Consider the following 54,712-nt stretch of genomic DNA (forward strand, 5'->3'; position numbering starts at 1 on the left):
CGGCACGACGACGGAAGCGTATTCCTTCGCATCCACCAGCACCACGTCGCCCGGCTGCCAGTCCAGGCTCTCCACCAGCATGGACATGCCCTCGGCCACCGAGGAGACGAGGCCGATGCCCGCCGTCTCCACCTTCCACCAGGCGCCGAGCCGCGCGCGCAGCCGCTCCACCTCCGCATCCAGCCGCGCCCGCCCCGCAGGGCCCTCCGACTTGTCCACCGCATGGCGTTCCAGCGCGGCGGCCTGGGCGTGCAGCACCGGCGTCTCCCCGGCCGCGCAGGCATGGATCGTGCCGCGCGGAATGCGGAAGGCGGCGGGGTCGAACAGCGGCACGGGCGGGCCCTCGGGGTTGCGCTTGCCGGCCATGCTGGCACGCTCCGGCCGGAGGAGACAGACGGGCATGGATTTTCAGCTCTCGGCCGAGCAGGAGGCGCTGCGGGAGGCCATCGGCCGCATCTGCGGGCGCTTCGGCGACGATTACTGGCTGGCCAAGGACCGCACGCACGCATTCCCGCATGAATTCCACCAGGCGCTGGCGGCCGATGGCTGGCTCGGCATCTGCATGCCGGAGGAAGTGGGCGGCGCCGGCCTCGGCGTGACCGAGGCCGCGATCATGATGCAGGAGATCGCGCAGAGCGGTGCGGCGATGTCCGGCGCCTCCGCCGTGCACATGAACATCTTCGGCCCCATGCCGGTGGTGGTGCACGGGACAGCGGAACAGAAGGCGCGCATGCTGCCTCCGCTGATCGAAGGCCGCGAACGCGCCTGCTTCGCGGTGACGGAGCCGAATACGGGCCTCGACACCACGCAGCTGCGCACCTTCGCGGAGAAGCGCAACGACCGCTACGTCGTCACCGGCCAGAAGGTCTGGATCAGCACGGCGCAGGTCGCCGACCGCATGCTGATCCTCGCCCGCACCACGCCGCTCGACCAGGTGCGGAAGCGGTCCGAGGGCCTGTCGCTGTTCTACACGAAGCTCGACCGATCGCGCGTGGAGGTCCGCGAGATTCCGAAGATGGGCCGCCATGCCGTCGATTCGAACCAGCTCTTCATCGACGGGCTGGAGGTGCCAATGGAGGATCGCATCGGCGAGGAGGGCAAGGGCTTCGACTACATCCTGCACGGCCTCAATCCGGAGCGCATCCTCGTGGCCGCGGAAGCCGTCGGCATCGGCTTCGCCGCCATCGCGCGCGCCAGCCAGTATGCGAAGGAGCGTGTCGTCTTCGGCCGCCCCATCGGCCAGAACCAGGCGATCCAGCATCCCCTCGCCGCCTGCTGGATGCAGCTGGAAGCGGCAAGGCTGATGGTGATGCAGGCGGCCTGGCGCTACGACCAGGGCCTGTCCTGCGGGGCGGAGGCCAATGCCGCGAAATACCTGGCGGGCGAGGCCGGCTTCAATGCCTGCCAGCAGGCGGTGATGACGCTCGGCGGCTATGGCTATGCGCAGGAATACCATCTGGAGCGGCTGCTGCGGGAAAGCTTCATCCCGCGCATCGCGCCTGTCAGCCCGCAGCTCGTTCTCTGCTACATCGCCGAGCGCGTGCTCGGACTGCCAAGGAGTTACTGATGGAGTTCCTGGATCGCCTCGATGCCAGCGCGACGCGGCGGGAGACGCCCTGCGGCGACGGCACGATGGTCTGGCGTTGCTGGAACGAGGGGGCAGGCCGGCCGCTGGTGCTGCTGCATGGGGGCAGCGGGTCCTGGCTGCACTGGACGCGGCAGATCGAGCCCTTCGCCGCGGAACGCACCGTGCTGGCGCCGGACCTGCCGGGCCTCGGCGAAAGCGCCAATCCGCCGGGCGAGCATTCGCCGGGCAATGTCGCCGCCGTCGTCACCGCGGGGCTGCGTGAACTGGTGCCGGCGACGGAAACTGTCGACCTCGCCGGCTTCTCGTTCGGCGCCAACATCGCGGGCCATGTCGCGGCGCTGCTGGCGCCCCGGCTGCGCAGCGTGACGATCCTCGGCGCGGGCTCCATGGGCACGCCGCGGCATCCGGTGCCGCTGATGAAAGTGCGGGACAAGGAAGGCGCGGAGCGTGTCGCGGCGCATCGCCACAACCTCGGCTCCATGATGATCGCGGATACCGCGAAGATCGACGACCTCGCGCTGGCGATCCAGGAACGCGCCTTCATCAATTCCCGCCTGCGCAGCCGCCCCTTCGCAACCGCGACAATGCTGGCGGATGCGCTGGTGCGCGCGCAGGGCGTGCCGGTGAACGCCATCTGGGGCGATCGCGACCAGGTGGCGATGCCGGACATATCGCTGCGGACGGATGCGCTGAAGCGCGCACGACCCGACGCGCGCATCGCCCTGGTGCCGGGCGCCGGCCATTGGGTGGCCTATGAGGCCGCGGATCAGGTCAATGCGCTGCTGCGGGAGTGGCTGGCATGATCGCCTCCCTCCCCGGCGTCGATCTTTTCTACACCGACAGCGGCGGCGATGGCGCGCCGCTGGTGCTGCTGCACGCGAACACCGGCAATGCCGATAGCTGGGAGATGCAGACAGGCCCCTTCGCCGAGGCCGGCTTCCGCGTCATCGCCTTCGACCGCCGCGGCTGGGCACGCAGCGCCCCACGCCCCGATACCGGCCCGCAGCCCGGCAGCATCGCGGAGGATCTCGACGCGCTCGCCACGCATCTGTCGCTGCCGCGCTTCCACCTTCTGGGCGTGGCGGGCGGCGGCTTCGCGGCGCTGGACTACGCCGCCTGGCGCGGCGACCGGCTGCTCTCGCTGATCGTCGGCGCCAGCTACGGGCAGTTCGTCGATCCCGAGATCACCGAGCCCTACAGCCGCATCGCGACACCGGCCTTCAAGGCACTGCCGAGCGAGATGCGTGAACTGGGCCCGACCTATCGCGGCTTCGAACCAGGCGGCCTGGCGCGCTGGATCGAGATCGACCGCAACGCCATCCGTGCCGATGGCGTGTCACAGCCGCTCCGCACGCCGAACAGCTTCGCGAAGATCGCGGCCATCGACCTGCCCTCGCTGGTGCTTGCCGGTGGCGCCGATCTCTACGCGCCGCCCGCGCTCATGCGGCTCTGGGCGTCGAACCTCAAGCGGCACGACTTCCGCGTGATTCCGGATGCCGGCCACGCCATCAACTGGGAAGCGCCCTCGGTCTTCAACACGCTGGTGTTGGATTTCCTCGAGCAGGTTACAGCGACTTCTCCAGCAGGTACATGATCAGCACGGCCACCGCCGCGCTGCCGGCGATCAGCGGGAAGGTGTAGGGCATGGTCGGGCCCTGGTCGTGACGGTCGCTCATCGGCGTGTCCTCCTGGCTTGTCCAAGGGGAACGCCACGCTCTCTCGCGAAGTTCGGAAGCGTTACGCCAGCAGGGGGCGGAGCCGGAAGGCCAGACGCTCCACCGTCTCCGCGACGGGTCGCGGCCGCACCAGCATCGCCTCCACCTCGAGGCGGATGATCTCCTCCACCCGCGCCACCTGGGCGATAGGCGGCAGCGCCGGACGCGCGATCGGCAGCACCGCCGCTTCGGCCGCCGCCCAGGGCACCGCGGCCGCGTAGCGCGGATCGGCCAGCACGGTCAGGCGCACGGGGCCATTGCCGTTCAGGCCGGCGCGCAGCGTGGCCTCCGCCCCGGCGAGGCGCTGCATCGCGCGGATCGCGCCATCGCGGTTCGGTGCTGAGCGCGGGATCACCAGCGCCTCCACCGCCACCGTCACCGGCGCCGGCCCACCCGCCGCGGCCGGCAGCGCCGCGACGCTGATACGGCGAGCATCACGGCTGGCGCCCGGCGCGTTCAGCGCACGAAGCCGGGCCATCGGGCCGATGGCGAAGGCGCCACGCCCCTGCTGCATCTCCGCCAGCGCCAGGGCGGCGCTGAAGCGCGGCAGGATGCGCGGCATCACGCCCCCTCCGAACAGCGCGGCCAGCACTTCCAGCCCGCGGCGGAAGCCTGTTTCCGTGACACGCACCGTCAGGTCGGGCGAGAGCACATCGCCATCCCATATCCGCGCGATGTCCAGCACCGGCGCCAGGCCGATCCCGTCCAGCACCAGACCGGAGACGGCGGTTCCATCCTCCCGAGGGCCGGTAGCGGCGCGGCAGGCCTCCAGCAGCGCCTCCGCCGTGGCGGGCGGCGCCACGCGCCGCGCGGCCAGCACGGCCTCGTTGGTGAAAAGGCCGGGGATCGATTGCCCGAAGGGCAGGCCGAGAAGCCTACCGTCCTGCGTGAAGGCCTGGCGCAGCGCCGGCGGGATGTCGGCCAACGCAGCATCGTCGATCAGGCCATCGAGCGGCAGGAGATGATCCAGCAGCCGCGGCGCCACCAGCCGATGCGGCAGCAGGCCGAGGTCGTAGCCTGGCGCCGCCAGCCCCATGTCCCGCAGCAGGCGAGGCGCATCGCCCATCACCCAATCGGCATGCGGCAAGATGCCCTCAAGCACCGTCCGCTGCCGCGCATCGCCCAGCACCACCACGCGATCCGCCTGCGCACGGGCAGGGCGCGCCAGCAGCGCCGGCAGCGACAGCAGCAGCGTGCGGCGCGTCACGCGCCCATGCGCTCCCGGTACCGCTTCCCCCAATCGCCGCCGCGCACCCACTCCATCAGGCTCTCGCCATCCGCGGGCTGCTTCGTCACGGCGCGCACGCAGCGCCAGGCCAGCGCATGCATGCAGGACGTCACCGGCGCCTCCCCCACGAACGGCTGCCCGAGGATAGCCCCCAGCGTCGGCATCCCCGTCCCCAGCATCGCGACCGCCTGCGCGCGCCCTGCCGGCAGCGCGGCCAGCGCGGCCGCGGCGCCGGCGGCGCTCATGGCGTAGATCGGGTGGAAGGCGCCGTCCTGCATCGCGCCACGGGAGACATCGACGACATCGAAGCCGCGCGCGCGCCAATAGCCCGTCGCCGCATCCGTCAGGTCATCGGGATAGGGCGAGACGAGGCCGATCCGCTCCGCCCCCACCGCATGGAAGGCGTCCCGCACCGCGGTCGCGGCGGTGATGACGGGAATGCCGAGCTTGTCCTCCATCCGCGCCACCAGCGCATCCTCCTCCTCCACGCCGGCGTAGTAGCTGGCACCCGTGCAGGCGAAGGCGATGGCGTCGATCGGCGCATTGGCGAATTGCGCGGCCGATCCCGGCAGGTCCCGCAGATAGTCCAGCAGCCGCGCCACGATGGTGTCCTTCGGGCTGGTCAGGCGGGCATTCAGCATGGCGATGCCGGCCGGCCAGAGCATGGCGAATTCCGGCTCCACCGTCGTGTTCGCCTGCGGCGTCAGCACGCCGACCAGGCCCAGGGTGGCGTATTCGACGGTCATCGCTGTGTCTCCAGGCCAACTGCAATCGGATCGGTGTCCTTGTCCCGATCCGAGGCCCTCGGCAAGATGCCGGCAACCTTCGCCGGAAACCGCCCATGCGCCGCCGCCCCCTGCTGACGCTGTTGCCCACCCTGCTGGCCGCGCCAAGTCTGGCCCGCGCCCAGGCCGGCTACCCGCAGAGGCCGGTACGCATGGTGGTGCCCTTCCCGCCCGGCGGCACCACGGACTTCATCGCCCGCCTGGTCGGCCAGCACCTGGCGAGCAGGCTGGGCCAGCCCTTCGTGGTGGAGAACCGCGCCGGCGCCGGCGGCACGCTGGGCTCCGACTTCGTCGCGAAAAGCCCGCCGGACGGCCATGTGCTGATCGTCTCCAACATCGCCAGCTTCGGCGTAGGGCCGAGCGTCTACCGGACCATGCCCTACAACTCCGTCACCGACTTCGCGCATATCGCGCTGATGGCGGAAATCCCCTCCGTGCTGGTGGTGAATGTCGCCAGCCCGATCCGCACGCTGGCGGATTTCATCGCCGCGGCGAAGGCGCGGCCGGGCCTCGCCGTGGGCTCGCCGGGCAATGGCACCTCGTCCCATGCCAAGCAGACCATCCTGCAGCGCGCCGCGGGCATCGAGACGACGCATGTCCCCTATCGTGGCAGCGGACCGATGATGAACGACGTGATGGCCGGCTCGCTGGAATCCATGATCACCACGCTGGTGGAGGCCGGGCGCAACGAACGCTTCCGGCTGCTGGCCGTCACCGCCGAGGCGCGGGTGCCGGGCTGGCCGGATGTGCCCACCTTCAAGGAGCTCGGCTATGCGGACCTGGTGGCCTCCACCTGGTTCGGGCTTTCGGGCCCGGCCGGCACGCCGCCGGCGATCGTCGAGCGGATCAATGCCGAGGTGCTGGGCGGCCTCGCCACGCCCGAGATCGCGGCCCGGCTGATCGAGACCGGCGCCACCCCGCGCCGCATGACCGCCCCCGAATACACCGCCTTCATCGAATCCGAGGTGCGGCGCTGGGCCGGCGTGGTGCAGGCGGCGGGGATCAGGCTGGACTGAGAGGCGGGCGGCCGCAGGCAGAGGCTCGGGCGAAGTCTGCCATAGGCACCGCCTCATGGACGATCGGCGCTGCGGCGCTAAGGTGCCGCGCCAAACCGGCTGCCACCCCGACCTGCCATGCGAGCCTTCATGCCCAAATCCAGCTTGCCCCAACCCCTCGACGACGAGGCCCTCGCCCAGGCCACGGGCGGCTACTTCTCCGGGGGCTGGGATATGCATCCCGAGGTCAATCGGGACGGCTGGACGCCCGATGCCCCGGAGACCGTGACCTACCACATCGCCGGCTCGGACGGGATGGACAGCCTGACCGGTGGCCAGGGCGACGACGTCTTTGCGGGGAACAATCAAAACGACACGCTGATCGGCCAGGGCGGCAACGACCTGCTGATGGGCGGCAGCGGTCACGACTCGCTGAGCGGTGGCGGTGGCGAGGACACGCTGGAAGGTGGCTCAGGCGACGACACCCTGCTGGGCGGCGCGGGCAATGACGTCATCCGCGGTGGCGATTGGGGCTATGTCAAGGGACCGGACCCGGAACGCCAGCACGGCCAGCCCTGGCGTTGGGAGAATTCCTCGGCCCATGTCGATGCCGGCAGCGGCAATGACAGCGTGATCGGCACGCATGGCTCGGACATGATCCAGGGCGGCGATGGGGACGACACGCTGGATGGCGGCTGGAACGGCCAGGATACCATCGAGGGCGGCGCCGGCGACGATGTGATCCGCATCGGCCACGATACGGTCTACGAGTACTACGGCAGCGCACGCGGCGAGGTCGATGGCGGCAGCGGCAACGATTCCATCTGGGGCAATGGTGAGGATGACCTGCTGCGCGGCGGCAGCGGCGACGACCTGGTCGATGGCGGTGCGGGCAACGACACCATCATCTGGAACCCGGGCGATGGCAACGACACCGTCGCCGGCGGTGCGGGCAACGACACCCTCTGGATCCGCATGCCCGGCCTGATCCTGGATGATATGCGCTTCACCTTCGACAACCAGAGCCTGACCGGGCAGGTGCGCGAACTCGGCGGCGGCGCGATGCATCTGGGCGAGCAGGTCAGCGGCACCGTCAGCTTCATGTCCGACGGGCAGGAGGTGACCATCCGCTTCAGCGGGATCGAGACGCTGCGGATCAGCGCGTGATCCGGCGGGCCATGCCCGCGCCCGACAACGGGGCGGCGCAATCGGCGCATCGGGTGTAAGAAGGCCGAATGACCGATCGCCCCAAGAGCGCGCCGGAGACCCAACCGATTGCCCCCCGCACCTCCGCCAAGGCCGAGCGCGAGGCCCGCCTGGCCGCGGCACTCCGGGAGAACCTCCGCAAGCGCAAGGCCCAGGCCCGCGCCCGGGCGGAGGACACCCCGCCTCCGCCACCACCCGCGGAGACGAAGGACTAGCCCCCCCGGCCCGGCTGGGGTAACCCCTGCGCCCCGACGCGCTGGAGCCCGCCCCACCCCATGCCCATCATGCCCGACACCTGGATCCGCCAGATGGCCCAGGACAAGGCGATGATCGAACCCTTCGTCGAAAGCCAGCGACGGGAGGGCGTGATCAGCTACGGCCTCTCCTCCTACGGCTACGACGCGCGACTGGCCGACGAATTCAAGATCTTCACCAATGTGGACAACGCGATCGTCGATCCGAAGGTCTTCTCGGACCAGGGCTTCGTCACGCGCCGCGGGGAGACCTGCATCATCCCGCCCAACAGCTTCGTGCTGTGCCACACCATCGAATACTTCCGCATCCCGCGCGACGTGCTGGTCATCTGCCTCGGCAAATCCACCTACGCGCGCTGCGGCCTCATCGTGAACGTCACGCCGCTGGAACCCGAATGGGAAGGCCAGGTCACGATCGAGATCAGCAACACCACACCCCTGCCCGCCCGCATCTACGCGAACGAAGGCATCTGCCAGTTCCTGTTCCTGCAAGGCGCCGGCGCCCCCGAAACCAGCTACGCCGACCGCCAAGGCAAATACATGCGCCAACGCGGCGTGTCGCTGCCACGGCTCTGAGGGGTGGCGCGGGGGGCCCTTGCGAGGGGCGCTGCCCCTCGCGCTCCCCGCCGAGGGGCAGCGGCCCCTCGGAACCCCTTTCATGGGTGGTGGGATGAGGGGCCGGCGAGAGCGCATGCCCGACGGGCGTTCCGGCCCCTCATCCCACCACCCATCAACATGAGGTCCAGGAGCCCGCTGGCTCCTGGTGGGGGGTGCCGGGGGGCAAAGCCCCCTGGCAAAAGCCCCCCGCGCCGCACCTGAGGAGCCGAAGGCATGGACCGTATTCGCATTCGCGGGGGCAGGCCGCTCAAGGGGTCCATTCCGATCGGGGGGGCCAAGAACGCCACGCTGCCCTTGATGGCGGCGGGGTTGCTGAGTGACGGGCCGCTGGTGCTGGAGAATGCGCCGGATCTCGCGGATATCGCAACGATGCGGCATCTCTTGTCCCAGCACGGGCTATCCGTGGTGCATGACAAGGCGGCGCGGACGCTGACCATGTCGGGCGCCGCGAACAACCTGGAGGCGCCCTACGATCTCGTGCGCAAGATGCGCGCGAGCGTGCTGGTGATGGGTCCGCTGGTGGCGCGGTTCGGGGAGGCGCGGGTCAGCCTGCCGGGTGGCTGTGCCATCGGCACGCGGCCGGTCGATCTGCACATCAAGGGCCTGGAGCAGATGGGCGCCGTCTTCGACCTCGAGGGCGGCTACATGCATGCGAAGGCGCCGAACGGGTTGAAGGGCGCGCGGATCATCTTCCCCCAGGTGAGCGTGGGCGCGACCGAGAACCTGCTGATGGCGGCCTGCCTGGCGGATGGCACGACGGAGCTGGTGAATGCGGCGCGGGAGCCGGAGATCGGCGACCTCGCCATGTGCCTGATGCGCATGGGCGCGCGGATCGAGGGCATCGGCACCGACCGCCTGGTGATCGAGGGCGTGAAGAGCCTGGGCGCCGCGACGCACCCCATCATCCCCGACCGGATCGAGGCCGGCACCTATGCCTGCGCGGCCGCCATCACGGGCGGCTCCGTGTTCCTGGAGGGCGCGCGGATGGTCGATCTCGGCGCCGTGGTCCGCGTGATGCGGGAAGCCGGCGTCGATGTGGCTGAGGAGCATGGCGGGCTGCGCGTCACGCGGTCCAACGGGTTGCGCGGCGCCGACGTGATGACGGAGCCCTTCCCCGGCTTCGCCACCGACATGCAGGCGCAGTTCATGGCGCTGATGTGCGTGGCGGAGGGTGCCTCGATGATCACGGAGACGATCTTCGAGAACCGCTTCATGCATGTGCCGGAGCTGATGCGCATGGGCGCCCGCATCAAGTATCACGGCCAGAGCGCCATCGTCCGCGGCGTGCCGAAGCTGTCCGGCGCGCCGGTGATGGCGACGGATCTGCGGGCCAGCGTCAGCCTGGTGCTGGCGGGGCTGGCGGCGCAGGGGGAGACGATCGTGAACCGGGTCTACCACCTCGACCGCGGGTATGAGTCGATCGAGCGGAAGCTGGGGGCGGTCGGGGCGGATATCGAGCGGGTGTGAGGGCGCGCCTTCAGGGACGGCGTGGCGGGGAGCGTGGTTGGCATGGCGCTGGATGGCGCTGGGGTGGCGGTCGTGGCGGGGCAGCGTCATGCCGGGTTGAACGGGCTGCGCGGCATCCTTTGCGCGCAGATCATGATCGTGCACTTCATCATGGCTTATCTGCCGGATGCGCTGACGCCCTATAATCCGGCGCTCTTCCCGCCCACCGCGAACCCGCACTGGCTGACGCCGTGGTTGCAGCTGCCGGGCGTGACGCTGCTGACCGGCGGCAATTTCGCGGTCATGACCTTCCTGGCGCTGTCCGGCTATGTCGTCACGATGCCCTATTTCCAGGGCCGGGCGGATCGGCTGCGCGTCACGCTCTGGGGTCGCTACATCCGCCTGACGGTCGCCATGGCGCCGGTGATCCTGCTGTCCTGGCTGCTGTCGCAGGCCGGCCTCTATGCCGTGGGCGCCGTGGCGGCGGAGACGGGATCCGTGATCATCGGCACGCAGATGCCGCCGGCGGAGCTGACGCTCCCGGCCGCGCTGCGGGACATGGCCTGGCATGTGGTGGTGACCGGGGAGACGCATTTCAACAGCGCGCTCTGGACGCTGCGCTACGAATTCCTCGGCGCGCTCATGATCCTGGCGCTGTTCCTCGTGATGCCGCATCGCCTGCGCGCGGTCCCGGTGCTGGCCTTCATCGTCCTCGTCGCGCTGCTCTTCGGGCCCTTCGCAATCTTCGTGATGGTGATGCTGGGCGGTGCGCTGGTGCATGCGGTGCGGGTGCCGGCGCGCGCGGTGCCGTTCCTGGCCGTCTTCGGGCTGTTCGTCGGGTCCTACCTGCCGGGCCACGCGCCCTATTCCTGGCTGCCGGCGCCCTTCACCGCGCCGGAGCAGGTCTTCTTCAACGTGCCGCTCTACAACATGCTGGGGGCGGTCTGCCTGGTGGCGGCGGTGTCGCGGGGCTTCGCCGGGCGCTGGCTGTCATCCCGGCCGCTGCAATGGCTGGGGGACCTGTCCTATGCCGGCTACCTGCTGCACCTGCCGCTGCTGTGCTCGCTCTCGGCGGGCCTCTATCTGGCGCTGCCGCGGGGCGATGTGGCGCTGCTGGTCAACCTGCTGGTCTATGTCGCCGTCGTGCTGGCGCTCGCCGCGCCCTATACGGCCACCGTCGATGCGGCGGGCATTCGCTGGGCGCGGCGCTTCGGCGAATGGGTGGCGCGCCCGCCGGGCGCGCCGCGCGCAGCCGGGTAGCGCCTCCTACCCCCGGAACATCCCCCCGCCATCCACGTCCACCACGGTGCCGTTCACATAGGCGCCGCGCGGCCCGCTCAGGAACACCGTCAGGTCCGCGATCTCCCGCGCCTCGATCGGCCGGCCGAAGGGCAGCCCGGTCAGCGTCTCCGCCCAGCGCTCCTCATCGCCGAACTTCAGCTTCGCGTTGACGCGGGCCTGCGTCTCCATCCGGTCCGTGCGGGTCGCGGCCGGATTGATGCCGAAGACCCGCACGCCCATCGCCTGCGTCGCGCCGCCAAGCGCCGAGGTGAAGGCGATCAGCGCCGCATTGCCGGCGCCGCCGCAGACATAGCCCATACGGGGTGCGCGCCCGGCCATGCCGATGATGTTGCAGATGACGCCCGCGCGCCGCTCCTCCATCCCCGGGAGGTAGAGCTGGCACAGATGGATGTAGCCCATGACCTTGAGGTCCCAGGCCTGCTGCCAGCGGGCGATCGGGATGTCCTGCAGCCGGCCGGAGGGGATGGCGCCGGCATTGTTCACCAGGATGTCGATCTGCGCGTGGGCGGCATGCACCCGCTCCCGCTCCTCGGCCTTGGACAGGTCGGCGGCCATCGTCTCGACGCGCACCTGCGCCGCGCCGCGCACCTTGTCGGCGGCCGCGGCCAGCGCCGCGGCATCGCGCCCGACCAGCACCACATCGGCGCCTTCCCGGGCGAACCCCTCCGCGCAGGCCAGGCCGATGCCTTTCGATCCGCCCGTCACCAGCACGCGCTTGCCGGCGACGCCCATCTCCATGGCCATGCTCAGACCTCCATCTCGATCAGGAAGGGCGCGTCGGAGGCGAAGCTCTGCTGCATGAGGTCGGCCACGCCTTCCAGCGTGCCGGTCCGCGCCGCCTCCACGCCCATGCCGTTCGCCAGCTTCACCCAATCCAGGTTCGGATTGCCGAGGTCCATCATGTCCAGCGCCGTGCGGCCGGGATTGGCGCCAACGCCCTGATATTCGCCGAGCAGGATCTGGTACTTGCGGTTGGAGATGACGATCGTCGTGATCGGCAGCCTCTCCCGCGCCTGGGTCCAGAGCGCCTGCAGCGTGTACATGCCCGACCCGTCGGCCTGCAGGTTGATCACGCGCCGGCCGGGCGCGCCGATGGCCGCCCCCGTGGCGAGCGGGATGCCGCAGCCGATGGCGCCGCCGGTGATGTGCACCCAGTCATGCGCCGGCGCATTGTGGGTGAACTTGTAGAAGCCGCGGCCGAAGGAGACGCTTTCATCCGCGATGACCGCGTTCTCCGGCATCAGCGCCGCCAGCGTCTGCGCCAGGCCCTCCGGCGTCGGCTTGCCGCGCACGGGGTCGGGCCGCGGGCCGGCATCCGGGATCGCCGCCGCGCCGGCGCCGAGCTCGTCCGCCAGCGCGGTCAGCGCCTGGATCGGGTCATGCTCGTAGCGCGTCAGCAGGACGATGTCGGCGTCCTCCCGGTGGTGGCGGGATGGCTTGTTGGGATAGGCGAAGAAGCCGACGGGGGCTTTGCTGTTCACCAAAATGATGGTGGTGAAGGGCTTCAGCGCCTCGATCGCGAGGTCCGCGGGATAGGGCACGCGTTCCAGCTGCATCCGCCCGCGGCCGCGCGCCACCTTGGCGTTCGACATCTCCGCCAGGATGGTGGCCCCCGTCGCCTGGCCGATGCGCCAGGCCAGCGCCTGCGCTTCCTCGGTCAGGGCGAGGCCGCCCAGCAGGATCAGCACGTTGGACCGCTCCCGCAGCACCTTCGCCGCGTTGCGCACGGCATGCGGGTCCGCCTGAGGTCGCGCCGGCACGGGCAGCGCCGCGGCCGGGCCGCCCGGCGCCTCGTCCCAGCAGGTGTCGGAGGGCAGGATCAGCGTCGCGATCTGCCCGGGGGAGGTCATGGCCGCCTGCACGGCGGTGGCGGCATCGCGCCCGACCTCATCCGCCCGCGCGACCGTGCGCGTCCAGCCGGAGACGGCGCGGGCGAAGCCTTCCGTATCCGCGGTCAGCTGCGCATCGAGCGGGCGGTGGTAGGTCGCCTGGTCGCCGACGCAGTTGACCATGGCGGAGCGCGCCCGGCGGGCGTTGTGGAGGTTCGCCAGGCCATTGGCGAGGCCCGGGCCGCAATGCAGCAGCGTGGCCGCCGGCTTGCCCGCCATGCGGAAATAGCCATCCGCCATGCCGGTGACGACATTCTCCTGAAGCCCCAGCACGCAGCGCATCCCGGGGATGCGGTCCAGCGCCGCGACAAAATGCATCTCGCTGGTGCCCGGGTTGGCGAAACAGGTATCGACCCCCGCCCCCAGCAATGTGTGCACCAGGCTTTCGGCTCCGTTCACTCTAGCGGCTCCCCCTTGCGATGGTCCGGGAGGGTGCGCGGGCGCGGCGAAGGCCGCAAGGGGAGCAAAGCCGCATAGGTTTTGCCTTACCCCGGGGTGACAGCGCCGCAATACTGACGCAGTTTTCTCCGAATGATCCAAGACCCGCTCCAGGGGGGCTGGCGGGCTGGATCACGGATTGGGGACCGCCGATGCCACGCTTGGCCATCGCCTTCTTCTGCTCGGGCTTCGGCGCCCTGCTTTGCCAGATCGTCTGGCAGCGCATGCTGGGCATCTTCGCGGGGTCGGACACGATCTCCGCCGCGCTGGTCGTCGGCGCCTTCCTCGCGGGGCTCGGCCTCGGCTCCATCATCGGCGCCAAGGTGGCGGACCGGCTCTCGCCCTACCGCGCCATGATCGGCTTCGCCCTGGCGGAGGGCGGCGTCGCGCTCTTCGCCCTGGTGTCGAAATTCTTCCTCTATGACTTCCTGGCGATGGACCTGGCCGGCGTCGTGGACGATCCGATCGCCATCTTCGCGCTCTGCTTCGCCGGCCTCGTGCTGCCCACCACGCTGATGGGTGCCTCCCTGCCGCTGCTGGCCCGCGCCATCGCGGACCGGCTGGACACGGTGGCGGAGCGGATCAGCAGCCTCTACGGCCTCAACACGCTGGGTGCCGGCCTCGGCGCGCTGCTGGGCGGCTGGTTCATCGTCGGCAATCTCGGCTTCGTCGGCGCGCTGGTGCTGGCCGCGGGGCTCGACCTGGTGGCGGCGGTGCTGGCGCTGACCCTGCTGCCGACGCTCGGCCGCGCCGCGCCCACCGCGCCCTCTCGCACCACCCAGGCCGCCGGCACGGCGGAGCCCTTCGGCAGCCTGAAGCTCTGGTGCCTGCTGGTCTTCCTGTCGGGCTACGTGATCGTGGCGCTGGAGATCGTCTGGGTGCGGCTGCTGGGCCAGGTGGGGCAGTACCACGCCTACCTCTTCCCGACGGTGCTCGGCATCTTCCTGCTGGCGGACGGCCTCGGCATGGCGGTCGCGGCGCGGATGGTGCGGAAGCTGAAGGACCCCCGCCCGGCCTTCTTCATCACCCAGGCCGGCGGCTTCGCCCTGGCCGCGGTGCTGATCCTGGCGCTGTTCATCGCCCTGCCCTACTGGCCGATCAACCAGTTCCTCTCGGCCGATGTGCAGCGACTGCGGGGCGGCGGCCTGGCCACCACCGTCATCCTGACGCTGATCGTGGTGGGCCCGCCTTCCTTCCTGATCGGCATGACCTTCCCCTTCGTCCAGCGCGCCGTGCAGCAGGATCTGGCCTCGGTCGGTGCGCGGGTCGGCTGGGTGCAGCTGGCCAACATCCTCGGCAATGCCGCGGGGTCCATCGGCACGGGCATCGTCACCTTCCACCTGCTCGGCACCGCCGGCACGCTGAAGCTGCTGGCCGGGCTTTCGGTGCTGCTGATGGCAGGCTGGCTCTGGAAGGAAGGCCGCGGCCGCAAGCCGGAGATGGCGCTGGCCGCCGCCTGCGCGCTGGCGCTGGTGGCGCTGCCGGGCAATGCCACGCTCTGGTCCCGCCTGCATGCCGAACAGCCCAACCACGTTGTCGCCTGGGCGGAGGACCGCTCCGGCGTCGCCTTCTTCCGCGACGACAACCAGGCGGGGCAGCAGGGTCCGCACGGCCCCTTCTTCATCCAGGGCTTCTCGCAGGGCCGCATCCCCTTCCTGCCGATCCACCAGTTCCTCGGCGCCGTCGGCCCGCTGGTGCATCCCGACCCGCGCATGGTGCTCTGCATCGGCATCGGCTCCGGCGGCACGCCCTGGGCGGCCGGCGTGTCGCCGGCCACGCAGCAGGTCCGGGCGATCGAGCTGGTGGGTCCCGTGCTGACGGCGCTGGAGCAGATCGGCAAACGCTACCCCCAGGGCCCGATCGCCGAGATGTTCCGCAACCCCCGCTGGCAGCTGGAATACGGCGATGGCCGCCGGGCGCTGTCCAAGGGCGACCAGCTCTATGACGTGATCCAGGCGGATGCGATCCTGCCGGAGGGGTCGCATTCCGGCCTGCTCTATTCGGAGGAGTTCCTCCAGCAGGTCCGCCGCCGCCTGGCGCCCGGTGGGATCTATGTCCAGTGGGCGCCGACGGAGCGGGTGGTGGAGACCTTCAGCGCCGTCTTCCCGCACACGCTGCTGCTGATGCCCTCCTCCGTCATTATCGGGTCCGACCGGCCGATCCCCTATGACGCATCGGCACTCGCCCGCCGCTTCGCGGATCCCGCGGTGCAGGCGCATCTGGCGCGGGGCAACACGGGGTTCAGCGACTATGCCGGCCTGTTCAGCCGCCCGCCGCTGGCCTGGAACCCGGCCACGCCGCGCGTCGGCGCCACGCTGACGGATGTCTTCCCGCGGGACGAGTTCTACCTGAACAACACCGTCACCGGCACGCAGGCGCTGGCGCGGCCGCAGGACCTGCTGCTGCGCGCGGCGCATCGGTAGTGGCGCATCGGCTGGCGGGACGGGATCGCGCGTTCTAGATTCGGGCGCCCTGCACACGGAGTCGCGGCGTGAAGAAGGTCCTGGTCTTCGGCTTCATCTGCGGGGCGCTCGCGGTGATCGTCTTCCACCAGGGCACGCTCTGGGTGCTGTATCACCAGTTCCCGCTGATCAAGGCCGTGACGGGGGCGGCCGACGCCTTCCGGCCGCAGGGGCCGGGCTTCAGCCTGCGCGGCGTTCCGCCCTGGAACGTCCCCCAGGTGGTCTCCATGGCCTTCTGGGGCGGGCTCTGGGGCATCCTGCTGGCGGCGCTGATCCGCTGGGTTCGCATCCCCGACCTGATGGGCGGCTTCGTCATCGGCATGGTGGCGACCGTGGTCGCCATGACGGTGGTGGCGCAGATGAAGGGCCTGCCCATGTGGGCCGGTGGCAATTCCATCGCGATCTGGCGGGCGGTGCTGCTGAACGGCGCCTGGGGCTGGGGCACCGCGATGCTGCTGCGGCCCTTCGTGCTGAGGGGCGATTGATGCCGATGGCCGGCTGCGGCGGCGGCTGGCCGCCACGGCCTTCCGCGCCGGCTGCTTCGCGGCTGCAGGCCAACCCTCCTCATCGCGAGCGGGTAAAGGGGATTTAGGACTACAGCGTCTTTAGCCGTTTAGCCGGGTTATGCACCTTTAGTCGCGATTCAGCGGGATGGCCGCCGGACGCCGCCGGCCTGCGAGGCGAGGCTTTTCAAGGACATGGCCATCTCGACCGGGGCGACCAGCCCGGGACGCTGCGCCATGCGGAGACGTCTCAAATAAGAAATCCGCGACCTGTCCGGCTGAGCGCAGCTCCGCCCGCGATGGCTGGAACATAACGGGAAAATGGTGGCAATGCCAGCGGAAAGCGGCGGCAACCGCGCGGGCCGGGTCCGCAGGCCCGTTCCATGATCAAGGGCACGACGACCATCCCGACCCGCCGCCGCAAGCGGCTGTCGGCGGGGCCCCTCAGCCCGTCAGCCGCGCGAGCAGCGCCGTCAGCTCCGCCTGGTGGCGGCAGCCGGTCTTGCGGCGGATCGCCGCCAGGTGGCTCCGCGCCGTCGTCACCGCGATGCGACGGGCCTGCGCGTGCTCCGTCACCGTCTTGCCGGCCGCCAGCGCCGCCGCCAGCGCACCCTCCGCCGCGGTCAGGCCGAAGGCCTGGCGCAGCAGCGGCGCGCGCGGCCGCGGCCGCTGGTCGTCATCCGTCACCAGCAGCATGACGCCGGTGAAGCCCTCCGGCATGCCCAGTGCCTCCAGCCGGCTCAGCGGCAGGACCTGCACCAGCCAGGGCGCGCCGCCGGACCGGCGCGGCAGGGTCAGGCCGGCGGCGTCCGGCATCATCTTCACCTTGCCATCCAGCGCCAGGATGGCCGCGCCCACGCCGCGCGCCAGGGATTGGCGCGCCTGCGGGTCGAAGGAGCTCAGCCCGCCATCCTGCACGAAGGACAGGCCATCATCCTCCGCCACCATCATGTCCAGCGCGGGGTTGGTGACGATGGCGCGGCGGTGGCGGTCCAGCAGCATCACGCCCTGCCGCAGCGCCGCGAAGCCGGCCCTGAGCGCCCGCACCTGTTCCCAGCCCGCCGCCGCCAGCCGCGCCTCCGCGACCAGGGCGCGGCGGATCATGGCGTAGTAGGGCCGCAGCATCTCCTCCTCGGTGCGGGAGAAGGCGTCCGCCCGCATGGAGCGATGGAAGGCGATGCCGCCCACGATGCCGCCCGGCGCATGCACCAGCGCCGCCATGCAGTTGAAGGCGCCGTCGCGCGGCGCCGCCCATTCGTTCCAGATCGGCGTCCGCCGGAACAGCTCCGGCGCCACGACCCTGGCCATGTTCAGGATGCCGTCCGGCGCCTGCGCCGCCGCCTGCGCCCAGGGGTCATGCTTGATCCAGAAGCGGCCATATTCCGCCATCACTTCCGGCGCCGTGTTCGGGCTGCCCTCCGACCGGCTGTCGCGCGGCGTGCCATGCGCGAAGCGCATCAGGTGGACCGCATGGGTGCTGGTGCCGAGCCGCCGGGCCAGGGGCACCAGCGCGCTGGCGATGCTGCGACCGTCCAGGACCGCGGCGTAGAGGTCCAGCGCAAAGGCATCCGGATGAGGCAACTCGGGGCGGATGATCACCAAACGAGAATAGCACTATGCCCGGTCCCTGTTACAGAGCGAAAAGCGCGCCCCGGTGGAACGAACGCGGCCCTCCTCCCGCAGCCAGTGCCGGAACCTGCCAGGGGCGATCTCCGCTTGCAGGCACAACGCCCGCACCCCACCCTCCGCGACATGACCGATACGCCACTTCGCGTGCAGCCCGACCCCGCCGATCCGCGCCTGACACGTCGTGTCACGGGGATCGATCACCTTGGCCAGCCCATCGAGACCAGCGTCACCGTCGAACGCCCCCTGACCCTCTACCTCAACGGGCAGGAGATCGTGACCATGATGACCATCCTCGACCGGCCGGAGGACCTCGCCATCGGCTACCTGCTGAACCAGGGGATGCTGAAACGGCAAGACCGGATTGCCGCTATCGACTATGACGAGGATCTCCAGGTCGTCGTCGTCCGCACCGACGCCAGGACGAACTTCGAGGAGAAGCTGAAGAAGAAGACCCTCACCTCCGGCTGCGCCCAGGGCACCGCCTTCGGCGACCTCATGGAGGATTTCGCGAGTGTCCGGCTTCCGGTGTCAGCCGAGCTGCGGACCTCTTGGCTCTACCGCCTGCTGCACCGGATCAACACCCTGCCGAGCCTCTACCTCGAGGCCGGCGCCATCCATGGCTGCGCCCTCGCCCGCCAGGACCAGCCCATCGTCTACATGGAAGACGTCGGCCGCCACAACGCGGTGGACAAGATCGCGGGCTGGATGTTCCGCAACGGCGAAGGCCCGGAGGACAAGATCTTCTACACCACCGGCCGCCTGACCTCGGAGATGGTGATCAAGACCGTCCGCATGGGCATCCCCATCCTGGTGTCCCGGTCCGGCTTCACCGCCTGGGGCGTCGAGTTGGCGCGGGAGGCGAACCTGACCCTGATCGGCCGCTGCAAGGGCAAGCGCTTCGTGGCGCTGGCCGGGGAAAGCCGCATCGTCTTCGACGCCGACCCCGCCTATGTGCCGGAGGAAAGTGCCAAGCACTGGCGCAAGAACAGCGCGGAGGCGATGGGTGCCGATGCGGAGTGACACGCTCGCGGTCATCCTCGCCGGCGGCCTGGCGCGGCGGATGGGGGGTGGCGACAAGCCGCTCCGCCTGGTGGCCGGCCGCCCGCTGCTGGACCACCTGCTGGACCGGCTGCGCCCGCAGGTGCCGGCGGTGATCCTGAACGCCAATGGCGATCCGGCGCGCTTCGCCACCTATGGCCTGCCCGTGGTGGCGGACACGCTGCCCGACCATCCGGGGCCGCTCGCCGGCATCCTGGCGGCGCTGGACCATGCCGCGGCAGCGCATCCCGGCCTGCCCTGGGTGGTGTCGCTGACCGGCGACGCGCCCTTCATCCCGCTCGACCTCGTGGCGCGGCTGCATGCGGCGCGCGAGGCTGCCGGCGTGCCGCTCTCCTGCGCCCGCTCCGACGGCCAGACCCACCCGCCGATCGGCCTCTGGCCCGTCGCGCTGCGGCACGACCTCCGTGCCGCGCTGCTGGGGGGCGAGCGCAAGATCGACCGCTGGACGGCGCGCCATGGCTGCGCCCACGCCGATTGGGACACCGTGCCCTACGACCCCTTCTTCAACGCCAACGCCCCGGAAGACCTTGCCGAGGCCGAAGGCATCGCCCGCCACTTGCAAGTCGGCAATGTTGCAACGATAGAGTGAAAACTGCGGGCCGGTCAGCCGACCGGCCCGAGCGCCCGGATGGGCGCCGCCGCTCACGCGGCGAAGCCAAGCAGGCCGGAGGCCTGCGCCCGGCGTCTGAGGGCCCTTGAGCGGCGACGCGAAAGGGCATTTGGTATGGTTGTGTCGCGCTTCTGGGGAGAACGCCCGCATGAAATCCGTCCTGACCGGCGCCCTCGCGGCGATCGTCATCGCCATCGGCGCCTATGTGGTGCTGGACAAGAACTTCCAGCGCACCGCCGACCAGCGCTTCACCACCGAAGGCGTGCGCCTCTGACCTGACAGGCGGGGCCATGGCGCTTCGCCGCATCCCGCTGCTGGATGCGCGCGCGGAAACCCACCCCGCCGCGGCCACGGCCGCCGCGCGCCACGCCGACGTCCAGGCGATCCTCGCCATCGCCCGCCGCCGCCACACGGCCGCCGGGCTGCGGCTCGGCGATGCGCTGTCCCGGCGCTGGCTGGCGCGCAACGCCACGCCGCTCGGCGCGGAGATCGCCGCCGTCGCCCGGCAGATCGGCCGGCCGGGCGCCCATCTGCTGAACCTCTCCTACGAATGGGGCTGCACCTGCGGGGTGGAGGCGAGTGGCGAGCCCGTCATGCTGCGCGTGCTCGACTGGCAGATGGACGGCCTCGGGGAGGCGCTTTGCGTCATCCGCCAGGCCGGGCCGGCGGGCGAATGGTGGCACATCGGCTGGCCGGGCCTGGCCGGCACCATCACCGCCCTGGCGCCCGGGCGCTTCGCCGTCGCGATCAACCAGCCGCCGCTGCCCCTGACCGGCCTCGGCGCCGCGGCGCGGGCGCGCGGATTCTGCCTCGTGGGGCTGGCGTCGGATTGGGTGGCCTCCCGCCCCGCCCTCTGGCGCAGCCGCGCCTTGCCGCCCGCCCATCTGCTGCGGATGGTCTGCGACACCGCCCCCGATTTCGACACCGCCCTCGCCCTGCTGCGGGATACGCCGCTCGCCGCCCCCGTCGCCTTCACCCTGGCCGGGACAGCGCCGGGCGAGGCCGCCTGCATCGAGCGCAGCCCGGATGGCCACGCGTTGCGGCGCGCGCCGCGGGTCGCGGTGGCGAACCATTGGGACGGGCTTGGCATTCCGGGCGCGGCCCGCTGGATGGAAAGCGGCGCGCGCCAGGCGATGATGGCGGGGGTGGTGGAGGCGGGCCTGCCACCGGGCCTCGCCTGGCTGCGCCCGCCCGTGCTCAACCGGGGCACGCGCCTCGCCGCCGTGATGCGCCCGGCCTCCGGTCGCCTTTCGGTGGCCGGCTTCGCGGGCGAGCGGCCGGTGACCGAGCTTCTGCACCTCGCCGCCGGCGCGCCCGACCTGGCTCGGCAGGACGAGTCCCTGGCCGCCTGATACCAGCGGACCGGTCACTTGACCGGTCCGAGCGCCCGAATGGGCGCCGCCGCCCATGCGGCGAAGCCAAGGAAACCGGAGGTTTCCGCGTCACGCCGCAGGCGTGCCTTCGGCACGACGCGTCTGAGGGGGCCCTGAAGCGGTCACGCGAAAGGGCCGTTGGTATGACGTCAGAAGACCGCGCGGAAGGGCAGCACGCGAACCTCGTCGCCCGGGGCGACCGCCGTGATGTCCTCCGGCAGTTCCGCGAAGGCGTCGGATTCGGTCAGAGAGGTCAGCAGCCCCGCGCCCTCCCGCGCGTATTTCCGGGCCACGGGAAGGCCCTCCCCGAAGGCCAGGCGGATGCGGACATACTCCCGCCGCCCGGCCTTCTTGCGATAGGCGAAGTCGGCCCTCGCGCTGAAACGCGGCAGGCTTTCAGGCGCGGCGCCCGCCAGGCGCAGGACCAGCGGCCGCGCCAGGTGCAGGAAGGTGACCACCGCCGCGACCGGGTTGCCCGGCAGCCCCACCACAGGCACGCCTTCGACGACCCCCATCGCCGCCGGCCGCCCCGGCTTGATGGCCAGCCGCCAGAAGACCAGCCGCCCGCCCTGCCCGATCGCGGCCTTCACATGGTCGGCCTCCCCGGTCGAGACGCCGCCCGAGGTCAGCAGCAGGTCATGCGCCCCTGCGGCTCGCGCCAGCGCCGCTGCCGTCGCCGCGGGCTCATCCGGCAGGATGCCGAGGTCATGCGCCTCCACCGGCAGGCCCGCCAGCAGCGCCAGCAGGGTGAAGCGGTTGCTGTCATAGGTCTGCGCCGGGCCAAGCGGCGCGCCCGGCTCCGCCAGCTCATCGCCCGTGGAGAAGACGCCGACCCGCACCTGGGGCCGCACCGGCAATTCACGAAAACCGAGCGCCGCGGCCAGCCCGATCTCCGCCGGGCCGAGCCGACGTCCCGCCGGCAGCGCCAGCCCGCCGGTCGCCACATCCTCCCCGGCCGGGCGGCAATTGGCGCCGCGCTTCAGGCCGGGCACCAGCACCACGGCGCCGCCTTCCTCCCGCGCATCCTCCTGCATCATGACGGTGTCGGCACCGGGCGGCATGGGTGCGCCGGTGAAGATGCGGATGGCGGTGCCGGGCGCGATCGGCGCCGCCGCTTGGCCGGCCTGCAGGCGGGTGGCGATGGGCAGGCGGGTCTCGGCGCCCTCGACCAGGTCGGCATGGCGAAAGGCGTAGCCGTCCACCGCCGAGTTGAAGAAGGGCGGCAGCGGCGAGCTAGCGCGGAGGTCCTCCGCCAGCACCCGCCCGACCGCTTCGCGCAGCGCCACGCGCTCCAGCCCCTCCGCCGGCGGGATGCGCGCCTCGATCAGCGCCTGCGCCTCCTCCACGGACAGGAGGGGCCCGCCGAAGGCGAAGCAGTCATCGCTGAGTTGCGCCATGGCCCCCTACCGCCCGAGAAAATCCCCCAGCGCCATCGCATGGGCCAGCACCAGATCGGTGATCGCGTCGATCTCGTCCAGATGCGCCCAGGGAAGATCGCCGCCGGGCGGCGGCACGTCGGACGCGATGGCGGCGATGTGCGGGTCCTCCGGGTGCAGCCAGGGCTTGCCGTTGGCGCCGCGATGCACCTCGATCTTCGGGTGGTGGTCGCGCTTGAAGCCCTCCACGATCACCAGATCCACCGGCGCCAACTGGGCCAGCAGGTCGCGCAGCGGCGGCTCCGTCGCGCCGCGGTGTTCCGTCATCAAGGCCCAGCGATGGGCGGAGGCCACCAGCACCTGGCGGGCGCCGGCCGCGCGATGCTCGTAGCTGTCCTTGCCCGGGCGATCGATGTCGAAGGCGTGGTGGGCGTGCTTCAGGGTGGAGACGCCGATCCCGCGCGCCGCCATGGCGGGGATCAGGCGCGTCATCAGCGTCGTCTTGCCGGCGCCGCTCCAGCCCGCCAGTCCGATCAACCGCGTCATGCTCATGCATCCAGACATGAAAAAGGCCCGCCAAAAAAAAAGGCCGGCGCGGGGCTTGCCCGGCCGGCCTGGTTGGTAGGGCGCGGGATCAGTCCGCGCCAGCGGCCTTGGCGCCGGCGGGGCCGCCGATGGTCTCCCGCGCCTTCGCCATCTCCTCCTCCACCCAGAGGGAGTGGTGTTCCTTCGCCCAGTTCAGGTCCACCTCGCCCGAGCCCATGGCATCGAAGGCGCCTTCCATGCCGACGGAGCCGATGTAGATGTGGGCGATCATGGCGGCGACCATCAGCACGGACAGCACGCCATGCACGATGTGCGCCAGCTGCATCCCCGCGATGTCGGTGACCGCGAAGGGGAAGATCAGGATGTAGCCGGAGGCCGCGACCAGCGCGCCGCCCAGCACCGTGATCCAGAACACCATCTTCTGCCCGCCGTTGAAGCGGCCGGATTCCGGATGGTTGTGGCCGCGGCCCAGAAGGCCACCGCCGGCCTTGAACCAGGCGACGTCCACCTTGTTCGGGATGTTGTCCTTCACCCAGACCAGGAACAGCAGGACGATGCCCAGCGTGAAGGGGAAGGCCAGATAGTTGTGGGCGATCTTGCCCCAGAGGCTGACGGCCGTGAACGCCTCCGGCCCGATGATCGGCAGCAGCAGGTAGCGGCCGAAGGTCAGGTTGAGGCCGGAGAGGCCCAGCACCACGAAGGAGGTCGCCGTCATCCAGTGGGCCGCGCGCTCGAACCCGTTGAAGCGCTTGATCGTGCGCCCCGCCGGCCCGGCATCGATGCGGATGCGGCCCTTGGACAGGTAGAAGATCGCCAGGATCGCCAGCATGCCGAGCACGGCGATGCCGCCGACCCAGGTCAGCGTCTTGTTGTGGAAGTCCCGCCATTCCCGGCCTTCCGGCTGGATCAGGCTGGCGGATTGCGCGTCGGGGATGGAGACGCGCCCGGCGATGCGACCGCCGTTCAGCGCCTTCATCAGTTCCAGCTCATCGGCCGAGCCGGGCGTGGTGATCGGGTTGCTCGGCGTGCCCGTCACGGGCCCGCCGATCTGCGCCAGCGCGGGCGTGGCGAGGCTGAATGCCATCGCCGCCGCCGCGACCAGCCTGCTGATCCTGTTCATCGTCATCCTCCCAGGATCAGGCGCCGACATTCTCGCGATACGCCGTGCGCCAGCCCCAGGCGCCCGCGCCGTAGCCGCGCTTCGACACACGCTCCCGGTAGATGGTGGCGATCATCTCGCCATCGCCGGCCAGCAGCGCCTTGGTGGAGCACATCTCTGCGCAGAGGGGCAGCTTGCCTTCCGCGATGCGGTTCGAGCCGTACTGCGCGTATTCCACCATCGTGCCGTCCTGCTGCGGCCCGCCGGCGCAGTAGGTGCACTTGTCCATCTTGCCGCGGCCGCCGAAATTGCCGACGCGCGGATATTGCGGCGCCCCGAACGGGCAGGCGTAGAAGCAGTAGCCGCAGCCGATGCAGAGGTCCTTGTCATGCAGCACGATGGCATCCGCCGTCGTGTAGAAGCAGGACACGGGACAGACGGCGGCGCAGGGCGCGTCCGTGCAGTGCATGCAGGCCATGGAGATCGAGCGTTCGCCGGGCCGGCCGTCATTGATGGTGACGACGCGGCGGCGGTTGATGCCCCAGGGCACCTCATGCTCGTTCTTGCAGGCGGTGACGCAGGCGTTGCATTCGATGCAACGGTCGCTGTCGCAGAGGAACTTCATCCGAGCCATTGGTTCTGTCCCCCCTGATCAGGCCGCGCGGATTTGGCAAAGGGTGACCTTGGTTTCCTGCATGAAGGTCACCGGGTCGTAGCCATAGGTGGTGATGGCGTTGACGCTTTCGCCGAGCACGATCGGGTCCGTGCCCTGCGGGTAGCGGCGCCGCTGGTCCTCGCCCATGAAGTGGCCGGCGAAGTGGAAGGGCATCCAGGCCACGCCGCGGCCCACGCGCTCCGTCACCATCGCCTTCATCCTGGCCTTGGACTGGTTCTCCGGACCCGTCACCCAGACCCAGCCGCCATCGCGGATGTTCCGCGCTGCGGCATCAGCCGGGTTGATCTCGACGAACATGTCCTGCTGCAGCTCGGCCAGCCACTTGTTGGACCGCGTCTCCTCGCCGCCACCCTCGTATTCGACCAGGCGGCCGGAGGAGAGGATGATCGGGAAGTCGGCCGCCACCTGGTGGCTGCGGTTCTGCACCGTCACGCCGAGATGCGGCATGCGGAAGCCGCGGCGGTCCGGCAGCGTCGGGTATTGCGCGATCAGGTCGGTGCGCGGCGTGTAGATCGGCTCGCGATGCACCGGCACCGGGTCGGGCAGGTTCCAGGCGACCGCACGGGCCTTGCCGTTGCCGTAGGGCACGCAGCCATGTTCCATGGCCACGCGGATGATGCCCATGGACAGGTCGGTGGCCCAGGAGAAGTTGCCGCCGTTGCTCTCGATCCAGCCCTTCTCCTCGGCGGTCAGGTCGTCATACCAGCCGAGGCGACGCAGCACCGCCGTGGTGAATTCGGGGTAGCCGTCCTCGATCTCCGACCCCTTGGACCAGCTGCCCTCGGCCAGCAGCGTCACGCCGTTGCGCTCCACGCCGAAGCGCGGGCGGAAGGTGCCGCCGCCATCCTTCACGTGCAGCTGCGTGTTGTAGAGGATGTGGCTGCCCGGGTGCTTCCACTCGGCCTTGCCCCAGCAGGGCCAGGGCATGCCGTAGAACTCGTTCGCCACCGGCGTGCCGGCGCGGCCGCGCAGCGTCACCAGGTCGAACTTGTCCTGGTGCTCCATGTGCAGCTTCAGGCGTTCCGGGGACTGGCCGGTATAGCCGGTGGACAGCGCACCGCGGTTGATCTCCCGCAGGATGCTCTCCGCCGTCGGCGCGTTGTCCTTGACCTCGAAGGTCTTGAAGATCTCGGCCTGGAAGCGGATCGCCTGGCTGCTGCGCTCCGCCGCGCGATCGAGCGCGCCGCAGAGGCGGTACATCAGCTCGTAGTCGTTCTTGGATTCGAAGATCGGGTTGACGACCTTCGAGCCCCACTGGACGGAACGGTTGGACGCCGTCCGGCTGCCATCGCATTCGAACTGCGTCGAGATCGGCAGCAGGTAGGTATTCTCCCGCCGGTTGCCGAGCACCGCGAAGGTGGTGGGGTGCGGGTCGGCCACGACCAGCAGGTCCAGCGCCTCCAGCCCCTTCACCGCTTCCGGCATGCGGGTGACGGTGTTGCCGCCATGGCCCACCACCAGCATGCCCTTCACGCGGTCACGCTGCTGGATCTGGTCCTTGGGCAGGGTGATGGCATCGAAGTAGCGCGTGGTCGGGATGCCCGGCGTGGTCATCATGGCCGGCGTGTCGAAGCGCGCCACCATGTCCTCGTAGCGCACGTTCCAGACGCGGCTCCAGTGACGCCAGGCGCCCTCGTCCAGCCCGTAATAGGCCGGCAGCGTGCCGACATCGAGACCGAAGTCGGTCGCGCCCTGCACGTTGCAGTGGCCGCGGAAGATGTTGGCGCCCGTGCCTTCCAGGCCGACATTGCCGGTGGCCAGCAGCAGGATGGAGAAGGCGCGGACGTTCGCGGTGCCGACCGTCTTCTGCGTGGCGCCCATGCACCAGATCAGCGTCGCGGGCTTCTCCGTCGCGAAGGTCTGCGCGACCTTCTTCAGCTGCTCGCCCGGCACGCCCGTGACGCGCTCGACCTCGGCCGGCGTCCACTTCGCCACCTCGGCGCGAATCTCATCCATGCCGTAGACGCGCTGGGCGATGAAGTTCTTGTCTTCCCAGCCATTGGCGAAGATGTGGTGCAGCATGCCCCAGATGATGGGGATGTCCGTGCCCGGGCGGATGCGGACATAGTCGGTCGCATGCGCCGCCGTGCGGGTGAAGCGCGGATCGATGACGATCAGCTTCGCCCGGTTCCGCTCCTTGCCGCTCAGCACGTGCTGCAGCGACACGGGGTGCGCTTCCGCCGGGTTCCCGCCCATGATGATCATGGTCTTGGAATTGCGGATGTCGTTGTAGCTGTTCGTCTGGGCGCCGTAGCCCCAGGTATTCGCCACGCCCGCCACCGTCGTGGAGTGGCAGATGCGCGCCTGGTGATCGACGGAGTTGGTGCCCCAGAAGGCCGCGAACTTGCGGAAGAGGTAGGCGCCCTCGTTGGAGAACTTGGCGCTGCCCAGCAGGAACATGCTGTCCGGGCCGCTCTCCGCCCGGATCTTCATCATCCGGTCGGCGATCTCGTTCAGCGCGACGTCCCAGCTGATCCGCTGCCACTGCCCGCCGACCAGCTTCATCGGATACTTCAGGCGGCGGTCGCCATGCGCGAGTTCACGCACGCTCGCACCCTTGGCGCAATGCGTGCCGCGGTTGATCGGGCTTTCCCAGGCCGGCTCCTGGCCGACCCAGACGCCGTTCTGCACTTCCGCCGTGACGGTGCAGCCGACGGAGCAGTGGGTGCAGATGTTCTTCACGCGCTGGATGGGCCTGGACAGGTCGGCGACGCCCGTCGCCGCCCCCGTCTTCACCTGCGCGCGGGCCGGCCCGATGGAGCCCAGCGCCGCGAGCCCCGCGGCGCCGAAGCCGGCCTGGCGGAGGAAGCTGCGGCGGTCGAGCCCGCCGGAGGAAAGGCCCTGATAGGCGGCGGCCAGGCGCTGGCGCGCGGCCTTGCCTTCGGAACGCTTGATCAGCATGCGTGCGTCCTCCGGTTCTTATTCGTAGCGGTTGGTGCGGTAGAAGGCCTGCACATGCGCCGAATCCGCCTTGTAGCGGGCGGCCAGGCGCTGCTGCTCATTCTCCTTGCGCGCATCGCGCGAGGGCACGCTGTCCGCGCGCTGCGCCAGCGCCGGCGTGGCGGCGGCAGCGGCCGCCGTGCCCAGGCCCAGCGCCTTCAGGAAACCCCGGCGGATGGACTTTTCCGTCCCTTGTTCGCTCATGATCACAGACTCCCGGTTCGAACCCATCAGGCTGGCAAGTCGGCTGCCGCGGCCTCGATCTCGAAGGCGGTGCGGCCAAGCCGGCCGACCGCCCGATAGAATCCCGCCTTCTCCGCCCGTTCGAGGTCGGCGAAGAGCCGTCCGACCCAGGGGCGCATGTGGCGGGTGAAGAAATCGTTCGCCTGCTCCGGCTCCGCGCCGAAAGCGCCGGCGATCAGGCCGGCCATCACCTCGCAGACGAAGGCGACATGGTCTTCCGGCTCCGCGATGCCCTCGGCCTTCTCGACGCCGATGCGCGCGAGGTCGCCGCGCAGATCGGCGAGCGGCCGTTCATGCAGGAAGCCGGTCAGGTAGTAGGAGGCATAGGGCAGCAATTCGCCGCGGCCGACGCCGATGAAGAGGTCGAAGAACTCGCGCTCCGCCGCTTCCGGCGTGGTCGCCGCGGCGGCGGCGGAAATGGCCGCATAGGCCTCCCCCAGCTCGCCCGGCCCATGCGGCAGCAGCTTCAGGCGGGCCAGCAGCGCGGCGTCGGGCGCATGGCTCAGCAGGCGGCCGAGCAGCGCGAACAGCCGCGCACGCTCCGCATCCACGGCATCCAGTGCCTTATGGCCTTCCCCGTCAGTCATCCGCCGTCACGCATCCCCAGGAGTGGTCACCTACCGGATTCCGCCACTTCCTGCCAGAGCGTACCAAGTCTTTCGACATTATCCAACCGCCACGATCGGATTGCGGCAACAACCCGGTCACGATCGGCGATCTCAGGCCGGCAGCGCGCCGCCATGCCGCCGGCGCGGCGCGGGGGGCGCCTCGGGCTCCGGCTCGGGCGCCGGCAGGGCGGGCGCGGGGGGCGCCTCGGCCAGGGAGATGCCAGGCGGCACCATCGCGGGCGGCTCCGGCGCCATCGCCATCGGCGGCTCCGGCAGGGCTTCGAGGAGCGGCTCGGCCGCGGGCTCGGCCGGCTTCTCCTCCTCCACCTCCCCGATCGCCTGGGCGAGCAGCTTCCGCACATCCCCCACCAGCTCGCTGGCGAAGCCCGCGGGCAGGCCGCCCGGCGTGTTGAAGTCCCACTGGTATTCGACCGGGCCGATATAGTCCCGGATCGCCGGGTCCAGGCTCCACATCCGCCGCAGCGCCGCCGATCGCAGCGCGGCCGGGATGCCGGGGCGGAGGAAGGGCGCGAGGTCGCTGGTCACCGACAATTCCTCGATCGGCGGCAGCGTGGAAAGGTCGATCGGCTCCATGCCCGGGATGGGGCAGGTGCCGGATTTCGCCACGGGGGCTGGCTCGGGGGCGGGTTCCGCCTCGATCTCCGCGGGCGGCGGCGCCTCCGCCTCCAGCCCCCGCTTGCGGCGGGACCAGCGGCCGAGGAAGCCGGGTTCTTCCGTGCCGCTCATTCCTCCGCCTCCGGCACGCGCCTGGCGAGTGCTTCGGGGTTCGCCTGGTCCCGCTTGCGCTTGTAGAAGCCACGCTCCCGGTGGTGGCGGGCGACGAAGTCGGTGGCCAGGGCGCGCAGTCCTGGCGGCATGGGCAGCGCCTCCAGCAGGTCCTGCCCGACATCGGCGTGCAGATGCGCCTCCCCGGCATCGACCGTCACGGATTGCAGCGCCATGCCCGGCTCGGCCTCGGTCGGGCGCAGCAGCACCCAGACCAGGGGCTGCGCGGATTCGAGGTTGTGCTTGTAGTTGTCGGTGTCGGTGGGGTGCATCACCACCTCCGCCGTGCCGGCGAAGAACAGGGCGCGGCCGCCCTCCTCCCGCAGCTTCGTCCAGGCGGGCACGGGGGGCGCATCCTCCAGCACCTCCACCGCCTGCCAGACATGGTCCACCCATTTCGTCACGCCCGGCCGGCGTTCCGCGATGACGGCGACGGGGATCGCGATGGCATCAGGGTGGCGCGGCACGCTCATGCCAACGGCCGCTTGCAGCGACTCGTTGGCATTTTTTTCGTGCCCTCAAGAGCCGGGCGCGCGCTCCGCGCGCTTGGCTCGCCGCATAGGCGGCGGGCCGCATTCGCGGCCTCGGCCGGCTTCGCCGGCCGCAGGGCAACCCATCGTGCCGTCGGCATCACGCCGCATCCTCCCTCGCCCGCAGCGGCAGCCCGGCGACCAGGTTCTGCGGCTTGAGGCGCAGCTTCTGCGCGGCATCCATGGCGACCGCCAGGTACACGGGCTTGCCCGCCACCCGCGGCAGCACGCGGGAGGCCTCCGCGAAGTCGAGCACGCCGAGCCAGATGATCCGCGCCAGCCGCGCCTGCTTCACCTTCTTGCCCTGCCAGAGGTCGTTGGCGATCGCCGTCGCCTCCGCATCCAGCCCGACATGCCAGGTCCAGTTGTGGTCCTCGATGACGGGAACGGGGCGGATCGAGACCTGCTCCCCGATCACATGGCCGATGAAGCGTTCCAGCGCGCGGGCCAGCCCGTGCTGCCCGGGCCGCCCTTCGGCGATGTCGAGCGCGAAGTCATGCGCATCGGACCGCCCGGCATAGAGGTGGCCGTTGTCTTCCGACAGCACGTCGATCTCGACCTCGCGCGGCTGCGCGCCGGCTTCCACCAGCAGCTGGCCGAGCGCGCCATAGCCGCCATCGCCGCCCTTGTGGTCCAGGATCTCCTCATCCGCCACCAGCAGCGCGCCCTGGTGGATGGCCACGCGCTGGGTGCGGAACAGCAGTTCGCCGGCGCGCAACGTGAAGGGATCGCCCACGCCCTCCAGCGCGGACCGCACCACGAGGTGGGTCAGCATCTGCAGGAAGATGGGCGGGATGCCGCCGACGCCCTGCCGGTACAGTGCCAGCCAGGCGGCTTCGAGGCAGGGCTCCGCCACCACGCGATCCCGGAACCGGAGAAAGACGCGGAAATTCTCCTGCGCATCGGCATCGGCCAGCGCCGCGATCTCCGCCTCGCTGACCGCCCGCATCGGCTCCGCCATCAGCGAGGCATGCAGCGCCCGCTCCTTGTCGCAGGCTTCCTCCGGCGGCACCAGTTCCGGCCGGGCGCAGAAGGCGCGCCAGAGGTCCGGCGTGCCATGGATGCGCCCCGCCTCGTCCCGGTCACAGAGGTGGTGGCCGGAGGCGACCCAGAAATCGCCGGGTGCGAGGCCCGGGGGCGTGTTGCCGCTCATGCGCGGTCACCCCCGCGGTTGCCAAGATTCATCAGGTCCGGCCGCTCCACGGGTTCATCCTCGCCCTCCACCGTCACCATCCCGAAGACCGGCAGGGCGTTGAAGCTGGTATGCGGCGTGTCGCGCAGGTGGAGCGTGCGGAAGCGCTCCCGCACCTCGCCTGCCTCCAGGCTGCGGGACAGCGCCAGCACGGTGCCGACCTCATGCCCCTCGCAGAGGCTTTCCGCAAAACCGATTTCCTCGAGCGCCGCGGCGCGCGCCGTGTCGTCATCGGGGGCGCCGTGGCGGGTCCGGATGTGCCGGGCGAGCGCCGCCACCGCCGCCTCCCGCTGAACCGAGGTCGCGGGCGCCACTTCCACCAACGTGGACCAGCCGAAGCTGGACAGCCCGAGGAACCCGCCCCGGAAGGCCTGGCGCCGCTTGCCCGCCATCCCGGCGGGATCCTCGTCCCAGAACTCGAAGGCGCCGGCGACCGCCCATTCCCCGGGCTCCGCCGCGGGGTCGAAGATCACGGTGTCGGAGGGGTCGAGCCGCAGGGTCCGCGGCAGGCGGCCGCTCATGCCGGCGCCGCCAGCGCATCCAGCAGCCCGTGGCGGGACCGCGCGCCGCCTTCCTCCAGCAGCAGGTCGCCGCTGGCCGGGTCGATCCCCCGCCGCGCCTCCCCCATCCAGTCCTGCCTGGCGAGACGCGCGAGGTACCGTTCCGCCATGCGGGAGAAGCCGGAACCCGGCCCCGTCCGCTGCCATTCCGCCAGGTTCGCCATCAAATGCCGCGCCCAGGCGGCGGTCAGATGCGCGGCGGAGACCTCCTCCTCCGACCAGCCTTCCTCGAAGATCGCGGTCTGGTGCAGGCCGTGGCCGGGCTCCCAGCCGCGGGGGAAGGACAGCCGTGCTTCCACGCCCAGCACCAGCCAGGCGGGCTCGGCCTCCTCGGTGGCGCCAGGCGGCCAGGCGAGGCGGATGCGCCCGACCTGGCCTTCATTCACCAGCACCCGGTCCGGCCAGTGGAAGGTCAGCGGCACTTCCGGCGGGCCATAGGCCGCCAGCGCATCGGCCAGTGCGCTGGCGCCGGCGAAGATCGCGCCGCGCGCGGCCGCCAGGGGCATTTCGGGTTCCAGCACCACCGCGGCCTCGATCCGCGAGGCCGACCGCACCCACACCAGCGTCCCCGCGCCATGCTCCGGCGCCAGCGCCACGGCGCGGGACAGCGCGTCCCCGCCCTCGCGCAGGGCGACGACCGGCTCGAACAGGCTCGGCAATTCGGGCAGTTCTGACGCCACGGCTGGCTCGCTTCCTCCGTCATCCCTCGCATCGGCGAGAGGACGCGCATATATGCGCGGCCTGTGCCCGGGCCTAGACCCGGGGAAAATCGAGAGCGCCCGGGATAGAGATGACCGCCACCGCCGCCAGCAACGGGCGCACCACCTTCGTCTGTTCCTGCGAGGACACGATGCCGCTCGACGGCCGTGCCATCGCCCGTGGCTGCGCGACCGCCCCCCGCATGGCCGAACAGCTCTGCCAGGCGCAGCTCGACCGCTTCCTGGCCGCGCTCGGGGAGGATCGCCCCGTCACCGTCGCCTGCACCGCCCAGGCGCCGCTGTTCCAGCAGGAAGCGGAGGCCGCCGGCTTCACCCGCGACCTGTCCTTCGTGAACATCCGGGAGACCGCCGGCTGGTCCGATGACGCGAAGGCCGCAGGCCCCAAGATGGCGGCGCTGATCGCCGCCGCCGCCGTGCCCATGCCCGCCACTGCCCTGATCCCCTTGAAGAGCGAGGGCGTGACCCTGGTGCTGGGCCGGGACGAGACGGCGCTGACGGTCGCCGCCCGGCTGGCGGAGACGCTCGACGTCACGGTGCTGCTGACCGGCGGCACCAAGGTCGCGCCCCTGCGCAGCGCCGACTTCCCCGTCGCCCGCGGCCGCGCCCGCGCCGCCACCGGCTGGCTCGGGAATTTCGAGGTCACGGTGGATGGCTACGCCATGCCCCGCCCCTCCTCCCGCGCCTCCTATGAATGGGGCCCGGCGCGGGATGGGGCGACCAGCCGCTGCGACGTGCTGGTGGACCTGACGGGCGGCACCGCGCTGTTTCCGACGCACGAAGTCCGGCAGGGCTATCTCCGCGCCGATCCGGCCGATGCGGCGGGCATCGAGCGGCTGGTGGCGCGCGCCCGCGACCTGGTCGGCGAATTCGACAAGCCGCGCTTCGTGACCTTCGAGGCCTCGCTCTGCGCCCATTCCCGCAACCGCCGCACCGCCTGCACGCGCTGCCTCGACCTCTGCCCGACCGGCGCCATCACGCCGGGCAGGGACAGCGTCCTGATCAGTGCCGAGATCTGCGCGGGATGCGGCGCCTGCGCCGCGGTCTGCCCGACCGGCGCGGCGCAATACGCGCTGCCTTCCTCCGAAGCCCTGCTGAGGCGGGTCCGCGCGCTGCTGCTGACCTATCGCGAGGCCGGCGGGGAAGCGCCTGTGGTGCTGGTGCATGATGCCGAGCATGGCGAGCCCGTGATCGATGCCCTCGCCCGCCACGGGGATGGCCTGCCGGCCCGCGTGCTGCCGCTCCGCGTGAATGAGGTCTCGCAGCTCGACCTCGCCTTCTTCCTCTCGGCCTTTGCCTGGGGCGCGGCGCAGATCCGCGTGCTGATGAAGGGCAGGCGCGCGCACGGCGCCGAAGGCGTCTTCCGCAACATCGACTACGCCACCACGGTGCTGGCCGGCCTGAACGTGCAGGACCACGGCGCGCCGCGCGCCGCGGCGATCGAGACGGACGACCCCTTCGCGATGGGGGAGGCCTTGCGCGCCCTGCCCCGCCGCGGCCTGCCCTTCCCCCCCGCCACCTTCGCCGCCATCGGCCAGCCGCGGGAGATCCTGCGCCAGGCCGGCCGCGCGCTGGCGGAAGGCGCGGAGCGGCGCGAGGCCGTGATCCCCATGCCGGCGCTCGCCCCCTTCGGCATCGCCAAGGTCGAGACCAGCGGCTGCACCCTCTGCGTCGCCTGCACCACCGTCTGCCCGACCGGCGCGCTCTCCGCCAATCCCGAGAAGCCGCAGCTCCGCTTCCTGGAAGACGCCTGCGTGCAATGCGGCCTCTGCGCCACGACCTGCCCGGAGAAGGTCATCACGCTGGAACCGCGGCTCAACCTCTCCCCCGCCAGCGCGCAGGTGCAGGTGGTGAAGGAGGAGGAGCCCTTCTGCTGCGAGCGCTGCGCGAAGCCCTTCGGCGTGAAGAGCCAGATCGAGCGCGTCTCCGCCAAGCTGACCGCCAGCGGCCACTGGATGTTCCGGGACGGCAAGCAGCTGGCTTTGCTCCGCCTCTGCGAGGATTGCCGCGCCTTCGCGGCGACGGATGGCAGGATGGACCCCTATGCGGGGCCGGAGCGGCCGACCACCAAGACGACCGAGGATTGGCTGCGCGAGGCCGAGCGCGCGAAGCGGCAGTAGCGACGGCGCGTTGTCCCGGGGAAGGCGCCGCCTTCCCCGGACCCCATCCGCCAGGGGCGAGACGCCCCTGGACCGTCTCCAGTGAAAGAGATCGCTCGATGACCAGCAACCACCAGATCCTCCTCGCCCGCCGCCCGAAGGGCGCGCCCGTGCCGGAAGACTTCAAGCTGGTCGAAACCGCCATCCCCGAGCCGGCGGAAGGCGAGGTGCTGGTCCGCCACCGCTTCATCTCACTCGACCCCTACCAGCGCGGGCGGATGGATGACGCGAAATCCTACTCCAAGCCCGTCGAGCTCGGCGCGGTGATGGAATGCAGCGCCGTCGGCCAGGTCGCCGCCAGCCGCGACCCGCGCTATCGCGAAGGCGACTGGGTCATGGGCGGCTATGGCTGGCAGGCCTTCTCCGCCCGCCCCGCCAAGGCGCTGATCGCCATCGACCCAAAGGAGGCGCCCCCCTCCACCGCGCTCGGCGTGCTCGGCATGCCGGGCCTGACGGCCTGGGTGGGTCTGGAGGATATCGGCGAGCCGAAGGAAGGCGAGACGGTGGTCGTCTCCGCGGCCTCCGGTGCCGTCGGCCAGGTGGTCGGGCAGCTCGCGAAGATCCGGGGCGCGCGCGTCATCGGCATCGCGGGCGGGCCGAAGAAATGCGCCTTCGTGAAGGACACGCTGGGCTTCGATGCCGCGATCGACCACCGCGCGCCGCTCGACCCCGCGCTCGATGCCGCCTGCCCCGATGGCATCGACGTCTATTGGGAGAATGTCGGCGGCGCGGTGCAGGCGGCCGTCTTCCCGCGCCTCAATGATTTCGGCCGCATGGTCATGTGCGGCATGATCGCGCAGTACAACACCGCCAGCGGCGCCGCGGCCGCCGGCGCGCCGCCCGGCCCCAATCTCGGCCCCGTGGTGCGCAAGCGGCTGCGCATCCAGGGCTTCATCGTCAGCGACAAGGGCTGGCAGCGCTACGCACGCTTCCGGGCGGAGATGCTGGGCCACATGGCCGCCGGCCGGATGCAGTGGCGGGAGGATGTGGCGCAGGGCCTGGCCAATGCCCCCGCCGCCTTCATCGGCATGCTGGAAGGCCGCAACTTCGGCAAGCAGGTCGTCGCCCTAGATTGATGGAAGACGCCGCGCTCGCCACCCACCTCGCCGGCACCCGGGTCCTGCTCTGCTACGGGCTGCTGGGCGAGGTGATGGCGGGGCTGCGGCCCATCGGCCTCGACTACATGGCGGGGCAGCTGGATTGGCTGCGCGGCCTCGGCGTCGCCGCCTCCGTCATCCGCCTGCCGACCGTGGCGCCGGTCGGCGTCAATGCCGGACGGATCGTGGAGGCTGCGCTGGGGGAGCCCGGCCCCTTCATCCTGGTCGGCCATTCCAAGGGCGGCGTGGAGGCGCTGGCCGCCCTCCTCCGACCCGGCATGGCGGCGCGGTGCCGCGGCTTCATCGCGCTCCAGGCCCCCTTCCGCGGATCACCGGTCGCGGACCGGATCCTGCAGCACAATGCGATGCACCTCGCGGTCCATCACGCGGCGAGGCTCCTCCATCTCGGCAGCCGGCGTGGTGCCAAGGACCTCACCACCCCGGTGCGGCAGGCCTGGATGCGCGACCACGAAGCCGCCATCGCCGCGCTGGTGCAGCTGGTGCCGGTCGCGACGCTCGCCACCGCCATCGGCCCGAAGCCGGCGCCCCAGGACCGCGCCCATGCGCCGGTGGCGCGCTGGATGGAGCAGCAGGGTGCCAGGCCGAGCGACGGGCTGGTCCCCGTCGCCTCCGCCCTGATCGCCGGCGCCCGCCAGCTTGTGCTGGAAGGCGGGCACCGCGCGCTGGTCGCCGCGGGCCCCGGGCGGGACCCGATCGGCGTGCTGCGGGAGGAACTGTCCCGCCTCCCGGCCCTCAGATGATGACGTCGCCATCCGCCAGGCGGGTCACGCCGACCAGGGTCGCGATCAGCACGGCATCCTCGCCGCCCGCGCCATCGGAATCGTAGCTGAGACGCCCGTTCCGCGTATCGAACAGCACGGCCGGGCCATCGCCCGCCACCGGCGCGGCGCCCTGGATCAGCGGGCCGGAGGGGCCGAAGAACAGCCGGATCACATCCTCCCCGGACACGAAGCCCAGGATGCGGTCATTCTCCGCCGTCGGGTTGATGTACATGAACACGTCTCGCGCGCCATCCGCGGTGGTGACCAGCACATCGGCATCGACGCTGCCGAAGAAGGTATCCGCGCCCGCGCCGCCCAGCAGCGTATCGCGGCCGATGCCGCCCATCAGGAAGTCGTCGCCATCGCCGCCATCCAGGCGGTCGTTGCCGGCATCGCCATAGAGCAGGTCGTTCTCCGCCCCGCCCAGCAGGCGGTCCGCGTCGTCGCCGCCCATCAGCGTATCGGCGCCGGCCTCGCCGAAGAGGGAATCGTTGCCCGCCTCCCCGACCAGGCTGTCGCCGCCGGCGCCGCCCTGGGCGCGGTCGTCACCCTCGCCACCGGCCACCACGTCGTCGCCGCCGTCGCCGAGCAGGCGGTCATTGCCATCCCCGCCTTCCAGCGTGTCGGCACCCTCGCCGCCCTGCAGCGTGTCGAAGCCGCCCTCTCCGCGCAGCCAGTCGAGGCCGGAATCGCCGCGCAGCCAGTCGAACCCGTCCCCGCCATTCATCACGTCGTCACCGGCACCACCGCGCGCCAGATCGTCGCCGGCGCCTGCCTGGATCGCGTCGTTCCCCGCCCCGCCATCCAGCGTATCGGCGCCGACGCCCCCATTCAGCACGTCATTCCCGGCGCCGCCGATCAGCCAGTCATTGCCGGCATTGCCGGACAGGTCGTCATCATCCTGGTCGCCCATGATGGTGTCGTCACCCGTCTCGCCATGAATCACGTCCCTGCCGCGACCGCCGCGCACGCTATCGTCGCCGGCGCCGGCATGGATCGTGTCGCGGTTCGTGCTGCCCGTCAGCGTGTCGTCGCCTTCCCCGGTCACCATCAGCCACCGCCGCCCCGCCAGGGACCCGTCGATGTAGAGGCCCATCGTGGCATCGGGGTCGAGCGCCAGGCGCACATTCTCGAGCGCGAGGTAGCCCGGGGTGCCGAAGACCTCGGCCGCGAAGCTCGCCGTGCCGTAGATCGGCTGCGATGGCGCGCCGTAGCCGCCGAGGTAGAGATACTCGGAGGTGAAGGCGGCGCTCGGCGTCCCCGGCACGGCGAAGCCGCTGCTGCCATCGCCCCAGTTGAGCGCGGTGATCCGGGTGGCCAGGTCCGGCCCCGTCGTGAACAGCCACACCACCTGCAACTGCGTGGCGTCCGGCGTCACCCGGCGCTGGAGGAACACCACATCGACGAGGAATGACATCCGCTTTCTCCCGAACCGGCCCCTTCAGCCGGGCCGGGGGGAGAGTGCAACAGTGCACAAGAGTGTAAAATATGCAGCCCGCCGCAACCCTGGCGCGCATCGGGGCGGGGGGGGGGAAGCCGGGACGCCAAGGCATCCCGGCCCCGTTCGGTCATTCCTCCGCGACTTCTACCATCACGACCTCCGCGTCCTCGGTCGCGGTGATGGTCACCTCCGCCTCCCGCGCGATGCCGACGCCGTCGCGTTCGTTCAGCGCCGCGCCGTTCACCGTGGCCGAGCCCTTGGCCAGCACCAGATAGGCGGCGCGACCTTCGGCCAGCGGCTGGGTCAGCGTCTGGCCCTTGGCGATGGTCGCCGCCATCACCGCGCCGTTGACGTTGATGGGCAGCGCGCCCGTCCCCGCATCGCCGGGACGGCCGGAGGCCAGGACCTCGAACGCCGCCTCGCGGTTCGCCTTGGGGAAGGACTTGGCGCCCCAGTTCGGCTTGGCGCCGCGCTTGTCCGGCATGATCCAGATCTGGAAGATCTTGGTCGTCTCCGGCTCCAGGTTGTATTCGGCATGCACCACGCCCGTGCCGGCCGACATGATCTGGACGTCGCCCGCGCCGGTCCGGCCCTCATTGCCCATGTTGTCGCGGTGGGTGATCGCACCTTCCCGCACATAGGTGATGATTTCCATGTCGCGGTGGGGATGCGCGTCGAAGCCCGTACCGGCCGCGATCTCGTCATCGTTCCACACGCGCAGGCGGCCCCAGTTCATGCGCTTGGGGTCGTGGTAGTTGGCGAAGGAGAAATGGTGCTTCGCCTTGAGCCAGCCATGGTTCGCACCGCCGAGGCTGGTGAAGGGTCGGACGTCGATCATGGGATATCTCCCGTTCCTGTGGCCTGGGAATGTCCCTGGCCGTCTTGTCGGGCGGAGAGATAGGACGGTCCTGCGCCTTTCCACAGCCGGCATGTCCGCATCACCCCCATTCACCGCGTCAATGAGGGCCGGCCGCCTCAGGCAAAGATGAAGTCGCCCGATGTCAGGCTCGAGACCCGCGCCACATGCCCCACCAGTTCGTCGGCGGCGTCGTAGCGGCCATTGCCGTTGAGGTCCGCCAGGATGCCGATCCCCGCCACGCCGCCCAGCGTCATGGACGACAGGAAATACACCCGCACATCGTCGGAGAGCTGGATGCGGTCGCCCTTCGCGAAATCCATGATCTGCGCGTAGTCGCCCCGGCCCGCATTGGCGGCGGCGCCATCGTTGTAGAAGACGCCGCGCGCATCGCCGAGCACGAAGATGTCGTTGCCCGCGCCGCCGGTCAGCCGGTCGATGGTGCCGCGGCCGAGCGTGCCGGCGCCGGCGGGGATGCCGCACAGCACCTCCCCGGCCGCGGTGCCGACCAGCGAGTCGTTGCCCGCGGTGCCGATGATGGCGGCGGGCGTCGCGGGCGGCGTCGGGGTCGTGCCGGGCGAGGTTGCCATCAGCGCGCCGATGTCGAGCCTCCCGCCCGTCGCATCCGCCCCCTGCATGGAAGCGGTCGGCGCCGCGCTGCCCAGCAGCGCCGCCTTGATCTGCGCCGCGCTCGCATTGGGGTTGGCCGCGGCGTAGAGCACCGCCGCCCCGGTCACATGCGGCGTCGCCATGGAGGTGCCGCTGTAGCTGCCATAGGAATCGCCCGGCAGGGTGGAGAGGATGCCCTGCCCCGGCGCCGCGATATCGACCGTGCTGGCGCCGTAGTTGGAGAAGCCGGCCCGCGCGCCCGTGCTGGTCAGCGCCGCCACCGCGACCACGGCGTCATAGCCCGCGGCGGCCGTGGTGCCGTAGTTCGACGGCCAGTTGGCGACGACATCGTTGTTGTCGCCCACGCCATCCGCGCCGCCATTGCCGGCGGCGGCGATGAACAGGATGTCCTGCTTGGCGCCCCGCGCCACCGCATCCGCCACCGCCTGTGAATAGGCGCCGCCGCCCCAGGAATTGTTCGTCGCGACGAAGTTCTCGCCCTTCGTGGCCGCGGCCGCCGCACCGGTGAAATAGTCCAGCGCGCGCACGGCGGCGGAGGTGCTGCCGGATCCGTTCGCGGCCAGGAACTTCAGCGCCACCATCTGCACGTTCCAGGCGACACCCGCGACGCCGATGCCGTTGCCGCCGGCCGCGCCGATGGTGCCGGAGACATGCGTGCCATGGCCGTTGTCGTCGAAGGGGTCGTTGTCGTTGTTGGCGAAGTCCCAGCCGACCAAGTCGTCACGGTAGCCGTTGCGATCCTCGTCGATCCCGTTCTCCCAGCGCGAATCGTTCAGCAGGTCACCGGCATCGATGCGGCCATTGCGGTTGATGTCACTGACCAGCTTCGCATTGGCGCTGGCGTTCAGGTCGCGGAAGGTGATGAGGCCGTCGCGGTCCGTGTCGCTCAGCTGCGACCGCAGCAGCGACGGGATCTCGTTCTGGTTCAGCCAGACATTCAGGTAGAGGTCCTGGTGGCGGTAGTCGATGCCGGTATCGACCACGCCGACCACCGTCTTCATCGATCCCAGCTGCCCGGCCGCCCAGGCCTCGTTCGCCTGACTGCCGAAGGCGTTCTTCAGCGTGCCGGTATCGCCCAGCATCCCCCACATCCCGCCATTGGCGTAGCGCGGGTCGTTGCTGACGGCGGCGATGGAGAGTTCGGCATCGGCCTCCGCGAAGGTGATGCCGGCCAGCGGTGCCAGCAATTCCATCGCCGCTTCCGTGGTGATGCCTGGCGCGGCGGAGACCGCCGCCAGGGGGCCGGCGCCAGGCTCCGCCGCGCGCAGCCATTGCGTCACCTCCCCACCCAGCGCATCGAGCGCCGCCTGGATGATCGCGGGCGTCGCCTCCGGCGCGAACTGCACGATCAGGGCGGCGGGTTCCGGCAGCGGCGCCACGGCCTGAGCCTCCGGAGCATCGGGCAGCGGGGCCGGCGGGGTTACCGTCCAGAGCCGGGGCGCGGCCTCCTCAACGGTCTCGGGCAGGGGCGGCAGGGGGGCGATGGGCAGCACGCGGCAGACCTCATGAGAAGTTGCCTCAAAATTTAGACCCCACCCCTGAACGAATCACTAAACCGTGATCCGCCAGCGTAGCGCCGCCCCCCCGCCATGCGAGGCCGTCTTCCTGAAGCGCTCCACCAGCACGCCGCCCTGCGCCCGGATCACCGCGATGGAGGCCTCGTTGGCGGGATCGGTCGTCAGCTCCACGAAGGGCAGGCCGAGCGGCGCGATCTCCGCCAGCAGCAGGCCGAGCGCACGGGTCGCATGCCCCTCCCGCCGCCGCCAGGGCACCACGCCGTAGCCGACATGGCCCAGCACGTGGTCGGGCAGCGCCGCCGTGCCGGGCTGCCAGCGCATGTTCACGACGCCGCAGAACCCATCCGCGACGATCCAGCGGGAGAAGCCGGGCAGCCGCGGGACCGCGCTGCCATCGGGCAGGATGACCGGCGCGCCCTTCGCCTCCCGCTCATCGAGCGAGGCGAGGAAGGCCGCGGGGTCCGCCGCGATGGCATCGAGGTGGCGGAGCCGCGTCGCCTCCGGCGCCACCGCCGTCGGCGACCAGCCACGGGCGAGCGCGGCCTCGTACTCCGGCAGCAGTTCGGCATCGGGGATGCGCAACGCGGTCATGCCGCCAAGCCTGCCGCTTCCGCATGCCGGCGCAACGCGCGGATGGCGAAGCGCGGCCCCGCGCCGCCAGCATGGCGCCATCGCAGGAGCCCAAGCATGACCGCCTTCCGCTGCATCCCCATCCCCGCCGAGACCGCGACGCGCTGGCGCGAGACGGGCCGCGACGACCGCGGCAATGCGCTGATCCGGCGCACCGTCGATGGCCCCGGCTTCCCCTGCCGCCACTGCCTGCGGCTGGGCCAGCCCGGCCAGGTCATGCTGCTCGGCAGCTACGACCTGCCGCGCCCGCTTGGCGTCTATTGGACGCCGAGCCCGATCTTCCTGCATGCCGAGGAGGCCGACTGCCCGCGCTTCGAGGAGGCGGACTGCATCGCGCCGACGGTGCTGGCCAACGGCCTGGTCTCCGTCCGCGCCTATGACGGCGACGACCTCTGCCTCTACGATCTGGGCCAGGTGACGGAGGGGGCCGAGGTCGCGGCGCCGCTGGCCCGGGCGCTGGCGGACCCGCGCACCGCGCATGTGAACATCCACACCGCACGACCGGGCTGCCTGCTGGTGGCGGTCGCGCGCCTCAGCGATCCAGCATGAAGGGCGCGTAGTGCGCGAGGATGCCGTCGATGGCGCCCTCCCCGTGCTCCTCCTCGATCCCCTCCACCACATCGGCCGTCGCCGCCGCGCCGATCGCCTCGGGCGGCAGCGCCGCGCGGATGAACTCTTCCGGCCCCGCATAGACGGCGTAGTCACCCTCATTCGCATGGATCGCGAAGGAGAGGTCTGCCGGGAACAGCATATGGAAGCCGGTATAGTGCGCCTCGAAGAAGCGAGAGGTCGGGTCCGGATCGGTGGCCACGCGCCAGACGGCGGAGGGGCCTTCGATCATCGGGTGGACCGAAGTACCAAGCAGGAAGGCATGGCCGCGACTCCGAGCTGCCTCGGCGAGCCGGGCGACCCATTCCTCCTTCCACATGAGGTAGTGATCCACGAGCTGTACGCGCCAGCCGCGACTGCACAGCCAGGCATTCGATAGCCGCGTGCCAGCAACGCCATTCGGGGCGATGAATGTCTCGAGGGTCGTCCAGGCGAGATCATGCAGCGCAATCTGCTGCCCAGCCGTCCCCGCACGAGGCATCTCGCCGAGCGTCTCGAGGATACCGGCCGGGCTCGGTTTGGCCGTGGGAGTTTCAGGCATTGAATCAGCCATCATCTTTCGCAAGAAGGGGCCGATCGGCACGCGCCGATCGGCCCCGGCCGAGACGCCTTATTCCAGCATGAAGGGCGCGTAGTGCGCGAGGATGCCGTCGATGGCGCCTTCCCCGTGCTCCTCCTCGATCCCCTCCACCACATTGGCCGTCGCCGCCGCGCCGATCGCCTCGGGCGGCAGCGCCGCACGGATGAAGTCTTCGGGCCCTGCATAGACGGCGTAATCGCCATCATTGGCGTGGATCGCGAAGGACAAATCCTCCGGGAACAGCATGTGGAAACGGCAGTAATGCGCCTGGAAGAAACGGTTGATGGCGCCCGCATCCGGCGGAATCGGAGGATTTTCCTAGAACAAATCAAGAGCGTACGCAACGAAAAAATGCCCGGCGCCAGCCCCCGAAGGGCCAGCGCCGGGCGGGCCGCCTCAGCCGCTCAGCGGCACATCAGGATAGGGATCTCGCTGTTCTCCAGCACATGCCGCGTCACGCCACCCAGGATCAGCTGGCGCAGGCGGGAATGGCTGTAGGCGCCCTGGACCATCAGGTCTGCGCCGAAATCCCGGGCGGCGCCGAGCAGGCCCGCCCCCACTTCCCGCGTCGCCGGCTTGAAGGGCACCACCTCCGCCTCGATCTCGTGCCAGCGCAGATAGGCGCGGATGCCCTCCGCCAGCGGCCCGCGGCGCTGGTAGTCGTCGGAGCAGAGGATGCGCACCGCCTGCGCCCGGTGCAGCCAGGGCAGCGCCGCGGCGACCGCCGCCGCGCTCTCCGCGCTGCCGTTCCAGGCGATGCAGACGCGGGACCCGATGACGGCGGGCGCCTGGCGCGGCGCGATCAGCACGGGCCGCCCGCTGTCGAACAGCACGGCATGCAGCGCATCGCTGCTGCTGACATCCTCATCGGCCTCGGGATGCGGCACGACGGCCATGTCGTAGAGGCGCGACTGCTGCGCCACCACATCCTCCTCCCGCCCCGCGATCGCCTCGAAGGAGATGGTGACCCCCGGCACCTTCAGCGCCGTGTTGGGGTCGGAGGCCAGCGTCAGGTCGCCATGGACGGAGGCGAATTTCTCGAACAGGGAGCGCACGCGGCCGGCGCGCTCCCCGCTCTCGCGCTCGGTCGCGGCCATCATCTCCTCGATCATGGCGCCGGACAGGCCCTCGCCCGCCAGGGGCGCGACGTCGCGGGCATCCACGCGCACATGGAGACAGTGCAGATGGGCATTCCAGATGCGCGCGATCATCAGCGCGGTGGACATCGCGGCCTCCCCGGCCGCGGTCCCGGTCAATGGCAGCAGCAGGCGGCGATAGGCCATCGCGCCCCTCCTCTCGTTGCAAAGCCTTCCGGGTTAACTGTATGCGCCGATTCCGCCAGACAAGGCCAGGGTGGCGCGGGCGGCATCGCGCGGCGCGGTGGCATCCAGGCGTTGCCAGGTGATCACGCCGGGGTCTGCGGTGGCGGCGCTTTCCAGCACCGCGACGGTGGCGTCCGAGGCATCGCCGACGCGTTTCTCGACCCGTTCCCGCAGCACCGCCATCGGCGCTTCCAGCCAGAAGCCGGTGAAGGGGTGCGGCGCCGCCGCTTCCTCGGCCTCCGCGCGTCGGACCGGGTTCAGGAAGACGGCATCCAGCACCACCGAATGCCCCGCCGCCAGCGCCTGCCGCGCGAGGTCGAACATCGCCGCATGAACCGCGAGGCTTTCGCCCTCGGCATAGGCCGAGGCCGGCAACTTCTCCTCCGGCGCCACGCCGGCGCGACGCTTGCGGATCTCATCCGTGCGCAGATGCAGCGCGCCCGGCGCCACGCCGAGATCGGGGGCGAGGTCCCGCGCCAGCCAGGTCTTGCCCGTGCCCTGCAGCCCGCCGATCGCGACCAGCCGAGGCGGCACCGGCGCCAGATGCGCCTCCGCCGCCGCGAGATACGCCATCCCGTCGCCGCCCCGCCGTGCCTCCACATGCGCCCGCACCATGGCGCGCAGCGCCATCCAGAAGGGCAGCGCCGCGAGCATCCCGATATCGGGATCGCGGGCGAGGTAGCGGTTCAGCACGCGGTTCGCGGCAGGGCGCTGGCCACGCCGGAGCAGGTCCATCAGCAGGAAGGCCAGGTCGTAGCCGGTATCGGTGGTGGCCAGTACCTCGTCGAATTCCAGCGCGTCGAAGGGCGTGGGCCGCCCCGCCAGCAGCACGAGGTTGCCGAGGTGCAGGTCGCCATGGCAGCGCCGCACCCGCCCGGCCGCCGCCCGCGCCCGCAGCAGCGGCGCCAGGGCTTCCAGCCGCGCCTGCATGGCGGCGCCGAGCGCCAGCACGCGCGCCTCCGGCAGCCCCGTCGCCAGGCAGTCCCGGACGTTGCCGGCCAGCACCGCCCCGGCCCGCCCCGGGGCATCGAAGCCCGGCGGCGCCGGCGCGGCCGCTTCGTGGCTCGCCAGCACCGCATCCGCCATGGCGTCCAGCAGCTTCCCATCCAGCCCGCCGCGATCCGCGACGGCATCAAGGAAATCGGCCGCCGGCACCGGCGCCATGCGCAGCACCCAGTCCACCACCGGGCCCTCGCCGCCCAGCGCCAGCGCGCCATCGGCGCCCCGCGTCACCGGCACCACATCCCGGTAGAGCCCGGGCGCCAGCGGCTGGTTCAGCGCGAGTTCCCGCCGCGCGAATCCCTCCCGCGCCTCCAGGGGCGCGAAATCGAGGAAACCCAGCGTCACCGCCTTCTTCAGCTTCCAGGCGGTGTCGGCACCCACGAAGACGGCGGAGATATGCGTCTCGATCGGATCGGCGCCCGAGAGGCGGCGGAGCAGCGCCGCGACCTCAAGCTGCTCCGCCGGGATGCTCACGGGTACAGCATCTCCATCTCCCACCCCTCGCCGACGCGGTGGAAGACGCGGCGTTCATGCAGGCGGAAGGGCATGTCCCGCCACAGCTCCATCCGGTCCGGCACCAGGCGGAAGCCGGACCAGAAGTCGGGGCGGGGGATCTCCCCGATCCCGAATTTCAGCGTGTATTCCGCCACCGCCTTCTCCAGCGCGAAGCGGCCTTCCAGCGGGCGGGACTGCCTGCTCGCCCAGGCGCCGATCCGCGATCCCCGGGCGCGGGAGGCGTAGTAGGCATCCGCCTCCTCCGCGCTCACCGGCTCGACCCGCCCCTCGACGCGGACCGAGCGCTGCAGCGTCTTCCAGTGGAAGCAGAGCGCGGCGAAGGGGTTGGTGCGAAGCTCGCCCCCCTTCCGGCTTTCGAGGTTGGTGTAGAACACGAATCCGCGCGCATCGACGCCCTTCAGCAGCACCATCCGGGCACTCGGCCGGCCTTCCGGCGTGCAGGTTGCCAGGCAGACGGCGTTGGGGTCATTCGGCTCGGTTTTCGCGGCCTCCGCCATCCAGGCCTCGAACCCCGCGATCGGGTCCTCGGTCGCCTTGATGCGGTGGGCGGCAGCGTCGGTGGGGGCGTCCACGGGTCTTCTCCTGGTCGGGCGGTCAAGGCGGCGGAGGTCAGGCCCCTTGCCCGGGACAAGGCCATGTGCCACCACCCCCCGACCTCCGCAACCACTGCCGGTCCCATTCTCATGCCCGATGCCGAGACGCCCGATCCAGCCGCGCTCGCCGTGCCCCGCGGCACGCTGATGGCGGGCAAGCGCGGCGTCATCATGGGCGTCGCCAATGACCGCTCCATCGCCTGGGGCATCGCCCAGGCCGTAGCCGCCCAGGGCGGCGAGATCGCCTTCACCTACCAGGGGGAGGCGCTGGAGAAGCGCGTCCGCCCGCTGGCGGAGGGCATCGGCAGCAAGCTCGTCCTGCCCTGCGACGTCTCCGACGATTCCAGCATCGACGCCGCCTTCGACGCCATCAAGGCGGAATGGGGCGGCATCGACTTCGTCGTCCACGCCATCGGCTTCGCGGACAAGCAGTTCCTGCGCGGCCGCTACATGGACACGCCGAAGGGCGCCTTCCTGCAGGCCATGGACATCTCGGTCTATTCCTTCGTGGCCGTTGCCCAGCGCGCCGTCCCGCTGATGAAGCCGGGCGGGTCCCTGCTGACCATGTCCTACCTCGGCGCGGAACGCGTGACGCCGCACTACAACGTCATGGGCGTGGCCAAGGCGGCGCTGGAAGCCAGCGTGCGCTACATGGCGGCCGATCTCGGCAAGGCCGGCATCCGCGTCAACGCCATCTCCGCCGGCCCGATCAAGACGCTGGCGGCCAGCGGGATCGGCGACTTCCGCTACATCCTGAAGTGGAACCAGTACAACGCGCCGCTCGAGCGCAACGTCACCATCGAGGATGTCGGCGGCTCGGGGCTCTATTTGCTGTCGGACCTGTCCTCCGGCGTGACGGGCGAGGTCCACCACGTGGATTGCGGCTACCACATCGTCGGCATGAAGAACCCGGACGCGCCGGATATCGCGACGGTCTGAGACAAGGGGGAGCGCTGCTCCCCCTTGACCCCCTCGCCAGGGGCGAGACGCCCCTGGACCGTCGGGAATGGGGACTAGCCGCGCAGCAGGCCCAGCAGCGAACCCAGCGTCAGGCCGACCAGCAGGAGGCCGGCCACAGCCGCCGTGACGGTGCGGTTCCACAGCGTGTCCAGCGCCAGGTCCGTCGTCAGCATCTCCGGCCGCGCCGGGTCCGCCATCACCGCGACCGTGTAGGCGCCCGTGTGGAAATCGGCGAAGACGTAGTTCACCTCCCGCGTATAGCGTCCCGATTTCGACTGCACGGAGAGCGTCGCGTTGCAGATGTGGACGAACACCTTCGAACTGCACGACCCCTGCGTGACCCGCGCATCGGCATAGGGCATGGCACTGCCCCTCACCTGCCAGTCCGACACCAGGTTCGGCAGCGTGTAGACGCCAAGCGCGATGGTCAGGCCGCCGAACATCAGCAGGCCGAGAAGGCTCTTGAGCACATCGCCCCAGCTGCGTCTGGGGGCCGGTGGCGGGGCAACAGGTGCGGGATTCGTCTGCATGCCGCAGCGTTACCGAACCGCAGCCAACCATGAAGCTGCCGCCCGGTTACATCCACGCGATCCGGCCCCTCGCCCGGCACGCGGCCTTGCTGTAATCCCGCCGGCACCATGAGCCACAACACCTTCGGCCAGCTCTTCCGCTTCACCACCTGGGGCGAGTCCCACGGCCTCGCCATCGGCTGCGTCGTCGATGGCTGCCCGCCGCGCATCGGCCTGACCGAGGCCGACATCCAGCCCTATCTGGACCGCCGCCGCCCCGGCCAATCCAAGTTCGTGACGCAGCGGCAGGAACCGGACCAGGTGAAGATCCTGTCCGGCACCTTCGAGGGTGCGACCACCGGCACCCCCATCGCGCTGCACATCGAGAACACCGACCAGCGCAGCAAGGACTACGGCGAGATCAAGGACCGCTTCCGCCCCGGCCATGCGGACCTGACCTATGAGCTGAAATACGGCATCCGCGACTATCGCGGCGGCGGCCGATCCAGCGCCCGCGAAACCGCCATGCGCGTCGCCGCCGGCGCCATCGCCCGCAAGGTGCTGGAAGGCGTGACCATCCGCGGTGCCCTCGTCTGCATGGGCGGGGACTGGATCGACCGGTCCCGCTTCGACTGGGCGGAGGTGGACAACAACCCCTTCTTCTGCCCCGACCCCATCGCCGCCGCGCGGTGGGAGGAGAAGCTGACCGCCATCCGCAAGGCCGGCTCCTCCGTCGGCGCGATCGTGGAGGTGGTGGCGGAGGGCGTGCCCCCCGGCCTCGGCGCGCCGATCTACGGCAAGCTCGATGCGGACATCGCGGCCGGCCTGATGTCCATCAACGCCGTCAAGGCGGTGGAGATCGGGGACGGCTTCTCTGCCGCATCGCTCTCCGGGGAGGGCAATGCCGATGAGATGCGCATGGGCCCGGACGGGGAGGTCGCGTTCAGCTCCAACCACGCCGGCGGCATCCTGGGCGGCATCTCCACCGGCCAGCCCGTGGTCGCCCGCTTCGCCGTGAAGCCGACGTCGTCGATCCTGACGCCGCGGGCCAGCGTCGATCGCTTCGGGCAGGACGTCGAGGTGCTGACCAAGGGCCGCCACGACCCCTGCGTCGGTATCCGCGCGGTGCCGGTGGGGGAGGCGATGCTGGCCCTGGTGCTGGCCGACCACCTGCTGCGCCACCGTGCCCAGAACCCGGACGCGCCGCTGCGGGCCAGGCTGCCGCGGAACTGAGGGCGGCGCGCTTGCGCCCGCCTCCCGCGATTGTTTCTCTGCAGGCATGAGCGGCTGGATCGGCCCCGCGGTCGTGCTGTTCATGATCGCGGGTATTGCCTTCATGACCTTACTCGAAATCCAGGCCATGCGGCGAAACCGGCGCTGGACGCGCGCGGACGCCATCGTCTGCGCCGACCCAGAGCACCTGGCCCTGAAGCCGTCCCGGCAGCCGCGCGTTTCGGAGACGGTCATGTTCGAGCGCCCCGCCGGCCCCTGCGTGGCGTGGCTCTACACTGGCCATCCCAATCGGCGCCCGATCGGCATGATCATCGCCATCGCCTACAACCCCGACGATCCTTCGCAGGTCCAACTCTTCCACGGAGTCGAGGAGCACTGGCTGCGCCTGGCGTCCCTGGGCTGCGGCCTGGGGCTCATCCTGTTCGGCCTCTGGCGCATGCTCACCATGGCCTGAGAGCCGGACCACAACCGCCCTTGCACGACCGGGCCGCCGTCGTTTCACTGCCGCCATGGATGACTGGTCGGGTCTCGCCTTATGGCTGCTGGTGGTCGCCATTCCCGGCGCCGGCTTGGTGGCCTGCGCCGCCGGCCTTCGCCGTTGCCTGCGATGGCACTCCGCCGACGCGGTCGTCTGCCCCGATACCGAGCATCCGCGCCTTCCGCCCGCGCAGCCTCCCCGTCGCGCGCTGACCGTGATGTTCGAAAGCCCCTGTGGGCCCTGCACGGCGCGGTTGAGTTACCTGGACGAGGAAGCAGGCTTCCCGGTCGGATCGACGATCCGCGTCGTGTTCAACCCGGCCAAGCCGACCGAGGTCGCGTTCCGGCACAGCATCATCGGGCACGCCATCGGGCTGCTGTTCTTCGGCGCCGTGCTGGCGTTCCTGTTGGCCCTGCCCTGGCGGATCGGCGTCGCCGGCTGAGGCCACCCTTCCCGCCCTGCTCTCCCGCGCGATAGCCTCGCCACACAGCGCCCGAACGGCGCGAGGGGAGATGTTCCATGAGCCATCCGCGCATCCTCGGCCGCCGCGCCGCGATTCTCGCCTGCACCGCGATCGTCGCCGCCACCCCCACCCGCGCCGCCACCACCACGCCGCTGCGTGACCTCTACGACGAGGCCGGCTCCGCCCCCTCCCCCCTCGCGAAAACCCTCGACGGCCAGCGCGTCACCCTCACCGGCCTCGTCGCCCCCGTCCCCACCGCCGCGCCCGGCTGGCTCGCGCTGGGGGAGGCCGCTCTCGTCCCCTGCCAGCTCTGCGGCGGCGCGCATGACTGGCCGATTGGCGTCGTCGCCGTCCACGCCCCCGGCCTGCCCCACATCGCGGACCCCTATACCCGCGTGACGCTCACCGGCGTGCTGGACCTCAGCGAAGCCGCCCGCGAACCGACCGGCCTGCCGGACCGCCTGGTGCTGCGCGACGCCGGCCTGGCCAGCGCCTGACCATGCGGAGCCTCCTCCTCGCCCTGCTGGCACTCGCCCCGCCAGCCCTGGCGCAGCCCGCGGAAACGCTGCTGCGCAACGGCCGCATCCACACCCAGGACGCCACCGAAAGCACGACCACCGCCGTCGCCATCCGCGATGGCCGCTTCGTCGCCACCGGCGCGGCGGCGGAGGCGCTGGCCGGCCCGGCGACCACCGTCATCGACCTCGGCGGCCGCACCGCCATCCCCGGGCTGATCGACAGCCATGTCCACCAGCACCAATGGGGCATGAACCTGCCCGCGGTGCAGCTGCTCGATACGCGCTCCATCGCCGATGTCCTCGCCCGCATCGGCGAACGCGCCCGCGCCACGCCGCCGGGCGACTGGGTCATCGCCTCCTCCCTCTGGCATGAGAGCATCCTGGCCGAGGGCCGGCTGCCGACGCGCTGGGAACTCGACAGCGTCGCGCCGAACAACCCCGTCTTCATCCCCCGTGGCGGGCATGTGGTGGCGGTGAACAGCCAGGCCCTCGCCCGCGCCGGCGTGACGCGGGACACGCCCCAGCCCGCCGGCGGCGTCATCGTGAAGCGGGAGGATGGGGAGCCGACGGGCGTGCTGCTCATCGCCGGCGCCACCGCCCTGGTCCGCCGCGTCCTGCCGCCCCCGCCGCCCATTCCGGAGCAGACGCGCCTGGTGACGGAGGCGATGAGGGAGCTGAACGCGCTGGGCGTCACCACCGTCGTCGAGCCCGGCATCACCGACGAGATCGCCGGCATCTACCGCGAACTCCGCGACCAGGGGCGGATGACGGTCCGCACCTGGCTGCTCTGGCGCGCCGCGACGGGGGAGCAGATCCGCCGCGGCATCGCCGCCCAATCCGGCTGGCCGCAGCACCCCATGCTCCGCACCGGCGGCATCAAGTGGCTGCTGGATGGGGGCGTGGAGGGCGGCCGGATGAACGACCCCTATCGCATCGTGCCGGGCGAGCAAACCAACCCCGATTATCGCGGCATCCTGCTGCTGCCCGCCGGTGGCGAGCCCGAATTGCTGGAGGGGCTGCGCGCCATCCACCGCGCCGGGCTGCAGATCCAGACCCATGCGGTGGGCGACTACACCATCGACCTGATCACCCGCCTCTACGGCCAGGTGGACCGCGAACTCGGCCCGGTCCGGCCGCTGCGCTGGACGGTGATGCACATCTTCCTGCCGACGCCGCCCGCGCTGGCGGAGATGGCTAGGCTCGGCATCATGGCGACCGCGCAGAACCACCCCGTGCTGCTCGGCCACAACCAGCGGCGCTGGTGGGGGGATGAGCGCGCGGCCTATTCCATCCCGATCCGCCGCATCCTCGATGCCGGCGTGCATGTCGGCGGCGGCACGGATGCCCCCGTGGTGCCGGGCGATCCCTTCCAGTCCATGTGGTGGATGACCACGCGCGGGACGCTGGCGGGCTATCGCCTCGGCCCCGAGCACGCGATCACGCCGCGGGAGGCGCTGCGCCTCTACACCATCAACAACGCCGTGCTGCTGGGGGCAGAGGCCGAGCTCGGCTCCATCGAACCCGGCAAGCGCGCGGACCTGGTGGTGCTGTCGCAGGACCTGCTCGGCGTGGAGCCGGAGCGGATCCGGGAGACACGGGCGCTGCTGACGATGGTGGGCGGCCAGGTCGTCCATCGGCGCGGGCTGTAACCGCCGGATGTCTTTCGTACACAATAAGTTTTGCGTATCCGGAGTTTAGCATCTGGCAACATCCCATCCGCACAGTTGAACCTACTGAGTGGCGGATGGGGCCTGGAAAGCATGGAATCGCGTGGCTGCTCCGCCTGCCGGGAGATGCCGAGCCTTTTCGCCTTCACCATGGCCTTCCAGCCGGTCGTGGATGTGCAGGAGAACCGGATCGACGCGCATGAGGCGCTGGTCCGCGGCCCGAATGGGGAGGGTGCGGGCAGCATCCTCGCCCAGGTGACGCCGGAGACGCTCTACGCCTTCGACCAGGCCTGCCGCGTCAAGGCGATCGAGATGGCGGCGCGCCTCGGCCTCGACACCCAGCTCAACATCAACCTCCTGCCGAACGCGGTCTATGAGCCCCGCGCCTGCATCCGCCTGACCCTCGACGCCGCGCGGCGGCACGGCTTCCCGCTGGACCGCCTGACCTTCGAGCTGACGGAGGGCGAGCAGCTGGCGGAGGTCGGGCATGTGCGGAACATCATCCGCGAATACCGCCGCCACGGCTTCAAGATCGCGCTGGATGATTTCTCCACCGGCTATTCGGGGTTGGCGCGGCTGGCCGATTTGCGCCCCGACATCATCAAGATCGACCGTGCCCTGGTGCAGGATTGCGACCAGGACCGGGTGCGGCTTGCCATCATTGCCAGCCTGGTCGCGCTCGGCGCGGAACTCGGCATCAAGGTGGTGGCGGAGGGCATCGAGCGGCGGGAGGAGGCCGAGGCACTGCGCGGCACCGGGCTGCGCTTCATGCAGGGCTACTTCTTCTCGCGCCCGGTCTTCGAGGGCCTGGCCCACCCGCAGGACGCGCTGGCCAGCCTGGAAACCTTGAGGCCGCTTTCCGCCCCGCCCGGCCTGGCCTGGGCGCGGCCCGAGGCCGTGCCCGGCTGGTCCCGGACGGCCTGACCACCGGACGTGGCGGGCCTCAGGGGCGGGGGATGCACCGGCTCCGTCGCGGCGCGGCGGAACTGCCGCCGCGCTGGCCCGCATTGCTGCCCCCGATGATCTCCCGCAGCTGACCCGCCGGGCAGCTCCGGTCATCCACCAGCACGCGCTGCCCCTCCCGCAGCGCGCCGCGGGCGGGCGCCTCCGTCAGGATCGGCGGCGGGTCGGCCGCCATCATCAGGCCCGTGAGGAGCAGGAGTGGCGCGGCTGGGGTCATGGCCCCATGTCAGGGACGCGCGTCGCGGCCTGGCATCACGAGAGGGCGCGCGGCCATGAGAATGTTCTTCTCCGGCCCGGGGCTTTGCGACAAGGCGCCCCCATGCGCTAATCCCTTCAGCGAAGAATCAGGCAAGGCCCGTCATGCCGGATACCAACCTGCCCAGCCGGATGACCGGCCATGGCGAGGTCATCGACACCCAGGCGCCGATCGGCGACGAGGTGAAGACCACCACCTGCTACATGTGCGCCTGCCGCTGCGGCATCAAAGTCCATCTGAAGGACGGCCGCGTCCGCTACATCGAGGGCAATCCCGACCACCCCGTGAATCGCGGCGTGCTCTGCGGCAAGGGCAGTGCCGGGATCATGACGCAATATGCGCCGGCCCGGCTGCGCGCGCCGCTGAAGCGCGTCGGGCCCCGCGGCTCCGGCGAATTCGCGGAGATCAGCTGGGCGGAGGCGATGGAGATCGCGACGGGCTGGCTCGGCCATGTCCGCCGCACGGACCCGAAGCGCCTGGCCTTCTTCACCGGCCGCGACCAGTCGCAGTCGCTCACGGGCTTCTGGGCCGCGCAGTTCGGCACGCCCAACTTCGCCGCCCATGGCGGCTTCTGCTCCGTCAACATGGCGGCCGGCGGCCTCTACACCATCGGCGGTTCGTTTTGGGAATTCGGCGAGCCGGACTGGGAACTGGCAAAATACTTCGTCATGTTCGGCGTGGCGGAGGACCATGACAGCAACCCGATCAAGATCGGCCTCGGCAAGCTGAAGGCGCGCGGCGCCAAGTTCGTCAGCGTGAACCCGGTCCGCACCGGCTATTCCGCCATCGCCGATGAATGGGTCGGCATCCGCCCCGGCACCGACGGCCTGTTCATCATGGCCATCATGCATGAACTGCTGCGGACGGACCGCGTCGATCTCGATTTCCTCGTCCGCTACACCAACGCCGCCTGGCTGGTGGTGCGGAACCCCGGCGGCGCGGATGATGGCCTCTTCGCCCGCGACGCGGATGGCAAGCCGCTGGCCTGGGATCGCATTGCCGGCGCGCCGGTCGATGCCGCCACGGCGGAGATGCAGCCCGCCATCGTGGGCGACTACACGCTGCCCGATGGCCGCAAGGCCGTGCCCGTCTTCCAGCTGATGGCGGAACGCTATCTCGGCGCCGAATACGCGCCGGAGGCCGTGGCGGAGCGCTGCGGCATCGATGCCGCCCGCATCCGCCGCCTGGCGAACGAGATCGCGGACATCGCCTTCAAGGAGACGATCACCCTCGACGTGCCCTGGACCGATGCGCTCGGCCGGCGGCACGAGACGATGGTCGGCCGCCCCATCGCCTTCCATGCGATGCGCGGCATCAGCGCGCACAGCAACGGCTTCCATACCTGCCGCGCGCTGCACCTGCTGCAGATGCTGCTGGGCGCCGTCGATACCCCCGGCTCCTGGCGCTACAAATCGCCCTTCCCGCGGCCGATCCCGCCGGGCCCCGGGCCTGCCGGCAAGACCACCGCGCCCAACACGCCGATCGCGGGCAACCTGCTCGCCTTCCCGCATGGGCCGGATGACCTGCTGGTCGATGACAACGGCACGCCGCTGCGCATC

Annotated in this window: 56 protein-coding genes (2 of these 56 running past the window's edge); 27 read left to right on the forward strand and 29 right to left on the reverse strand. The window is 70.8% G+C overall.

What is annotated here, in order from left to right; all coding sequences use genetic code 11:
* Window positions 1-402 carry the 5' portion of an aminotransferase class V-fold PLP-dependent enzyme gene (locus G3576_RS21895; RefSeq protein ID WP_164696570.1) on the reverse strand. It extends 771 nt beyond the left edge of the window, so 402 of the gene's 1,173 nt are visible here — the first part of the coding sequence; it begins with the start codon at window positions 400-402; the stop codon falls past the left edge of the window.
* Between G3576_RS21895 and G3576_RS21900 the strand changes: the two genes are divergently transcribed.
* From G3576_RS21900 to G3576_RS21910, 3 genes are read left to right on the forward strand one after another with little or no spacing between them, the layout of a single operon-like run.
* Window positions 401-1,567: an acyl-CoA dehydrogenase family protein gene (locus G3576_RS21900; protein ID WP_164696571.1), complete on the forward strand. Its 1,167-nt coding sequence runs from the start codon at window positions 401-403 to the stop codon at window positions 1,565-1,567. The two genes, G3576_RS21895 and G3576_RS21900, sit on opposite strands and share 2 nt — an antisense overlap.
* Entirely contained in the window at window positions 1,567-2,391 is an 825-nt protein-coding gene (locus G3576_RS21905) for an alpha/beta fold hydrolase (protein ID WP_164696572.1), read from the forward strand. Before G3576_RS21900 ends, G3576_RS21905 begins: the two co-directional genes overlap by 1 nt.
* Window positions 2,388-3,182, forward strand: coding sequence for an alpha/beta fold hydrolase (locus G3576_RS21910; RefSeq protein ID WP_164696573.1), 795 nt, complete (start codon window positions 2,388-2,390; stop codon window positions 3,180-3,182). The genes G3576_RS21905 and G3576_RS21910 overlap by 4 nt, the downstream gene beginning before the upstream one ends.
* Before the next feature lie 143 nt (window positions 3,183-3,325).
* Here G3576_RS21910 and G3576_RS21915 read toward each other — a convergent pair whose 3' ends face one another.
* Window positions 3,326-4,510 carry an ABC transporter substrate-binding protein gene (locus G3576_RS21915; protein WP_164696574.1) on the reverse strand — a complete coding sequence of 395 codons (1,185 nt, stop codon included), beginning with the start codon at window positions 4,508-4,510 and terminating at the stop codon, window positions 3,326-3,328.
* Window positions 4,507-5,277, reverse strand: coding sequence for a maleate cis-trans isomerase family protein (locus G3576_RS21920; protein WP_164696575.1), 771 nt, complete (start codon window positions 5,275-5,277; stop codon window positions 4,507-4,509). Before G3576_RS21920 ends, G3576_RS21915 begins: the two co-directional genes overlap by 4 nt.
* A gap of 95 nt (window positions 5,278-5,372) precedes the next feature.
* Here G3576_RS21920 and G3576_RS21925 point away from each other — a divergent pair, with 95 nt between their 5' ends.
* The 6 genes from G3576_RS21925 (at window position 5,373) to G3576_RS21950 (ending at window position 11,095) form a co-directional block, all read left to right on the forward strand.
* On the forward strand, window positions 5,373-6,332 hold the full coding sequence (locus G3576_RS21925) for a Bug family tripartite tricarboxylate transporter substrate binding protein (protein ID WP_164696576.1): 960 nt from the start codon (window positions 5,373-5,375) through the stop codon (window positions 6,330-6,332).
* Window positions 6,333-6,461: 129 nt separating this feature from the next.
* Window positions 6,462-7,478 (forward strand): calcium-binding protein, encoded by a 1,017-nt coding sequence (locus G3576_RS32365; protein WP_164696577.1) that lies wholly within the window; start codon window positions 6,462-6,464, stop codon window positions 7,476-7,478.
* Window positions 7,479-7,546: 68 nt separating this feature from the next.
* Window positions 7,547-7,732 carry a hypothetical protein gene (locus G3576_RS21935; protein WP_164696474.1) on the forward strand — a complete coding sequence of 62 codons (186 nt, stop codon included), beginning with the start codon at window positions 7,547-7,549 and terminating at the stop codon, window positions 7,730-7,732.
* Window positions 7,733-7,792: 60 nt separating this feature from the next.
* Window positions 7,793-8,347 carry a dCTP deaminase gene (dcd, locus tag G3576_RS21940; protein ID WP_164696578.1) on the forward strand — a complete coding sequence of 185 codons (555 nt, stop codon included), beginning with the start codon at window positions 7,793-7,795 and terminating at the stop codon, window positions 8,345-8,347.
* Window positions 8,348-8,602: 255 nt separating this feature from the next.
* Window positions 8,603-9,856, forward strand: coding sequence for a UDP-N-acetylglucosamine 1-carboxyvinyltransferase (gene murA / locus G3576_RS21945; RefSeq protein WP_164696579.1), 1,254 nt, complete (start codon window positions 8,603-8,605; stop codon window positions 9,854-9,856).
* A gap of 42 nt (window positions 9,857-9,898) precedes the next feature.
* Complete coding sequence (locus G3576_RS21950; RefSeq protein ID WP_164696580.1) at window positions 9,899-11,095, forward strand: acyltransferase family protein; 1,197 nt, start codon at window positions 9,899-9,901, stop codon at window positions 11,093-11,095.
* 6 nt (window positions 11,096-11,101) lie between these two features.
* On the opposite strand, the gene G3576_RS21955 is transcribed toward G3576_RS21950, so the two are convergent.
* Window positions 11,102-11,881 carry a short-chain dehydrogenase/reductase gene (locus tag G3576_RS21955; RefSeq protein ID WP_235952328.1) on the reverse strand — a complete coding sequence of 260 codons (780 nt, stop codon included), beginning with the start codon at window positions 11,879-11,881 and terminating at the stop codon, window positions 11,102-11,104.
* Window positions 11,882-11,883: 2 nt separating this feature from the next.
* Complete coding sequence (locus G3576_RS21960) at window positions 11,884-13,425, reverse strand: acetolactate synthase large subunit (RefSeq protein ID WP_164696582.1); 1,542 nt, start codon at window positions 13,423-13,425, stop codon at window positions 11,884-11,886.
* Window positions 13,426-13,616: 191 nt separating this feature from the next.
* On the opposite strand from G3576_RS21960, the gene G3576_RS21965 reads away from it, so the two are divergent.
* Both G3576_RS21965 and G3576_RS21970 read left to right on the forward strand, forming a co-directional pair.
* Window positions 13,617-15,887 carry a fused MFS/spermidine synthase gene (locus tag G3576_RS21965; RefSeq protein WP_164696583.1) on the forward strand — a complete coding sequence of 757 codons (2,271 nt, stop codon included), beginning with the start codon at window positions 13,617-13,619 and terminating at the stop codon, window positions 15,885-15,887.
* A gap of 68 nt (window positions 15,888-15,955) precedes the next feature.
* Window positions 15,956-16,411 (forward strand): hypothetical protein, encoded by a 456-nt coding sequence (locus G3576_RS21970; protein ID WP_207622971.1) that lies wholly within the window; start codon window positions 15,956-15,958, stop codon window positions 16,409-16,411.
* 462 nt (window positions 16,412-16,873) lie between these two features.
* Here G3576_RS21970 and G3576_RS21975 read toward each other — a convergent pair whose 3' ends face one another.
* Complete coding sequence (locus G3576_RS21975) at window positions 16,874-18,028, reverse strand: helix-turn-helix transcriptional regulator (RefSeq protein WP_164696584.1); 1,155 nt, start codon at window positions 18,026-18,028, stop codon at window positions 16,874-16,876.
* A gap of 117 nt (window positions 18,029-18,145) precedes the next feature.
* Between G3576_RS21975 and fdhD the strand changes: the two genes are divergently transcribed.
* From fdhD to G3576_RS21990, 4 genes are all read left to right on the forward strand, one after another.
* Window positions 18,146-19,078 carry a formate dehydrogenase accessory sulfurtransferase FdhD gene (fdhD, locus tag G3576_RS21980; protein ID WP_456237352.1) on the forward strand — a complete coding sequence of 311 codons (933 nt, stop codon included), beginning with the start codon at window positions 18,146-18,148 and terminating at the stop codon, window positions 19,076-19,078.
* A complete protein-coding gene (gene mobA, locus G3576_RS21985) occupies window positions 19,068-19,706 on the forward strand; it encodes a molybdenum cofactor guanylyltransferase MobA (protein WP_164696585.1) in 639 nt (212 codons plus the stop codon). The genes fdhD and mobA overlap by 11 nt, the downstream gene beginning before the upstream one ends.
* 169 nt (window positions 19,707-19,875) lie before the next feature.
* Window positions 19,876-20,001: a hypothetical protein gene (locus tag G3576_RS32370; RefSeq protein WP_268888564.1), complete on the forward strand. Its 126-nt coding sequence runs from the start codon at window positions 19,876-19,878 to the stop codon at window positions 19,999-20,001.
* Window positions 20,002-20,017: 16 nt separating this feature from the next.
* Window positions 20,018-21,079, forward strand: a complete 1,062-nt coding sequence (locus G3576_RS21990; protein ID WP_164696587.1) for a C45 family peptidase — start codon at window positions 20,018-20,020, stop codon at window positions 21,077-21,079.
* Between the two features lie 170 nt (window positions 21,080-21,249).
* On the opposite strand, the gene G3576_RS21995 is transcribed toward G3576_RS21990, so the two are convergent.
* From G3576_RS21995 to G3576_RS22050, 12 genes are all read right to left on the reverse strand, one after another.
* On the reverse strand, window positions 21,250-22,497 hold the full coding sequence (locus tag G3576_RS21995) for a molybdopterin molybdotransferase MoeA (protein WP_164696588.1): 1,248 nt from the start codon (window positions 22,495-22,497) through the stop codon (window positions 21,250-21,252).
* A gap of 6 nt (window positions 22,498-22,503) precedes the next feature.
* Entirely contained in the window at window positions 22,504-23,028 is a 525-nt protein-coding gene (mobB, locus tag G3576_RS22000) for a molybdopterin-guanine dinucleotide biosynthesis protein B (RefSeq protein ID WP_456237353.1), read from the reverse strand.
* Between the two features lie 82 nt (window positions 23,029-23,110).
* Window positions 23,111-24,142, reverse strand: coding sequence for a formate dehydrogenase subunit gamma (locus G3576_RS22005; RefSeq protein WP_207622972.1), 1,032 nt, complete (start codon window positions 24,140-24,142; stop codon window positions 23,111-23,113).
* Between the two features lie 16 nt (window positions 24,143-24,158).
* Entirely contained in the window at window positions 24,159-24,755 is a 597-nt protein-coding gene (fdh3B, locus tag G3576_RS22010; protein ID WP_164696592.1) for a formate dehydrogenase FDH3 subunit beta, read from the reverse strand.
* 18 nt (window positions 24,756-24,773) lie between these two features.
* Complete coding sequence (locus G3576_RS22015; protein WP_164696593.1) at window positions 24,774-27,698, reverse strand: formate dehydrogenase subunit alpha; 2,925 nt, start codon at window positions 27,696-27,698, stop codon at window positions 24,774-24,776.
* A gap of 18 nt (window positions 27,699-27,716) precedes the next feature.
* Window positions 27,717-27,941 carry a twin-arginine translocation signal domain-containing protein gene (locus tag G3576_RS22020; RefSeq protein WP_164696594.1) on the reverse strand — a complete coding sequence of 75 codons (225 nt, stop codon included), beginning with the start codon at window positions 27,939-27,941 and terminating at the stop codon, window positions 27,717-27,719.
* Window positions 27,942-27,967: 26 nt separating this feature from the next.
* Window positions 27,968-28,567, reverse strand: a complete 600-nt coding sequence (locus G3576_RS22025; RefSeq protein ID WP_164696596.1) for a TorD/DmsD family molecular chaperone — start codon at window positions 28,565-28,567, stop codon at window positions 27,968-27,970.
* A gap of 132 nt (window positions 28,568-28,699) precedes the next feature.
* Entirely contained in the window at window positions 28,700-29,335 is a 636-nt protein-coding gene (locus G3576_RS22030; protein WP_164696597.1) for a DUF3306 domain-containing protein, read from the reverse strand.
* Entirely contained in the window at window positions 29,332-29,847 is a 516-nt protein-coding gene (locus G3576_RS22035) for a DUF3305 domain-containing protein (protein ID WP_164696599.1), read from the reverse strand. The genes G3576_RS22030 and G3576_RS22035 overlap by 4 nt, the downstream gene beginning before the upstream one ends.
* A 157-nt stretch (window positions 29,848-30,004) precedes the next feature.
* A complete protein-coding gene (locus G3576_RS22040) occupies window positions 30,005-31,057 on the reverse strand; it encodes a DUF6352 family protein (protein WP_164696600.1) in 1,053 nt (350 codons plus the stop codon).
* Window positions 31,054-31,617: a DUF6505 family protein gene (locus G3576_RS22045; protein ID WP_164696602.1), complete on the reverse strand. Its 564-nt coding sequence runs from the start codon at window positions 31,615-31,617 to the stop codon at window positions 31,054-31,056. Before G3576_RS22045 ends, G3576_RS22040 begins: the two co-directional genes overlap by 4 nt.
* Window positions 31,614-32,336: a biotin/lipoate--protein ligase family protein gene (locus G3576_RS22050; RefSeq protein ID WP_164696603.1), complete on the reverse strand. Its 723-nt coding sequence runs from the start codon at window positions 32,334-32,336 to the stop codon at window positions 31,614-31,616. The genes G3576_RS22045 and G3576_RS22050 overlap by 4 nt, the downstream gene beginning before the upstream one ends.
* Before the next feature lie 110 nt (window positions 32,337-32,446).
* Between G3576_RS22050 and G3576_RS22055 the strand changes: the two genes are divergently transcribed.
* The 3 genes from G3576_RS22055 to G3576_RS22065 all read left to right on the forward strand — a co-directional run bounded on the left by G3576_RS22055 (window position 32,447) and on the right by G3576_RS22065 (window position 36,389).
* Entirely contained in the window at window positions 32,447-34,492 is a 2,046-nt protein-coding gene (locus G3576_RS22055; RefSeq protein WP_207622973.1) for a 4Fe-4S binding protein, read from the forward strand.
* Window positions 34,493-34,590: 98 nt separating this feature from the next.
* Window positions 34,591-35,607 carry an NADP-dependent oxidoreductase gene (locus G3576_RS22060; protein WP_164696605.1) on the forward strand — a complete coding sequence of 339 codons (1,017 nt, stop codon included), beginning with the start codon at window positions 34,591-34,593 and terminating at the stop codon, window positions 35,605-35,607.
* Window positions 35,607-36,389, forward strand: a complete 783-nt coding sequence (locus tag G3576_RS22065; RefSeq protein WP_164696607.1) for a lipase family protein — start codon at window positions 35,607-35,609, stop codon at window positions 36,387-36,389. The genes G3576_RS22060 and G3576_RS22065 overlap by 1 nt, the downstream gene beginning before the upstream one ends.
* Here the strand turns inward: G3576_RS22065 and G3576_RS22070 are convergent.
* The 4 genes from G3576_RS22070 to G3576_RS22085 form a co-directional block, all read right to left on the reverse strand.
* Complete coding sequence (locus G3576_RS22070) at window positions 36,382-37,827, reverse strand: calcium-binding protein (RefSeq protein ID WP_164696608.1); 1,446 nt, start codon at window positions 37,825-37,827, stop codon at window positions 36,382-36,384. The two genes, G3576_RS22065 and G3576_RS22070, sit on opposite strands and share 8 nt — an antisense overlap.
* A 151-nt stretch (window positions 37,828-37,978) precedes the next feature.
* Window positions 37,979-38,689: a pirin family protein gene (locus G3576_RS22075; RefSeq protein WP_164696610.1), complete on the reverse strand. Its 711-nt coding sequence runs from the start codon at window positions 38,687-38,689 to the stop codon at window positions 37,979-37,981.
* 137 nt (window positions 38,690-38,826) lie between these two features.
* A complete protein-coding gene (locus tag G3576_RS31315; RefSeq protein ID WP_207622974.1) occupies window positions 38,827-40,830 on the reverse strand; it encodes a S8 family serine peptidase in 2,004 nt (667 codons plus the stop codon).
* 57 nt (window positions 40,831-40,887) lie between these two features.
* Window positions 40,888-41,445 carry a GNAT family N-acetyltransferase gene (locus G3576_RS22085; RefSeq protein ID WP_164696612.1) on the reverse strand — a complete coding sequence of 186 codons (558 nt, stop codon included), beginning with the start codon at window positions 41,443-41,445 and terminating at the stop codon, window positions 40,888-40,890.
* A gap of 96 nt (window positions 41,446-41,541) precedes the next feature.
* Here G3576_RS22085 and G3576_RS22090 point away from each other — a divergent pair, with 96 nt between their 5' ends.
* Entirely contained in the window at window positions 41,542-42,033 is a 492-nt protein-coding gene (locus G3576_RS22090; protein ID WP_164696614.1) for a DUF1203 domain-containing protein, read from the forward strand.
* Here the strand turns inward: G3576_RS22090 and G3576_RS22095 are convergent.
* The 5 genes from G3576_RS22095 to pdxH form a co-directional block, all read right to left on the reverse strand.
* Complete coding sequence (locus G3576_RS22095) at window positions 42,017-42,634, reverse strand: hypothetical protein (protein ID WP_164696615.1); 618 nt, start codon at window positions 42,632-42,634, stop codon at window positions 42,017-42,019. The two genes, G3576_RS22090 and G3576_RS22095, sit on opposite strands and share 17 nt — an antisense overlap.
* A 69-nt stretch (window positions 42,635-42,703) precedes the next feature.
* On the reverse strand, window positions 42,704-42,919 hold the full coding sequence (locus G3576_RS22100; RefSeq protein ID WP_164696617.1) for a hypothetical protein: 216 nt from the start codon (window positions 42,917-42,919) through the stop codon (window positions 42,704-42,706).
* A 158-nt stretch (window positions 42,920-43,077) separates the two neighbouring features.
* On the reverse strand, window positions 43,078-43,956 hold the full coding sequence (locus G3576_RS22105) for a universal stress protein (RefSeq protein ID WP_164696619.1): 879 nt from the start codon (window positions 43,954-43,956) through the stop codon (window positions 43,078-43,080).
* Window positions 43,957-43,989: 33 nt separating this feature from the next.
* Window positions 43,990-45,471, reverse strand: coding sequence for a bifunctional aminoglycoside phosphotransferase/ATP-binding protein (locus G3576_RS22110; protein ID WP_164696621.1), 1,482 nt, complete (start codon window positions 45,469-45,471; stop codon window positions 43,990-43,992).
* Window positions 45,468-46,010 (reverse strand): pyridoxamine 5'-phosphate oxidase, encoded by a 543-nt coding sequence (gene pdxH / locus G3576_RS22115; protein ID WP_235952350.1) that lies wholly within the window; start codon window positions 46,008-46,010, stop codon window positions 45,468-45,470. The genes G3576_RS22110 and pdxH overlap by 4 nt, the downstream gene beginning before the upstream one ends.
* Window positions 46,011-46,196: 186 nt before the next feature.
* Between pdxH and fabI the strand changes: the two genes are divergently transcribed.
* Entirely contained in the window at window positions 46,197-47,045 is an 849-nt protein-coding gene (gene fabI / locus G3576_RS22120) for an enoyl-ACP reductase FabI (RefSeq protein WP_164696623.1), read from the forward strand.
* Window positions 47,046-47,119: 74 nt separating this feature from the next.
* Here fabI and G3576_RS22125 read toward each other — a convergent pair whose 3' ends face one another.
* Entirely contained in the window at window positions 47,120-47,536 is a 417-nt protein-coding gene (locus G3576_RS22125; RefSeq protein WP_207622975.1) for a hypothetical protein, read from the reverse strand.
* Between the two features lie 168 nt (window positions 47,537-47,704).
* On the opposite strand from G3576_RS22125, the gene aroC reads away from it, so the two are divergent.
* The 6 genes from aroC (at window position 47,705) to G3576_RS22155 (ending at window position 52,858) form a co-directional block, all read left to right on the forward strand.
* On the forward strand, window positions 47,705-48,808 hold the full coding sequence (gene aroC / locus G3576_RS22130; RefSeq protein WP_164696627.1) for a chorismate synthase: 1,104 nt from the start codon (window positions 47,705-47,707) through the stop codon (window positions 48,806-48,808).
* A 46-nt stretch (window positions 48,809-48,854) separates the two neighbouring features.
* Entirely contained in the window at window positions 48,855-49,262 is a 408-nt protein-coding gene (locus tag G3576_RS22135) for a DUF3592 domain-containing protein (RefSeq protein WP_164696629.1), read from the forward strand.
* A gap of 55 nt (window positions 49,263-49,317) precedes the next feature.
* Window positions 49,318-49,728, forward strand: a complete 411-nt coding sequence (locus G3576_RS22140; RefSeq protein WP_164696630.1) for a DUF3592 domain-containing protein — start codon at window positions 49,318-49,320, stop codon at window positions 49,726-49,728.
* 77 nt (window positions 49,729-49,805) lie between these two features.
* Window positions 49,806-50,246, forward strand: coding sequence for a hypothetical protein (locus G3576_RS22145; protein WP_164696631.1), 441 nt, complete (start codon window positions 49,806-49,808; stop codon window positions 50,244-50,246).
* Window positions 50,247-50,248: 2 nt separating this feature from the next.
* Window positions 50,249-51,916, forward strand: a complete 1,668-nt coding sequence (locus tag G3576_RS22150; RefSeq protein WP_164696632.1) for an amidohydrolase — start codon at window positions 50,249-50,251, stop codon at window positions 51,914-51,916.
* Between the two features lie 111 nt (window positions 51,917-52,027).
* On the forward strand, window positions 52,028-52,858 hold the full coding sequence (locus G3576_RS22155; RefSeq protein WP_235952330.1) for an EAL domain-containing protein: 831 nt from the start codon (window positions 52,028-52,030) through the stop codon (window positions 52,856-52,858).
* Window positions 52,859-52,877: 19 nt separating this feature from the next.
* Here G3576_RS22155 and G3576_RS22160 read toward each other — a convergent pair whose 3' ends face one another.
* Window positions 52,878-53,114: a DUF6719 family protein gene (locus tag G3576_RS22160; RefSeq protein WP_164696633.1), complete on the reverse strand. Its 237-nt coding sequence runs from the start codon at window positions 53,112-53,114 to the stop codon at window positions 52,878-52,880.
* A gap of 143 nt (window positions 53,115-53,257) precedes the next feature.
* On the opposite strand from G3576_RS22160, the gene G3576_RS32375 reads away from it, so the two are divergent.
* Window positions 53,258-54,712: the 5' portion of a molybdopterin oxidoreductase family protein gene (locus tag G3576_RS32375; protein WP_164696634.1), read on the forward strand. Its footprint extends 1,410 nt past the window's final position; the window shows 1,455 of its 2,865 coding nt (coding positions 1-1,455); it begins with the start codon at window positions 53,258-53,260; the stop codon falls past the right edge of the window.

This window comes from Falsiroseomonas algicola, assembly GCF_011040385.1.
GTDB lineage: Bacteria > Pseudomonadota > Alphaproteobacteria > Acetobacterales > Acetobacteraceae > Falsiroseomonas > Falsiroseomonas algicola.

What these genes read in the sequence shown, in the direction of transcription:
- G3576_RS21900 (WP_164696571.1), top strand. Translation starts at nt 401, where the DNA reads ATGGATTTTCAGCTCTCGGCCGAGCAGGAGGCGCTGCGGGAGGCCATC.
- G3576_RS21905 (WP_164696572.1), top strand. Translation starts at nt 1,567, where the DNA reads ATGGAGTTCCTGGATCGCCTCGATGCCAGCGCGACGCGGCGGGAGACG.
- G3576_RS21910 (WP_164696573.1), top strand. Translation starts at nt 2,388, where the DNA reads ATGATCGCCTCCCTCCCCGGCGTCGATCTTTTCTACACCGACAGCGGC.
- G3576_RS21920 (WP_164696575.1), bottom strand. Translation starts at nt 5,277, where the DNA reads ATGACCGTCGAATACGCCACCCTGGGCCTGGTCGGCGTGCTGACGCCG.
- G3576_RS21925 (WP_164696576.1), top strand. Translation starts at nt 5,373, where the DNA reads ATGCGCCGCCGCCCCCTGCTGACGCTGTTGCCCACCCTGCTGGCCGCG.
- G3576_RS32365 (WP_164696577.1), top strand. Translation starts at nt 6,462, where the DNA reads ATGCCCAAATCCAGCTTGCCCCAACCCCTCGACGACGAGGCCCTCGCC.
- G3576_RS21935 (WP_164696474.1), top strand. Translation starts at nt 7,547, where the DNA reads ATGACCGATCGCCCCAAGAGCGCGCCGGAGACCCAACCGATTGCCCCC.
- dcd (WP_164696578.1), top strand. Translation starts at nt 7,793, where the DNA reads ATGCCCATCATGCCCGACACCTGGATCCGCCAGATGGCCCAGGACAAG.
- murA (WP_164696579.1), top strand. Translation starts at nt 8,603, where the DNA reads ATGGACCGTATTCGCATTCGCGGGGGCAGGCCGCTCAAGGGGTCCATT.
- G3576_RS21950 (WP_164696580.1), top strand. Translation starts at nt 9,899, where the DNA reads ATGGCGCTGGATGGCGCTGGGGTGGCGGTCGTGGCGGGGCAGCGTCAT.
- G3576_RS21955 (WP_235952328.1), bottom strand. Translation starts at nt 11,881, where the DNA reads ATGGCCATGGAGATGGGCGTCGCCGGCAAGCGCGTGCTGGTGACGGGC.
- G3576_RS21965 (WP_164696583.1), top strand. Translation starts at nt 13,617, where the DNA reads ATGCCACGCTTGGCCATCGCCTTCTTCTGCTCGGGCTTCGGCGCCCTG.
- mobA (WP_164696585.1), top strand. Translation starts at nt 19,068, where the DNA reads ATGCGGAGTGACACGCTCGCGGTCATCCTCGCCGGCGGCCTGGCGCGG.
- G3576_RS32370 (WP_268888564.1), top strand. Translation starts at nt 19,876, where the DNA reads ATGAAATCCGTCCTGACCGGCGCCCTCGCGGCGATCGTCATCGCCATC.
- G3576_RS21990 (WP_164696587.1), top strand. Translation starts at nt 20,018, where the DNA reads ATGGCGCTTCGCCGCATCCCGCTGCTGGATGCGCGCGCGGAAACCCAC.
- G3576_RS21995 (WP_164696588.1), bottom strand. Translation starts at nt 22,497, where the DNA reads ATGGCGCAACTCAGCGATGACTGCTTCGCCTTCGGCGGGCCCCTCCTG.
- mobB (WP_456237353.1), bottom strand. Translation starts at nt 23,028, where the DNA reads ATGAGCATGACGCGGTTGATCGGACTGGCGGGCTGGAGCGGCGCCGGC.
- G3576_RS22005 (WP_207622972.1), bottom strand. Translation starts at nt 24,142, where the DNA reads ATGAACAGGATCAGCAGGCTGGTCGCGGCGGCGGCGATGGCATTCAGC.
- fdh3B (WP_164696592.1), bottom strand. Translation starts at nt 24,755, where the DNA reads ATGGCTCGGATGAAGTTCCTCTGCGACAGCGACCGTTGCATCGAATGC.
- G3576_RS22015 (WP_164696593.1), bottom strand. Translation starts at nt 27,698, where the DNA reads ATGCTGATCAAGCGTTCCGAAGGCAAGGCCGCGCGCCAGCGCCTGGCC.
- G3576_RS22020 (WP_164696594.1), bottom strand. Translation starts at nt 27,941, where the DNA reads ATGAGCGAACAAGGGACGGAAAAGTCCATCCGCCGGGGTTTCCTGAAG.
- G3576_RS22025 (WP_164696596.1), bottom strand. Translation starts at nt 28,567, where the DNA reads ATGACTGACGGGGAAGGCCATAAGGCACTGGATGCCGTGGATGCGGAG.
- G3576_RS22030 (WP_164696597.1), bottom strand. Translation starts at nt 29,335, where the DNA reads ATGAGCGGCACGGAAGAACCCGGCTTCCTCGGCCGCTGGTCCCGCCGC.
- G3576_RS22035 (WP_164696599.1), bottom strand. Translation starts at nt 29,847, where the DNA reads ATGAGCGTGCCGCGCCACCCTGATGCCATCGCGATCCCCGTCGCCGTC.
- G3576_RS22040 (WP_164696600.1), bottom strand. Translation starts at nt 31,057, where the DNA reads ATGAGCGGCAACACGCCCCCGGGCCTCGCACCCGGCGATTTCTGGGTC.
- G3576_RS22045 (WP_164696602.1), bottom strand. Translation starts at nt 31,617, where the DNA reads ATGAGCGGCCGCCTGCCGCGGACCCTGCGGCTCGACCCCTCCGACACC.
- G3576_RS22055 (WP_207622973.1), top strand. Translation starts at nt 32,447, where the DNA reads ATGACCGCCACCGCCGCCAGCAACGGGCGCACCACCTTCGTCTGTTCC.
- G3576_RS22060 (WP_164696605.1), top strand. Translation starts at nt 34,591, where the DNA reads ATGACCAGCAACCACCAGATCCTCCTCGCCCGCCGCCCGAAGGGCGCG.
- G3576_RS22065 (WP_164696607.1), top strand. Translation starts at nt 35,607, where the DNA reads ATGGAAGACGCCGCGCTCGCCACCCACCTCGCCGGCACCCGGGTCCTG.
- G3576_RS22070 (WP_164696608.1), bottom strand. Translation starts at nt 37,827, where the DNA reads ATGTCATTCCTCGTCGATGTGGTGTTCCTCCAGCGCCGGGTGACGCCG.
- G3576_RS22075 (WP_164696610.1), bottom strand. Translation starts at nt 38,689, where the DNA reads ATGATCGACGTCCGACCCTTCACCAGCCTCGGCGGTGCGAACCATGGC.
- G3576_RS22085 (WP_164696612.1), bottom strand. Translation starts at nt 41,445, where the DNA reads ATGACCGCGTTGCGCATCCCCGATGCCGAACTGCTGCCGGAGTACGAG.
- G3576_RS22090 (WP_164696614.1), top strand. Translation starts at nt 41,542, where the DNA reads ATGACCGCCTTCCGCTGCATCCCCATCCCCGCCGAGACCGCGACGCGC.
- G3576_RS22095 (WP_164696615.1), bottom strand. Translation starts at nt 42,634, where the DNA reads ATGCCTGAAACTCCCACGGCCAAACCGAGCCCGGCCGGTATCCTCGAG.
- G3576_RS22100 (WP_164696617.1), bottom strand. Translation starts at nt 42,919, where the DNA reads ATGCTGTTCCCGGAGGATTTGTCCTTCGCGATCCACGCCAATGATGGC.
- G3576_RS22105 (WP_164696619.1), bottom strand. Translation starts at nt 43,956, where the DNA reads ATGGCCTATCGCCGCCTGCTGCTGCCATTGACCGGGACCGCGGCCGGG.
- pdxH (WP_235952350.1), bottom strand. Translation starts at nt 46,010, where the DNA reads ATGGCGGAGGCCGCGAAAACCGAGCCGAATGACCCCAACGCCGTCTGC.
- fabI (WP_164696623.1), top strand. Translation starts at nt 46,197, where the DNA reads ATGCCCGATGCCGAGACGCCCGATCCAGCCGCGCTCGCCGTGCCCCGC.
- aroC (WP_164696627.1), top strand. Translation starts at nt 47,705, where the DNA reads ATGAGCCACAACACCTTCGGCCAGCTCTTCCGCTTCACCACCTGGGGC.
- G3576_RS22135 (WP_164696629.1), top strand. Translation starts at nt 48,855, where the DNA reads ATGAGCGGCTGGATCGGCCCCGCGGTCGTGCTGTTCATGATCGCGGGT.
- G3576_RS22140 (WP_164696630.1), top strand. Translation starts at nt 49,318, where the DNA reads ATGGATGACTGGTCGGGTCTCGCCTTATGGCTGCTGGTGGTCGCCATT.
- G3576_RS22145 (WP_164696631.1), top strand. Translation starts at nt 49,806, where the DNA reads ATGAGCCATCCGCGCATCCTCGGCCGCCGCGCCGCGATTCTCGCCTGC.
- G3576_RS22150 (WP_164696632.1), top strand. Translation starts at nt 50,249, where the DNA reads ATGCGGAGCCTCCTCCTCGCCCTGCTGGCACTCGCCCCGCCAGCCCTG.
- G3576_RS22155 (WP_235952330.1), top strand. Translation starts at nt 52,028, where the DNA reads ATGGAATCGCGTGGCTGCTCCGCCTGCCGGGAGATGCCGAGCCTTTTC.
- G3576_RS22160 (WP_164696633.1), bottom strand. Translation starts at nt 53,114, where the DNA reads ATGACCCCAGCCGCGCCACTCCTGCTCCTCACGGGCCTGATGATGGCG.